Origin of the sequence: Fulvivirga sp., from assembly GCF_040218215.1 — a bacterium.
GTDB lineage: Bacteria > Bacteroidota > Bacteroidia > Cytophagales > Cyclobacteriaceae > Fulvivirga.
Genome location: NZ_JAVJQL010000019.1, coordinates 1 through 56,705 on the forward strand (window position 1 = coordinate 1; position 56,705 = coordinate 56,705).

The 56,705-nt window shown below is 39.0% G+C and carries 15 protein-coding genes and 1 pseudogene; 1 reads left to right on the forward strand and 15 read right to left on the reverse strand.

The window, feature by feature from the left end:
• From RIB54_RS14440 to RIB54_RS14510, 15 genes are all read right to left on the reverse strand, one after another.
• The coding region (locus RIB54_RS14440) for a condensation domain-containing protein (RefSeq protein ID WP_350101546.1) at positions 1-1,627 on the reverse strand (1,627 nt) is incomplete at its 3' end.
• An 86-nt stretch (positions 1,628-1,713) separates the two neighbouring features.
• Positions 1,714-2,616, reverse strand: a complete 903-nt coding sequence (locus RIB54_RS14445; RefSeq protein ID WP_350101547.1) for a glycosyltransferase family 9 protein — start codon at positions 2,614-2,616, stop codon at positions 1,714-1,716.
• Between the two features lie 222 nt (positions 2,617-2,838).
• Positions 2,839-10,605, reverse strand: coding sequence for a non-ribosomal peptide synthetase (locus RIB54_RS14450; RefSeq protein ID WP_350101548.1), 7,767 nt, complete (start codon positions 10,603-10,605; stop codon positions 2,839-2,841).
• Between the two features lie 29 nt (positions 10,606-10,634).
• Positions 10,635-12,260, reverse strand: coding sequence for an MBL fold metallo-hydrolase (locus RIB54_RS14455; protein ID WP_350101549.1), 1,626 nt, complete (start codon positions 12,258-12,260; stop codon positions 10,635-10,637).
• A gap of 49 nt (positions 12,261-12,309) precedes the next feature.
• Complete coding sequence (locus RIB54_RS14460) at positions 12,310-14,850, reverse strand: non-ribosomal peptide synthetase (protein ID WP_350101550.1); 2,541 nt, start codon at positions 14,848-14,850, stop codon at positions 12,310-12,312.
• A gap of 29 nt (positions 14,851-14,879) precedes the next feature.
• Positions 14,880-18,044, reverse strand: a complete 3,165-nt coding sequence (locus RIB54_RS14465; protein ID WP_350101551.1) for a non-ribosomal peptide synthetase — start codon at positions 18,042-18,044, stop codon at positions 14,880-14,882.
• 56 nt (positions 18,045-18,100) lie between these two features.
• On the reverse strand, positions 18,101-19,129 hold the full coding sequence (locus RIB54_RS14470) for a cupin-like domain-containing protein (RefSeq protein ID WP_350101552.1): 1,029 nt from the start codon (positions 19,127-19,129) through the stop codon (positions 18,101-18,103).
• A gap of 42 nt (positions 19,130-19,171) precedes the next feature.
• Entirely contained in the window at positions 19,172-21,094 is a 1,923-nt protein-coding gene (gene asnB, locus RIB54_RS14475; RefSeq protein ID WP_350101553.1) for an asparagine synthase (glutamine-hydrolyzing), read from the reverse strand.
• A 48-nt stretch (positions 21,095-21,142) separates the two neighbouring features.
• Positions 21,143-36,451, reverse strand: a complete 15,309-nt coding sequence (locus RIB54_RS14480) for a non-ribosomal peptide synthetase (RefSeq protein ID WP_350101554.1) — start codon at positions 36,449-36,451, stop codon at positions 21,143-21,145.
• Positions 36,448-44,154, reverse strand: a complete 7,707-nt coding sequence (locus RIB54_RS14485; protein ID WP_350101555.1) for a non-ribosomal peptide synthetase — start codon at positions 44,152-44,154, stop codon at positions 36,448-36,450. The genes RIB54_RS14480 and RIB54_RS14485 overlap by 4 nt, the downstream gene beginning before the upstream one ends.
• A 252-nt stretch (positions 44,155-44,406) precedes the next feature.
• Entirely contained in the window at positions 44,407-46,773 is a 2,367-nt protein-coding gene (locus RIB54_RS14490) for an ABC transporter permease (RefSeq protein ID WP_350101556.1), read from the reverse strand.
• 102 nt (positions 46,774-46,875) lie between these two features.
• Positions 46,876-47,832 carry a 2,3-diaminopropionate biosynthesis protein SbnB gene (locus tag RIB54_RS14495; RefSeq protein WP_350101557.1) on the reverse strand — a complete coding sequence of 319 codons (957 nt, stop codon included), beginning with the start codon at positions 47,830-47,832 and terminating at the stop codon, positions 46,876-46,878.
• A gap of 25 nt (positions 47,833-47,857) precedes the next feature.
• Complete coding sequence (sbnA, locus tag RIB54_RS14500; protein ID WP_350101558.1) at positions 47,858-48,853, reverse strand: 2,3-diaminopropionate biosynthesis protein SbnA; 996 nt, start codon at positions 48,851-48,853, stop codon at positions 47,858-47,860.
• Between the two features lie 61 nt (positions 48,854-48,914).
• Positions 48,915-55,319: a non-ribosomal peptide synthetase gene (locus tag RIB54_RS14505; protein ID WP_350101559.1), complete on the reverse strand. Its 6,405-nt coding sequence runs from the start codon at positions 55,317-55,319 to the stop codon at positions 48,915-48,917.
• 24 nt (positions 55,320-55,343) lie between these two features.
• A complete protein-coding gene (locus tag RIB54_RS14510) occupies positions 55,344-55,892 on the reverse strand; it encodes a transcription termination/antitermination NusG family protein (protein WP_350101560.1) in 549 nt (182 codons plus the stop codon).
• A gap of 333 nt (positions 55,893-56,225) precedes the next feature.
• Here RIB54_RS14510 and RIB54_RS14515 point away from each other — a divergent pair.
• Positions 56,226-56,705, forward strand: a pseudogene (locus RIB54_RS14515) (IS1595 family transposase); the annotation flags it as partial.

Below are 56,705 nucleotides of genomic sequence, written 5' to 3' on the forward strand. Positions count from 1 at the left end.
GCTCCTCCAGTGCTGCATAGCTTAGCGATGAACCCCCGCTTACTACTGCTGCACGGTCGGGCGTCTGCGCTACCTGGGACACAAAATAATCCAATATCGTACGACCTGCCGGATAGTCTACAGAAGTAGAATTGAAGGTGTTTAAAAGGTCTTTTTCTTCTTTTAACAGAATGTCTATATCACCAATCCTGGTACTAGAGTTTTCCAGGACACCATCAAGTGTTGCATTAAAATATTGAATGAATTTTTTAATAGTGGTCTTTTCAAAAAGCTCTGTGGAGTAATTAAAATCACAAAACAGTAAATCCTTCTCTTCTCTTACAATTAAACTTAAATCAAACTGAGCCTCCTGCTTCTGCTTATCGATAACCTCCATTGTCAGGTCAGCCAATTCGTTTTCTGTCTTTTCAAAATTTTGAAATACAAATCGGGCATCATACAATGGATTTTTACTAGCACTCCTTTCAATCTTCAGCTCATCCACCAAATCATCATATTGATAATTTTGGTTTTCAAGACATGTAAAGAACTTCTCCTTGAGTTCCTGTAGGTAATCGGCTATTGTTATTTCAGCCTTAGGGAAAGATCTAATGACTAATGAATTGATAAACATTCCAATCGAGTCTTTCAAATCCTTATGGTTTCTACCTGCTACAGGTGTACCGATTGTAACATCTTCATTGTTGCATATCTTACTAAGAAAAATCTTATAAATGGCCAGCGTAAACATGAACACTGTCAGCCCATTGTCTCTAGCTATTTTTTTAAGCAGCTCAAACTTTTGCCCTGTAATTTGAAAATTCAAATTTGCCCCTTCAAAAGATTTAACCGCTGGTCGAGGAAAATCCAAGGGAAGATTGGACACAGGTATAGTCTGAAACTCCTTAATCCAAAAATCTTTTTGATTTTCTAGTAACTCTTGCTGCACATCACTTTGCTGCCACTCAACCACATCTTTGTATTGTACAATCAGTTCAGGCAATGGTTCATTACTGTAGAAATGCATTAAATCCCGCTTAAATACCTCGAGCGAAGTGGCATCGGCAATAATATGATGCATATCCACAAGCATTACATGCTCCACACTTGAAACCTCCCCAATTTTCACTCGTATCAGCGGACCATTCTTAAGGTCAAATGATTGATAGAAGCTTTCGACCATTTCCTCTACTTGAGCCTCATCAATATTCACAATTTCAATAGGAATCTCGATTGACTCCGAAATGATTTGTTTTGGCAGGCCATTGAACATGTCAAAACGGGTACGAAGAATTTCATGTCGATCAACGAGACTTCTTATTGCTTCCGTCAGTTTATCAAGGTCAAGCTCACCTTTAATCCGGATTGCAATTGGCACATTATAAGCCAATGTTTCACTATTAAACTCATGCAAAAAATATAACCTCTTTTGAGCAGATGACAGGTCATAATATTCCCTATCTGGGGCGATAGGTATTGACTTCGCAGCTCTATTTTTTACGAAAGCAAGTAATTCGTCTTTGTTCGATTGTACTTTTTTCAATAGAGCATCCACATTTTGACCATGTGGTATGTCAAGTTTTAGTTTGTCGCCATCTACAGAAACATCAATATTCTGTCGCTGTAGTTCAACTAGTAAATCATTCATAGTTTGACTTGAGTTATTTGAAGACAAAGCCTCCTGGTTCTTATCTTTTACATCAAGGTGGTCAATGGGTAAAGATCACAGCGCCCTTAGATCGTTAGGACGTGGGGTTTGTCCTTATTATATCCTTTCATTTGTTTACTCAATTGCTTTTCGAGTGCAGCTTGAACGCGATCAACTGAAATCGTAGCCATACACTCCTTTCCATAAGGGCATGTCCTATCTCGTAAAATGTCAATACAAGGGGAACACGTGAGCTTTTCATTATGTAAATTGATGTTATTGCTGTACCCCCAATTAGCGGGTGTCGAAGGCCCAAACAATACCACTCCAGGTGCATTAAAAGCGCTAGAAACATTGTTGAAAAAAGACTCCACTGCTATGAAAGAAGATGAATTATTAAGCAATGCCAAGGACTCTCTTATGGATGTTTTCCCCAAAAAACTGATGGCCCCTTTAATCTTGGGTTCATTTTCAAGTCCTACCTGAATGAAATCGATGTGAGGCATTTTTGCAATTAGCTTCTCCCAATTTTCAAACGGCCAATCCTGATTTGATGAGCATGTGGAAGTAATTTGTAATAGTACCGGTATCTTGTATGGCCTTAATGCATCCACCGCCCATTGATTTTCTTTGTCACTCAAAAATACTTGAGCTACAGGATCCTTAATTTTCAACCCTAACATTTCGCCTACTGTTTGCATAGCGTGAATGCCTCGGTAATAGATACTCGGTTTCCAATGCCCATAATTTACATACACAAACTCCTCAGGTTTTAACCGCTTGAGCACATATCCCGCTGGATTTAGAATTGGAGAAATACTTTGTAAAGAATCTATGTGGGGGTTGTGCTCATAAAGTTGTCGATGAAGTTTATTGGCATATACAATCAGTCTGCTTTTGGTATATTTTTCCTTTATTGCCTTAAAGGAAGGTGAGATGATCGCGGCATCCCCTAACCCTCCCCATGTTATAATTCTAATATTTTTCATGATTACTACTTGATTCGTAAAATAGGGATTTTAGCTCCCCTTTAGAAAACTCATATTTTGTTCTTTCTAATGCTAAAAACTGCAGGTAACGATCACTTCTTAGCTTGTACGGTTTTTTCAGCTCTAAATCTATTCGAAGATTGAGCAATTCAAGTCTATCATTGTAAAATTTGACTCTCTGTTCTACTTCATTAAAGTTCATTGATTCTGATTTATTATAATTTAAATTATTACTTCATATTTATCATTTGAGTTATCATTTGACCCATTTGGTAGAGATTCTTTGACCTTATCGATATATTTAGCTTGAGCTGCCAACGTCTCATTTCCAAAAACTTCTCTCAAAGGAATTTCCACGTTGAGGGTTTCGCTTATGGCATTAGCCAACTCTATGGCCTTTAAAGAGTGGCCTCCGAGTTCGAAGAAATTACTACTCTTGCCAATTATATCTCTCTCTATGTTTAGCACTTGAGACCAAATTGAAGTAAGTTCTATTTCAGTACAACTACTGGCCGGCTCATGGTGCTTGTCTTTTTGGACTTTCACATCAGGAAGCGCTTTTTTATCAAGCTTACCATTTGATGTTAATGGAATATGATCGATGACCATATAGTGATTAGGTACCATATACTTAGGGAGTTTGGATGATAAGTATGTTTTTATTTTCGATACCTCACTGGCCTCATCGCGGATATGATTATCTTCTCTGACTTCGGTAAGCTGTTCCTGCGTAATCTTGCCCCCAAGGAAAGCATGAATTACTTCTACATTTTCAGGCAAATTCGCAACACGTTTTACTTCCTCTTGATCGACAATACCTATGGGACAAAATCCGAGCAAATAATCTGTGGATAAGCTCATGAGCGATTGCCCGAAATATCCAGAGAGAAGAGCCCTGTCTCTTAATTCAATGTCGGCTGTTTCTGTCACAACCATAATTCCAATTTTCGATTGCTCGTAGATGATTTCATTCCCGGGAAATAGTTTATTACCCTCCAGAGAAGTACTCAAGTACTGGATATCATTTGAACCAGGATCATAGACATAGAGGCCGGGATCAAAATCTTCAAGGAAGTTTTCTCCAATTATCAAATAAAGTGTATAGTCATGTTTTGGTAAACTAAGATCAACCTGACCTAAGAACTTCGTTAAATCATGAATACTCAAAAGATCCGAACTCTTGTACTCCCTATAGCTCTTTCTCGAAGCATAATTAATCTCATACTCAATTTGCTCGTTGTTGTTAGACCGGGTCTTAGAAAGGTCTTTTTCTTCATCTGGTGAGGCTGTGTCAAGTTTAAAAGATCGGATAAACATATGCTTTTCCGATAAATTGAAAGCGGATGACATAGCAGTAAAATCAGCGGCTGTTTCTTTTATGAACCCGTTACTGGTGTTTAATAACAAATTGCTCATATACCCAGCTTCTTGGTAACAAAATACCTTAGACCTCTTTCCATACAAGGGTTCAATGGCATTGAGATCTGCCACAAGGTGAATGGAAGCTGGCGCTGATTCGATTGCTTGAGTTTTATGCGCACCTATTGAACGAATGAAGCTGAGTCGATGATGAATTGGGTTATAATAGTAGTATCCACAGGGTACTCCTTCAATTAAATCAGTCATTACTGATACATAAACCTGAACAGGATAGAGACTACCGACAGACGGATAATAATATTTAGGTATTATTTGTTGATCATCTTGATAAGGCCGGAAACAATTAAAAATCTCGCCAAAACTTTCGAGGGTTAATGCATTGTTTACTTCAGAGTGGCCTGTACCATAACTGAGTTGAATTACATCATTATTTGGCTTCACCAGTTCGATATCACCCTCATTTGGCTCAATTTTTCGGATGTTATTTTGCTCTAGTTTAAACAAGGTTCTTTGATGGCTATCTGTGATTTTTACCTCATCTTCCTTCTCATATCCAACATGTTCTGAATTGTTTTGATGACTCATGGGCAACAAATACGCCACCAACTCCATTGAATCACCACCTATGGTATTGGTCACAACTGCTGCAGATTTGATCAGGCTATTTTCTTCCAAGGCTGCTTCGATTTCTCCAAGCTCTATTCTATAACCCTGTATCTTCACCTGTGTATCCTCTCTTCCCAGAAATTCGATATTACCATCTGGCATATACCTTCCAAGGTCTCCGGTTTTATATAGTCTTTCTCCCGTGATCTTATTTGTAACAAAGCTCGACTGCGTTTTATGCTCATCCTTCCAATATCCTTTGGCCAAACCTATTCCACCAATGTAAAGGTCTCCAGCAACGTAATTAGGACAGGGCTGGAAGTTAGGTTTTAGGACATGAAATTGTTGGTTGGCAAGTGGCCTTCCATAAGGGATGCTTTTCCAGTTTGTTTTAACTTCATCAATAGGATAGTAGATCGACCAGATCGAAGCTTCAGTAGCTCCACCCAAACTCATAACTCGAGCGCCAGGCATCTGCTTTTTTATTCGATCGGGTAAGGCTATTGGTATCCAGTCTCCACTCATCATTACCAGCCGGATGCTTTCCAGGGTAATGCCTTTCTTTTCTACATGATCTACTAACATTTGCATCAAAGCAGGCACTGTATTCCAAACGCTGATTTTATATTTCTGAATGTAATCGCTCCATGATTCTGGGTCTCGCAATTCATGGGCTTGAGGGATCACCAAAGTACCTCCCAGGCCTAGTATTCCAAAAATATCATAAACAGAAAGGTCAAAACTTAAAGAAGACAATCCCAAAACACTGTCTTCAGGCAAAACTTCAAATCGCTCGTTGATATCTAAAACGGTATTTACCGCCCCCTTGTGATCAATCATCACTCCCTTGGGCATACCTGTAGAGCCAGAAGTGAAAATTACATAGGCCAGATCATCAGGACTCTGAGTGGCCTCTAGAGGTTCCAGCGTTTGTTTCTTATCCTCATCTACTATTATGACATTAATATCAGGGTCAAATCCGTATTTATACGCAATATGAGGAGTAGTCAGCAATGAATTAACCTCACCTTGTTGCAGCAAAAGTTTGATCCGTTCAAAGGGCAAACTGGCATCAACGGGCAGATAAGCAGCGCCTGATATTAAAATTCCGATGGCACTGGGGATCTGCTCCCACCCTTTTTCCGTAACAATTGCCACAAGCTCGTTCTTTTTTACATTTAATTTTACAAGCTCATAAGCGATGGTATTGCTTATGTTGAATACTTCCTGGTATGTTAACGTTTTTTTTGATGAGCGAATGGCGATGGCCTGTGGGTATTTTTCGGCCATATTTAAGAATTGCTGATGCAACAATTCATCCGTTTGAGGTCGACTTACGGCATTGATTTTTTCCCTCTGGTTGGTTTGCACCTCAGGTAATTCAGCTACATCACTAACTTCCCAGTTCTTTTTGTCTGAAGAAAGTGACATGAAAATATTCTCAAAAGCTGCGAACATATCATCAAGCATATCTTTAGGAAACAGCCCATCTATGGTATCCCAATTAATCCAAAGACCATCACTATCCTCGCCTACCTGAAAATCGATCCATACTTGTGGGGTTTGAGAAATGGAGAAACTTCGTTTTTTCTCATCACTTGGCTCTGCAATGTCACCTTTCTGATCATCGGAAAATAAACCCAATGTACTTGTTACCACCACCGGCATAATCACTGTTCTTCCATGCTTGCGCGAAAGCTCTCTCTGAACTTCTACACCACTAAAATGTTTATGCTCAAGATCTGACCACAGCTGCTGTTGGACCTGGGTTAGCATTTCCATGAACAGAAGGGGGTAACTAAAATCAATTTCCAGTAACGTCAGCGTGGTAAAATCCCCAATCAGCTTATTAACATCTTCGTGAAACGGGAGCCTGTTAAACGTGGTCAGGTTTAATGTAAAGTGCGAAGACTTGCTCCAGAGGTTCAGGACTTCGGCAAAACAGGTAATAATTAGAACCGTAGGAGTAATGTTATACTGGGATGCTTTGTCCTTGATCAATTGCCACCGCTGACTATCCACCCGGGTTGAATGGCGTATAAATTTTGGTTTCTCTTCAGGCTGAACAGGTGATAAGAATAACTCTGGTGCCGGAGGGATAGTTTGAATGCGATCCAGCCAATACTTTTTAGATGCCTCATATTGCCGTGATTCTCTAAATTTGATCTCATTGATAACGTAGTCTCTAAAGGATATTTTGATCGGATCAAGCGCTGCTTCAGGAGTTTTATACAATTTTTCGAATTCTGAAAACAAAATAACAGAGCTGGACGCGTCCATTATTAGGGCATCCATGCTATAGTGAATTTTATAGGAACCATCCCTAAATCGGGTTAATCTAATGTCAAATAGTGGCCATTTATCTCCCGAAAATAATTGGTGGGACAATTGATCTCTTAGCTCATAAAATAACACCTCTCCATTCTCAGGTTGAGTAGTAAGGTCAAGTATTTCTATTTTATAATATGGAACCTCTGATAGGATTTGCTGTTGACCAGACTTTGTAACAATCATGCGAAGCATATCATGTCTTTCAATCATGGTGTTGAGCACTTGTTCAAACCGCTCTACATCCAACTCCAGGGCAAAGGATTCTGCATATACATGAGTACCTACATTCCCTAGTTCGAAGTAGTCGTTACGTCCAATCCAGTAGGCCTGCTGCACATCGGTAAGCGGAAATGGCTTATTAATATTTTCTTTGTCCATTACAATCCTGGGCAGAGCGGCCGTCTTATCCGAGGAGGGGATTTCAGAAATTGCTTCTATTGTAGGGTTTTGAAAAAGTAGAGGCAATGTTAAATCTATCTTGAGTTGCTGCTTTATCAGGGTAGTTAGCTTAATAGCATTGATCGAATTACCACCTAATTCAAAAAAGCTTTGATTTATACTAATTTTATTAGAAGGAATGGAAAGCACCTTCGACCAGATATTTACTAGTTCTTCCTGACAGGAGTTGACAGGGCCTTGGTAGTTGTCCAAATCGCTTAGAAATGCTGGAAGTCTTTTCTTATCTAATTTACCGTTGGGCGTGCGGGGCAGTTTTTCCAACTGAACAAATGAAGCAGGAATCATATAGTCGGGTAGTTTAGATCGAAGCTGATGCTGAAGTGCCTTTTTATCTATCCTATCTTTTGATGAGTAATAAGCGATGAGCACCTTTTTATCCATATCTCCATGCACTATTGCAGCTGCATCTGTGATACTATTATGGCCCAAAATTGCATTCTTAATTTCCCCTAACTCTATTCTACAGCCTCTGATCTTTACCTGATCATCAGTCCGGCCAAAGAGTTCTATATCTCCGTTGGGCAACCAACGTGCTAAATCTCCGGTTTTGTAGATAATGGATTTACTATCGCATGGGTCATGAATAAATTTTAAGTTCGTTAAACTATTATTATTGAGATAACCCTTTGAAACTCCCGCGCCTCCTATACATAGTTCACCGGTAGTTCCGATCGGCAACAGCTCATCATTCTCACCTAATATCCTTATTTGGGTATTAGCTATCGGAGTTCCAATGTTTATTTGATGTTCCTGAGTCAACTCTTTTACAGTAGACCAAATAGTTGTCTCTGTTGGCCCATACATATTAAAGATTCTACCTTTAAATACTTTTTTCAATTCTTCTAAAACGCTCAACGGCAAGGCCTCACCACCAACCAAAATGGTCTTTACATCAGCAAGAATATCACCTACATTGCCTAGGGCCAGGAAGGCCATTACCCTAGAAGGAGTAAACTGCATAAGGTCTACACTATGCTCCTGAATTGTTTTAGCCAGTGTCGCTGGGTTTGCTTGTGCTTCTTTCGTACACAACACCACCTCTTTACCCAATGTTAACGGCACAAGTATCTCCAAAAGAGATATATCAAAAGAGATGGTTGTTACAGCGAGGATTCTGTTATTATTATCCAACGGAAGCTTTTCGACCATTGCCCTGGCAAAATTATAGAGGCTCCCATGTGTGATAATAATTCCTTTAGGATTACCGGTTGAGCCAGAACTAAACATGATATAAGCCGTGGAAGACGAGCTTACTTCAAGGCCGGGAAGATCAGAGCTTTGATGTGTATGGAAGCTTTCATAATTGACCACTATTAAATTCTGGTCATTGCCAAACCCATCAACATCTTTTTCACCATCCACAATTAATATTTTTGCTCCACTGGAGCGAACCATATATTGAATTCTTTCTGCAGGGTACTCCGGATCAATGGGTACAAATACATATCCCGCTTTTAGCACGCCCAGAATAGCTGCCACCATTTCTGGCGAACGATCCATCATGATCCCCACTACAGCCTCAGACGGAAAGTCAAAACTTAGTAGGCTTTGGGCAACTTTATTACTTTCATGATCTAAAATCTCGTAAGTCCATGACTCACCATCAAACAGTATGGCAGGAGAATCTGGCATTTTATCGGAGATTTCAGCCATCGTTTTCACAAGATTAGCTTCCTTATAGTCTCTTGAGGTATTATTAAACCCATGAACAAGTTGGCGCACCTCCTTTTCTGGCAACATCAGTATTTGCGAAATGCGTGCTTCCGCGTCTTGCAGCACTTCTAAAACCAGTGAATTGAAATAGGTGATGAACCTTTCTATTGTAGAACGCTTGAAAAGTGACTTCGCATATTCAAAACGAAAGGCCAAGCCGCTATCGACTTCAGCTGCAATGAGGGTTAAATCAAACTTTGCAGGAGTTATATGATCTGATATTTCTGCAGCCGACCGTGCTTCATTTATGGTCAACTCAGGTTCGTCAAAGTTTTTATAGATAAAAAACTCCTCAAACAGAGCGTTTCGGCCGGCATCTCTGGTTATGTTCAGTTCATCTACCAAGGCCTCATACGGATAATTTTGATTCTCAAAACATGCCAGAATATTTCTTTTATTCTCCTTCAGAAACTCCTTGAACGACTGTGTGCCATTCACTTTGGTCCTTATAGCTACAGTATTCATAAATAGCCCTACCATCTTTTCAAGGTCAGCATGTGTTCTTCCAGACACAGGTGTACCCACAACTATATCCGTTTGATTTCCCAAGCGGGCAATAAGAATATTAAAGAGGGATAATAACACCATAAACATGGTAGACTGGTTTTCCCGGGCAAGCAGTTTTAGTCTGTCATAAGTGTTTCCCGTTATCTCAAAATCGACAAATGCACCCTCATAATCTTTTACTGCAGGTCGGGTATAGTCAGTTGGTAATTCTAGTAGGGGTAACTCTCCAGAGAAATAGTTTTTCCAAAAGCCTTTTTGGCTTTTTTGTTTTGGATTTTTCAACTGATCGTTTAGCCAATACACATAATCTCTATACTGCAATGCTGGTTCTGGTAGAGATAGGCCTGCTGCCAACTGCTGAAACTCCCGGATCAATATACTCTTTGAGATTCCATCTGTTATGATGTGATGCATATCGATCATTAGAATTGTTTCTTCTGAAGATAATTCTAAACACCCTACCCGGAGTAATCCGGGGTTTGAGAGATCGAATGGTTGTACAAATCTTTCAAAAACCTCCGTTATATCTTCACTGGCTGTTTTGAGCTCTTGAATTTCAAAACTTATTTTATCGTTCACTTTTTGATAGATTTCTCCATCAATTTCGTGGAATGAAGTGCGCAGTATTTCATGTCTCTCAATAAGTAACCGGAAGGTACTGGCAATCTCACCTCTATCAACCCTTCCTTTCAAGGTGATACATTCAGGCATATTATATGCTACTGAATTTCTATCAAACTGATTTAGAAAAAAGAACCTCTTTTGGCCTGGAGTTAAAGGTATGTACTCTTCTTTATCGGCTTTTTTAACCGCACTATTTTTCACCTCACGATGCAAGGTCTTTAGGTAAGTGGTCAAATGTTCTTTGTTTGTGGATATCTCTTCCAGCAACTCATCATTTATTTCACTCTTATCTCCGTGCACCTTTAACTTGCCCTCTGAAAGGCTCAGTTTAATGTTAGATTGCCTAAGTTTTGTTATTAGTGAGTTCATGACTATCTGATAAACGTTGGGGGTTTCAATTAAAAAGTAGTGGAAGCATGTTCCTCAATGGGATTATTCTTTCCCATTAATATTTCCTTTTCGCCAAACAAGCGTTCTGCTGTAATACACAAATCTTTACAAACTGAGATGAGTTTATTTGAAGCAATAATAGGATTAGAATCTTCAGTATATTTAACAGCCATAACATGATTTAGCCAGGGCTCCTGTCCCATAGCGTAGATATACACTTCATCACAATTAAAACATTCTACCATATTCATTCCTCGCTCGTAGTTAGACCCGGCAAGTCTGCGTGACTGATCCATATCCCAAGGCAACCGTTGACTAAGCAGTGGACCGTAAAGCCAGCTGAGGGGTGCTCCATCGCATTCCATTCCTAAAAAAAGGACGTCCAGGTCTCCGATTACCTTTTGCACATGCTCATAGAGTTTAGGCTCAAGATTGCATGAGTCTGCTGCCAGCATCAATTTCTTATCGTTGATCTCGATCAACCAGGCGGCTTTGGTCCTTATATTGAGATCGGCATGCTCTCCAAAGAAAGGAATAGAGGTGATTTTTACCTTTTTTTCTGTTACCTCTTCCATTTCGTCTAACTCTATTACATTCTTGAATTTCAATTTCTGAAGTACCAGTTTCAGAGATGGGTCCTGCAACGCCCCGTCACCGTTTCTCGGTACTACTACATTTTTCACTTTATGACGAATTTGCAGTAATGTTTCAATGAGAATATGATCTTGGTGATTATGGGTTATAATTACATAATCAATTGCATCAGGGAGATCTTGATATGTGTATCTAGATATGTCACTTTCATAAGTGTAACTTAACACCGGATCAAACAACAATGTGAGATCTTTAGATTCAACCAAAATACAGGCATGGCCAAAATACCTCCACCGAATACCATCACCGTTGTATTTGTTATATGAGGGTGGTGGCTCACTCGTAAAGAATTGATCAAAAAGACTGTTTTCCTGATCGATACCTAAAAGCTCTTTTATCTCGGATACACTACCGGGTGTGTTTTTCATCTGAAACAGACGATCAATGGCCTCACTTTCAAATGGCATCCTCACTTCAAGACTCTTCTCATCCTGAAGTCTTGGTGTACTCATTACAAAATGGCGATGATCTTTATTGATCAATGACAGCATAAGGCTCTGACTTTCTGTATTATAATATTCGCTTTGGTAGAGAAGTGGTTCTATTAGGCGATAGGAAGGCTGACTATTGAGATCATACACCAACTCAACATAGCCTTTAAGGCGTTCGGGCACCTCTGCATATAGTGTTTCCAGGGAATACCCTTTTGCTTTCTCCAGCAATAGCTGATCAAACCTTTTTAGATCTTCGGCCATTTCGATCATATTAGACCTAGACTTTACTGTATGATCATAAAGCTTTTTTATCTCATCCACCTTACGGACTTTATAATCGATATACGGCCCCCCTAGCATTTTCGGATCTTTAGCAGCTGATTCATGGACCTCCGGTAGCTCCATATAGGATTTCATAATTTCCAGATGCCTGTTAACAATATTCATGGCAGCTGTAGCCGGTGATATAAGGTGTGACCAGGCGTACCAATTATCGATTAGAGGTTCTATTACAACATTGGCTTTTAGGTACATTAGTTTTTCCATTTTTTATGAAGATTTTCGTATTAAAATTTTAGGGTAACCGTCTAGTAGATCAGTCGATAGTTATTCCCTGATCTCTGGTAGACCGGTCGTCCTGTGATTGACTGAGGTAGAGTGAGTTTTCAATAAATTCGGCTAACTTCTGGATTGTACTCATTTCAAAAATTTGGCCCAGTTGAACGTTAACCTCAAATTTTTTCTGAATGTGATTAACAAGAATGGCAGCACTTAGCGAGTGGCCTCCTAGCTCAAAGAAGGTTTGGTTTACACTTATTTTATTGCTTTCCAGGTGAAGGATATCTGCCCAAATCGCTGCCAGTTGCTTCTCTACCGAAGACTCAGGCGGGACAAATGAGTGTTCATCTTCTTTTTGGATGGTCAAAAGAGCCTTTTTATCAATTTTAGAATTAATTGTAAGCGGATAGTCCGGCACCTGTAAAAGCGATGATGGTCGCATATACTCAGGTAACCTGTGCTTAAAAAATTCATTTAAATCATCAGCTGATATTTTTGATTCAGCTCTATAAAAGGCCTTTATTTTATGGTCATCCAATAAAACTACGGCATCTATTATTCCATCATGCGCCTGAAGGTGCGCTTCTATCTCACTTAGCTCAACTCGGTAGCCACGTATTTTTACCTGATTGTCTTTTCTGCCGATGTAATCAATATCTCCACCTGTGGTCCAACGGGCCAGATCACCTGTGCAATACATGGTCTTTCCTTGTTCGAAAGGATTGGGTACAAATTTTTCTGCAGTTAGCGCAGGGTTGTTAAAATATCCTTTTGCAAGCCCTGCCCCTGATACGCAAATTTCACCAGTTATCCCGGCGGGCAAAACTGTATTTGATTCCCCCAGAATATACACTTTAGTATTCCATATGGGCCTGCCTATAATTGAGCTGTTGGCCTCTGACATTTGAGGGTAGTGTGCCACACCAATCGAGGCTTCTGTGGGGCCGTATTCATTAGACAATTCAATAGTATTCCCCAGATACTTTCTGCTTTTTCTCACTAGCTCGCTATTCGATTTTTCGCCCGCCAATACAATCAACCTTAGTGAATTTGGCACATCCTTCATCCCATCTAAAACCAAATCGTAAAGTGTTGGAGTTAGCACCGCATTGGTTACACCCGCTGTGCAAATAGCTTTTATAATTTGATCACCATCTAGCTTATTTTCTTCCGACACTAGAACAAGTCTGCCTCCCGACAATAAGGATGCAAATAAATTAGACCCAAAGCCATCAAACTGAAATGACAACAATTGAAGAGTCACATCATCTTTGGTAAATTGATAATTGGAAATCCGCCACTTGATAAAGTTGACCACACCCTTGTGAGTAATCTCAACCCCTTTCGGTTTCCCTTCGGTACCGGAAGTATAGATTACATAGATGGTGTCATCTGGGCATATCTCAATAGGTGCAAAGTGCTTTTCTCCCCAAGCAGCTTCATCCAGAATACAGGATGTTATATGTTCTCTTAACGGGCCAACGTTGGGGTGATCGGCTATTTCATTTTGGATCAACAAAATGGCTATCTCAGCATCCTTAAGAATAAACCTATTGCGCTCCGCAGGGGATGCCGATGACAACGGCACATAAGCACACCCCAATTTCATTGTAGCAACAATTGCTACTATCATTTCAACCGAGTTATTGGCAATTAAACCAATTCGCTCTGCTTGTTGAGGAGAATACTTGTCACTGATTATAGCCGCCAAGGCATTGGCCTTTCGGCTTAACTCACCATATGTCACTCTCCTTTCCTCAAATACTAATGCCTCCTCTTGTGGATTCCTCCTGGCCTGGTCTTCAAACAAGGAAAGAATTGTATCCTGCCCCAATGGTGATGCTGTAGCATTCCAACTGTGTACAATTCTGTTATGATTAGCTTCAGACAACACAGGAATTTCTTCAATAGTGAGTTCTTTTTGATCGAGCAAGTTGTGTAAAAGCTGCAAATAAGAACCGCCAATAGCCGTTATATACTCTTTTTGATAATTTGAAGAATCATAAATGATCTTTAAGGACAAACCACTCTTTGTATTCAGGTCAAATTCAATAGTTGTTTTGGATGCGTTAGTCCCGTTATTTAGAGATAGTTCTGCTTCGATACAACTGTCTGCAGACAGAAGGGAATAGGTTTTTTCCAAAGGAAAATCGGCATATGACAAATCATTGATATATGCTTCCTTGGCTCGTTTTAGATGCTCTTGAAAGCTCAAATTCGGGTCAACAGCGCTTCTAAAAACAAATCTCCGTTTTTCATTTTCTTCGCTGTTTTCTCCCGGAGCCGAAGTCACTATCCCCAAGTCGGCAATACCGTATAATTTCCAAACTAAGATAGAAAAAGTAGAGAGCAACACTATATGCTGGGCATTTGTACTTTGAGCCAAATCATTAAGCTTATCACTTGTTAATTGACTACCCTGTAGTATCTCAGTACATCTACCAGCCTTCTCGGTGTTATCTATCCTATTTTCGAAGTAAGGGATACATTCCAGACCGTTAAGTCTTTTTTTCCAGTATTTATGACAGATCATTTTCCGATTGGAAGTATTGGATTTCAGGTCTGTTGGTAAAGACATATTAAAATCTATTTTTGTAATGGGGTTGATTAAAAGTTAAAATTGATATCACTGTGCAGGGAGGAGTCTTTGGTGACTTCCGTCAAACCTTCGATCGGCTGGTCCATGTTATCAGCCACTTTTCTGATCAGTTTTCTAAAAAGATTTACAAAGAAGTCAATGTCCTGTTCCTCAAATAAAACGGTGGAGTACTCAAACCTCAACAAAATCCTTTTGTATTCGTCCACCGTATGGAAAATTAAGGGCAACTTTGCTGGAACAACCTCCGCATCAATTCTTATAAACTCAATATTATCTGGTTGGGTAAGCGGATGCTCGGTTTGAAACACAAAACCAACATCAAAAAGACTTTCGCTAGTCATGAGTTTGCGGCTTTGCAAATGCTTTATCACATCAGTCATCACGTAAAACTGATGGCTATTTACCTTTGAAATATAATTGTTCAGTTCCTTGGCAAAATCTCGAAAAGAGTGCTTTGGTACAATTTGGTATTTGACAGGGAGTGACTTAGCAAACATTCCCACAATTTCATTTACCCCTTCGATGAGTCTTCCGCTCGAAACTGTACCTACTACAATTTCTTCTTGCCCGCTGATTTCAGCTAGAAATAAATAATAAAGTGCTAACAAGGTTGAGTTATAGGAAACGCCATCCTCCTCCAGGCTAGACAAAACTGCTCTTATGATGTCGTTGTCTACTTCAAAAAACCGATCTGCAGCATCTCCAAGACCTGCATAAGATTCCTTTTTTTCAATGGGAAAATGAAATTTAGGTATGCCCTTTTCGAAGCTCTTTAACCAAAACTCCCGGCTGTTTAAGTAGTCCTGAGAATTTCTAAATTTAAATTCCCATTCAGCATAATCCTTATACGTTAAGTTTATTGGTGGCTGCGGCTGGCCGCGGTATATGTTTAGAAAATCGATCAGAAGTTTCCTTGATGAGAGCCCATCACAAACCATATGATGAACATCAAAGGCAATTACATTTTTTCCATCTTGTGTTTGGATGATCCCACATCTAAAAATTGGAGCTTTTTGTAGATCAAAAGGCCGCACAAATTGAGTTATTGCTGCTTTTAGTGGCTCTTTAGTTCTTATTAATTCCACCTCAAAATCCACAGAATCTCTGATGATCTGATAGGGCGCATCCGAAAGAACTTTTATTTCTGTTCGCAGGCTTTCATGTCGCTGGATCAGCTGTGCTACGGTGTTTTCAATTTTCTCAATATTCAAATCACCTACAATCTCCCATACCATGGGCATATTATAGGAGGTGCCTTTTTCATCTAGTTGATAATTGTAGAACATGGATTCCTGCGCTGAGGATAAATGATAGCGCGTTTTTTCCTCTGCCTTAGTAATTTGAAAGACATTTTGGTGATCATTCTGCTGGATGAATTCGGACTGTTTCTTTATCGTATTATTAGCAAATAGCTCATAAAGGGATATACGCACACCAAACTCATTAAATATTTTGGTGATAAGTCGCATGGTAGCGATGGAGTTGCCGCCAATTCGGTGAAAGACATCAGCTGTGGAAATGGCCTTGTCGCCAAGAATATCTTTCCAGATCTTTAACAATCTCTTTTCAGTATCATTATCCGGAGGGACAACCGCACCTTTTGTCAGCAGCTTTTTCAACTGAGTGAAGTCAACCTTACCATTACTCAACAGAGGAATACGCTCGATTTCAACCACCTGGGTGGGGATCATGTATTCCGGCACATAAGCAGATAGCTGTGATGTTACATATTCTGGAATATCAATATCCGTTGGAGTATTGGGGGATTTAACAACAAAACCTATTAGGAAATGAGTTTCCAGGCTGTTTGTCTGTAATGGGGCATCACCAGCTTGATCAGGTGACACATCTGTACTTACAATTACAGCCGTTTGATAAACGTGTTCAAGTTTGGATATGTTGGTTTCAACGTCATCGAGTTCAATTCTGATTCCGTTGATTTTCACTTGTCGGTCTTCCCTGCCTAACAGTTCTACATGGCCGTTAGACAGGGTTCGGCCATAATCGCCAGTTCTATACGCATTGTAGGGACTTCCCGGATGGTCTTCAAGTCTCAGAAATTTATCGTTATCAGATTCCTGGCCATTGATATATCCGTTTGAGATATATTCAGAAATAACAAGTATTTCTCCCGGGACCAGTAGGGCGTTAGGTTTCATATGTTCATCAACAACTCTCAGCTCTGTATCATCTATCGAATCTCCGATAGGAATTTTATCGAGATTACTGTCCTCGGGTCTGATTTTATAGCATGTTCTGATCATGGTAGTCTCTGTCGCCCCATAAAGATTGACTAGCTGGATGCGATCATTGAAAATCGAATACCAATTTGACAAAGAAGGGGGCAAAATCTTCTCCCCGGAGAGCAGTATATATTTTAATGATTTAAACATTGCAGAAGACAGTTTGCCACCTGAAATGACATTAAATAAACTCGGAACACAGTGTATAAGATTAATTTGGCATTCATCAATCCATTGTTGAATCTTCTCTGATGTAAAAAAGTCAGAGTCATCGGAAGGGATGCAAACAGTTCCCCCTACTAGCAGAGGCACAAAGATATCACGTAGGAAGGCATCAAAGTAGGGGCTGATGAACTGGCTAACTCTAAGGTTGTTGTCTAAATTAAATGTTCTAATCTCCCACTCCAGAAAATGGAGCAAGCTTTTATTTTTGCCAAGTATACCTTTTGGTTTTCCTGTAGAACCTGAGGTAAAATATACGTAAACAGTATCGTTTTCATCGAAAGAGACATCAGGTGCTGCATCTTCATGATCGTTCTCCTTATCCACTGCATGTTCATAGATTAATTTCGGAACGTCAGGAAGTTCTTGTCCTACCTCACGGATAATGTCATCTGATGTAATTAACAGCTTAGGCTTAACGTCATTAAGCATATCGTTTAATCTCCCCAAGGGGCTCGAGGGATCCAAGAGCACAAATATCCCCCCCGATCTCAGGACACCGATAATTGAAGATACAATAGTTACACGATCTTTCAACATAATCCCGATCATGGGATTTGACGCTGCTATTCTCTTATTTATTTGCTTTGACAGTGTTTTAGACCTCTCATCTAGTTGGGCATATGTAACAGTGCCTGCTCCATAATCGATAGCTATTCTGGTTTTATGATCGCACAGACTTTTTAATAGTTTATCCTGAAATATCATGACATATTGATTTAAAATATATTTTATCTTATCTCTAGAAAAGTGGGTAACGGGTATTAAACATTCGAGGGCACTGGCGCACCAAATTCTTCCAGCAGACTGGCCATTGGCAGATTGCGATTTTTTGTTGCTATTTCCATAAGTGAACTTCCCGGAGAAATCACCTGACTAATGGAATTAGGGTCAGTTCCAAGCAATAAAAATGCTCTTGCTACATTTAAATAACCTTTATGAACGGCCTTTACAATCAAATATTCACCCGTATGATCTTTATGCTGAATGCTCAACCCTTTTTCCAAGAAAACCTGAATATACTGGCACAAATGCTCCGTACTTAAGGCCTCCAGGTTCACTCCTTCAATAAGGTCGAAACGTTCCCACCAGTAGTTTAGACTTATGGACAGATCCAAAGACCTCACCAGATGCCACCAGCCGGGAGCAATGTATAATAAATCTCCAGGCTCGACCAAACAATCATATGGTGTAGCCTTACTTGCTAATGGGTATGATTTTGTGTCCAGGTTATCGTAATCTATTTTACTTATATGGGTATCTTGGAACGTTTCATTTGGATAGAGATACTTTTTATCATCTGGTGAGAAAAAGGTAATTCTCTTTCGCCCCGTCAACTGTGAGAAAAAATTATGGCTATGATCATAATGAAGCTGAAAAACGCAGCCCGCTCCTCCTATCCAAAGCTTTGGCGCATTCAAGTGGTCCTCATCAGTATTTAAATGGCTGACCTGAACATCAGGCATTAACTCCGGGAAATTTTCGGTTAACGAGGTTTGTGTAAGATAAAAGGATCTGCCGAACTTACTGTCCATTACTTTGTCTACCGCATCGGCAAAGCTCATTTGCTTTTTGGTAACATTTCCTTTATCAGAATAGTCGTAAACCCCACTCATATTGCTGCTCACAACAACTGTTTTTGAGCCTAGAATATCGGATAAAAAGTCCAGGGTCCACTTTTTGTAATATGATGTTTCTCTTATCCCTCCCTTTAACAGGAATGGCTTTTTATTGTAATAGTCTGAATTAAATTCCTCCTTGGTAATGTGTTTCAGGTTGTCAATAGTTTTCATCGCGTAATGTATTTAATAATATCTATTCTGCTGGGTCAGGCCTTAATATGAATTGATATACTCGGAACTTGGTCTGCCAGCAACAAAATTTTCCTTACCCCCACCAAAGAAGGTATCAAGCAATATGCCCAGCGTAATTACTATTATGAGCAAATCACTTTCATATGGTGCATTTATTTGAAAACCTGGCTGGCCGTAAGTTTTCTTAAGGGATTCTACAGTGTCAGGGTTAAATATGCCTTGCCTCTTAATGAGGTCATAGGATAGTAAGTCATTAATATACTCTATGTTACTCTGGAGCAAGTAAGGGCTCCCGGGAGCAATAAAATGAAATTTTTCCCTTTGGGCCACTTCTTGGGGCATGAGCTTTTGAGCAATCGATTTGAGTATATATTTTTCTGTTAGCTGATTTAGTTTCAGGTCTTCAGGAATGGTGGTAGAAAATTCTACAAGATCGATATCAAGGAAAGGGTATCTTACTTCTACCGAATTTGCCAGTGCCATTCTATCTCCATGATCACTCACGAGATGATCCACCAATCTGATCTTATAATCTATATAGGCCCGCCTGTTTAATACGGATCTGTTTCTTAACCTATTCTTATTAATTACGAAATGGTTGAGACAGTCAAACTCATCAAATTCAGAACTTAAATCCTTAGCGTAAAGATCATGTTTAAGCTTATTATGCTTTAAATAATTCATCTCGTAAAAAAAATCGGGGTCACACCAAAGGCGGTCTCTGAGATTAGCTTCTGCCTTTTCAGTGGGATTATCCACCATTTTCATTGCACGTAATTTATCAAACCGATACCCCACATAACCAGCAAAAAATTCATCCGCACCTTCACCAGACAATATGACCTTAATTCCTTTTTTTCTTACTGCTTCTGACAAAGAAAGAGAGGCCGTGTTGTATGTTTCTTTGATTGGGCATTCGCTATGATAAATCGACTCTCTTAGGCGTGTGCTAATGTCTTCAAAAAAGAACATCTTCTGGTTGAGATTCATTTGACACACTTCTGCAATACGTTTCTGGTATATTGACTCCGAATGGCGAGAATCAACAAAGTCAATAGAAAAAGCCTCTTTTTGGCCGTCAGGTCTCAGCTGCTTAACCTTTGTTGCTATGATTGAAGAATCCAGACCACCGCTAAGATAAAGCCCTGAGGGTACATCAGCCCTAAGTCTTAAATTGATAGAACGGTCCAATAATTCTTCTAATTTCCCAGTGTACAACTTTTCCTCTTTGCTCGTACCTGTAGAATGAACCTCTCCTTCTGGATAAATTAGATCCCAGTATTCATTTAGTTCCGTCTCGCCTGCGCTATTTACAGTAAGGTAATGCCCATTTGCCAAACTTTTAATCCCCTTAAACATTGTCCTGGGACTAATTAACCCGGCAAAAGTCATTACCTGATCCAGACCAACCAGATCCAATTCTGCACTTACTTTCGGATGCTTTAGTAATGCTTTTATCTCAGAGGCAAATATGAACGTACTCTCTACAAGCGTATAATATAACGGTACTATTCCCATTTGATCCCTCGCACAAAAAAGTTGGCGTTTCTTTTTGTCATAAAGTGCGAAAGCAAACTGACCTGTAACTTTATTTAAAAGGTCCATTCCTATATCCTCGTATAGATGAATGAGCACCTCTACGTCTGATTCTGTTTTGAACTGATGTCCACTTAATTCCAGGTCTCGTTTGAGCTCAATGTAATTGAAAATCTCTCCATTGCAGATTAGAATCACACTATCGTCTTCATTGTAAATAGGCTGCATACCCGTTTCTAACCCAATTATACTCAATCTACTAAACCCCAAAGCCACATTATCAAACACAGAAATAGCCTGCTCATCGGGACCTCGATGCACCAGTGTTTTATTCATTTCGGTGATCACAAGCTTGTCCTGTTGAGACATCCTGTCCCCAAAATTTAAATAACCGCAAATACCACACATTATTTATGTCTATTAAAAGTGATGGAAGAAAAAACTGTAATTTTTATGCTACATGTGCTCGGAAGCTGTCTTTATAAAGTTGATATCCTTTATCAATATATCCTCTCTCTCCAGTACTGAAGAGAGGATAAAGTGGAAATAGTCCATAAACAGCATCATTGTTTCATTATCATACAAATCAACACTATATATAAAATCCAGCTTTAGATGACTCTCAGGAACCTCTGCTACTTCGAGTTTGAATTCATACTGGGTTGATCTGGAAGCATTAATTTCAACTGGCTCGAAACCTAAGTCCTTTATTTCGCTATGCGTATCCATAAAATTAGCATAAGCAAAGTGAAGTTTAACCAGTGGGTCGGTCCCAACATCTGTGTTTTTGGCAACCAGATCCAACATATCTTCATACTGAAAATCTTGGTGATCATAGGCTTCAGTAACACATCTCTTTACGTTTGCCAATAATTCTGAAAATGGCAACTGATGATCTACAGTAACTCTTAGCGGAAGTAGGTTAATGAACGTACCAATAACATCGGTCAGTTGAGGGTTGGTACGACCTACCACATCACTTCCTATGACGATATCTTCTTGCCCTGATAATTTTGAAATCAAAATGTAATAAACTGTGATCAACAGCATAAATTCTGATACCTGGGCCCTTTTTATGGTTTCTTTGAATTTATGGTAAAGCTCCCCCTCAATTAGGAGTTGACCCTGTTCAGCTTCATTTATTATTACATTATTTCTGTTTTGCTTTATTGGGAGATTGAGCTCAGTTTGTACTCCCGACAATTGCTTGGCCCAGTATTCTTGTAGCGCAATTTGACTCGACTTTTGCTGTTTTAGCCATTCTGCATAGTCTATATACCTAATATTTGCTAGCTTAAGTGCTACTCCCTCAGAAAGTTTCTTAAAATCTCGTATCAAAAGATCCAAAGACATCCCATCACAGATGATATGATGGATATCAATTACAAGTACATTCCCCGCTTCACTATCAGTAAACAACCCACAACGCGACATGGAATGCTGACCTAAATCAAAAGGCCTTATGAAATGTTCTATAGCTGCTTTAAGAGATGAATGACCTTCTACTTTTATAACCTCAAAATTTACTTTTACATTTTTATGAATTCGTTGGATCACGCCTGATTCTGAAAGATCAAAACTGGTACGCAAAATTTCATGATGATCAACTAACTGTTGGAACAGACCTTTCAAAACATCAAGTTTAGCATCATGGGCAAGTTTTACAATTGAAACATTGTTAAAAGCCGTTGTAAAAGGATAAAGGAGTTGATAATAGAATAGTCTCACCTGAGCGGGGGAGCAGTCATAAAACTCACGGTCAGGCAGCCTCACAATCTTATCTTCGACAGTTTTAGAATCACTTTGTACCAACAAGGTAACATCTGACAGCCGAGGGTTTTGAAATATCTCCTTTAGCGAAATTTTCTCTAAGAAGACCTCATAAATCTTATTGATCAAATGAAAAGCCTTTATCGAATGACCACCAAGTTCGAAAAAGTTACTCTCACAACCAATATCGTCTTGATCAACTTTAAGCACTGCAGACCATATTTGGGCCATTTTTGTTTCCCATTGATTTAATGGTTTTGAGCTTATTCCAGGTGAAGATATTGTGGAGGAAGGCTTTGGCAAACTTCGTTTGTTTATTTTACCATTTCTTGTCAGCGGAAAGTTATCTACTCTGACAAAGGCTTGCGGCAACATATAGTCTGGCAACAATTTAGCCGCAGATTTACGAATACGACTTTCCTCGAAATATGATGCACTTTTATAATGCGCTACCAGAATTTTTTCATGATCAACCTCCATAAAGGAAGCCGTAAGCTGATCAACAGCTTCAAGCCTCGCTAGTTTACTTTCAATTTCTCCAATTTCAACCCTATAGCCTCTGATTTTTATTTGCTCATCTACCCTTCCCCGCAATTCAATATTTCCATCCTTACGCCATTGACCAACATCTCCTGTTTTGTAAATCATCTGGTGAGGATTGAGGGGGTTGGAAACAAATTTTTCTGAGGTAAGTTCATTATTATTGTGGTACCCTAACCCCACAGCTGGTCCTCCGATGCATATTTCACCAGACACACCCACGGGCAATCGGTTACCCCATGCATTGAGTATATAAACATCAGTATTTGATACAGGTCTCCCAATGGGCAGTGGCCCATTTAATGGAATATCTTCATCATACTCATAAATGGTTGCGTCAATGGTGCACTCTGTAAGTCCATAACTATTTACTACTCTTATATCTGCACCGAATCTACGCTGCAGCAGGTTGAAATCATCGGCCTTGCAGGTATCTGCACCTACAATTAATAATTGGAGAGCCTCCAGTTTTACATTTTTTTGATAGATCCAGTCCATCAAAGGGATCATTAATCCGGGAGTCGCTTCGAAAACGGTGACCTCCTGCTCAACCAAAAGCTCACTCAAGTATTCCGGATCGGTTTTTTTATCATCTGAACAAAGCACAAGCTGTCCTCCATTGGGTAAGGTACGTCCCAAGTCACCGGCAAAAACATCAAAGTAAAAGCTGGCCCATTGAAGGCTATTAACTGTCATCTTTGTAAGATTGTAATCTTTTCGCCAAGAATAAACTGCACTTAGATACTGGTCATGACTTATTAATACCCCCTTTGGTGTACCCGTAGAGCCAGAAGTATATATGAGATATGCAATATTCTCGTTGGAGAAATTCTTTGAAATAAGCTCATGGGAGTGTTGTGAAAGTACTTCTTCAAAATAGCACTCTGATAGGTAGTCAGGGTCAAATGTACTTTGTGATCCGAAAATCAAATGAGGTACTTTTTGTTCTACGCTATTCATTAGAGTATAAAGCCTTTCAAAATTTGAAGTATCAGTTATCACAGCTGCCGGCCTCAGGTCTGAAATAATTTCGACAAGTCGATGGTCTGGCGAATTACTATCTATAGGCACATATGCTGCTCCTGACTTCCATATTCCTAGTATGCTTTGTATTAACGAGATTGATTTCTCCATCATTATCAATACAAAATCATTTACTCCGATTTCAAGTTTTTCAGTCAACAGATTAGAAATCCTGTTAGACCGCCTCCATAGATCCAAATACGTGCAGGTTTGGCCATCATGAGAAACGGCCACTTTATTGGGGCTGTTATCTATTTGCTTTTTCAGTAGGTAGAGGAAATTTTGGTCCGGGCAGTAAGTTAAATTATGACTATTGATACTCTCAAAGAACTCAACTTCATCAGCTGTTAGAAACTCTACCGCACGTATATCCTGGTTAATATCAATTGTAATTTGATCCAAAATAGTGTGGTAGTGATTGGCCATTCCTCTAATCATATGCGCTGCAAATGCCTCGGCATTATATTCAAAAAGAACCTCTATTTCATCACCAGGCAGCGCTGTTACCGACAAATTGTAGTTATTCAGTTCTTTGACTTCCACATTTGATATTTCAAAATCCAGGGTATCTGTCAGCGCCTGGTTTTGATCTGATAACGGAAAGTTTTCATATATAAAAATATGGTCCACTATTTCCTTCCCGCTGTCTATTAGAGACTGGATGTCTGGTAAAGGTGTATGGTGATAGTTCTCACTGAGCAGAGCATCATTTTGTACCTTTTTGATCAGGTCGATTATTGATTCTTCGTTTTCCAATTGAATTCTTACAGGTATGGTGTTGATAAAAAGACCTATAATAGATTCAACACCCTTTATTTGAGAAGGTCTGCCAGACACTACTGCTCCAAAAACCACATCATCCAGCCCATTGTATTTCGCCAGAAGTATCCCCCATGCCGTTTTCAATATATTGTTTAAGGTTACTCCATGCACCGCACTTAACTTCTTCAGTTCAGCCGTTTGCTTCTTCGAAATAACCACTTTTAGAACATCAGGTGTATACTGTTGCTCATCCTTCGCCCGGTCTAGTTGTGGAAGATGAACAGCATGCTCATAATCTTCCAAATAATCGCTCCAAAAATCAAGACTTAATTGTGTATCATATTCTTCTAACCACTTGATATAGGTTGAATAAGGTTCTGCTTGCGGTAACGGACTTAAATAACCCACCCTCTTATGCTGAGCATATCCTAACATAAAATCACGGACAACCATTCCCAAACACCAGCCATCCATCAATATATGATGATAACTCCAAATGAATTCATAAGCTTTAGCTGCGGTCTTCACAATCGTAAGCCTAAATAGTGTCCCATGAGCCAAGTCAAAACGTTTATCGAGGTCTGTCGTTAGGATGTTGTTAACCAAATCGACCATCTCTGAGTCGTCATGGTTGGAAAAGTCATAAAATTTAAAATCCGCTTTCCTATTTTGCAGCACAACTTGGAGCGGCCTGTCCAGGTCTTCCGAGTAAAATGCTGTTCTCAGCACTGCATGATGCTTTACAATATGGTTTATTGCGGCCTCCACAGAAGCTATTTTAACCTCACCTCTTATTGTGTATCGAATTTGCTGATGATAATAGCTGGCCTCGCTATCCATTAATGAATGGAAAAGCATCCCTTCCTGCATGGGTGAAAGAGGATACACATCTTCCAATTGCTGATTTTGTTGAATTTTAGCCAACCACTCAGATTTGACATCTTTGAATGTTACATCAGAGGGGGTCAGTTCCGGCAGGTTTCTGTCCTGGCAATAGTTTGCTATATGTATCAAATTATCTCTGAATTTAGCGACAAGATCCTGCATTGTACTTTTTCCAAATCGTTGCTCACTGTACGATACACTTATAGTTAATTTTTTATTAATTATTATTCCGGATACTGCCCATTCATAATCTCTAGTTGCTTCGGGAGAAATTTCATGCCCTTTAGGTGTAGTGAGCAGACTAAAATGTTCCGCTTCCAGATTGTTATCAATCGTTCCCAGGTAATTGAAAACAGTTTGAGCATTTTCTATTAATTCAACTCCAACCCCATCTTGTAGAAGTTGTTGCCTAAGCAGGAGGTAATCCATTCCTTTGTTGGGCACGGAACGAATTGTTTCCTTAACGTTTTTGATAACAGATGATAATGGTGCTCCAACCACACGCTCCAACACAACTGGATGTATGCTTGTAAACCACCCAATGGTTCTGCTGACATTAACTTTGCCAACATTTTCTCTACCGTGGTTTTCAAGTTCAACACTTATCTTAGGCTGTTTTATACTTAACAAAAACGCTGATAGCAGCAGATCTGTAATTTGGGTATTAAATGCGGAGTTGGCAGAAGTAGTCAATTTTTCAGTAAGATCCGACTCAAGTGTAAACGACTGAACCTGCGTATACTTCACTTTTCTACTTCCTTTGGGGTTGTCAGGCTTTAACTGATGTTGAGGGGCCGCCTTCAAGTAGTTTTCCCAAAATATACGGCTTTGTTTATAGTGGTGAGAATTTTTGTACACCTCTAAGTCTTGGGCCCAAGCCTTATACGAGTCTGTCTTTGCTGGTAAGGATAACGGGCTATTCTCTAAAGATTGCTTTATAAGTGTGTTGAAGTCTTCAAGCAAGATTCTCCACGAAAACCCATCCATTATCAGGTGATGGGCAACAATTAAAAGTTGGTAACTTCTACCCATATCCAACATAACCATCTTTAGAAGAGGCCCTTTAGACAGGTTAAGGCTGGACTGAACTTCATTAAAGATCACAAGTCTTTTTTCCTCAGTGTCAAATTTCTTCTTGTCAGTATAAAGCATCACTTCTGGTTCTGAAAAACCACTATCGGGATCAAGTTGCTCAGAAATGACCGGCCGTTCTGATGTATGAAAGATGCTTCTCAACACATCATGATGCTGTAAGAGATTTTTAAATACAGTTTTGATGAGGTTGGGACTAACTCTTTTGGCAAGGCCTAACAAGATCGATTGGTTATAGTGATGATCATTTATCCTATGTTGAGCAAAAAAATGATCTTGTATTGGAGATAGAATAGACTCACCCAAAACCGGTGACTGATCAGACGCTTCTACATACTTTTTCAGCTTTAAGGCCAGCTCCCGCACGGTAGGGTTTTCAAAGATTTCTTTTACTGTGATATCATACCCAACCGATCTCACTCTAGAACTTATCTGGATGGATTTAATCGAATCCCCACCAATATAAAAAAAGTTATCTGTAGGCTTTACGTTCTTTATGTTTAACACTTTTGACCAAATATTCAGAAGAATTTTTTCCTGTTCGGTCTTTGGGTGATCATCTTCCAGTTGTAATAAATTGGGCGATGATTCGAGCTCCCTGATTTCCACTTCTGTTCCCTCCGTTTCGATGAATAAGTCAGGAATCATGTGGCCTGGTAGAAAGTAAGACAAATAAGACTGCAACTCGAATTTTAAATCTCCCCTATAAGTTGAATGGTATTCTTTAAGTTTTTTCCTATCGAGTTTTCCATTCGTAGAAAGGGGCATCTTCCCCAGTCTTTGAAACAAATGAGGGATCATGTAATCTGGTAACCTAGAAGATAAAAACTTTATGATTTGTTTACCGGAGACATCATTCTTAGAAACGAAAAAGGCTTTTAAAACTTTCTTGTCATGACTCTCTATAACAACGACTGCCGCTTCTTTAATCACATCAGACTCAGCCAGGTGGTGTTCGATTTCGTTTAACTCGATTCTGTTGCCATTAATTTTTACCTGATGGTCTAGCCTTCCTAAACAAAAGAAATTTCCATCGGGAAGTAAATACCCCAGATCTCCTGTTCGATAAAGTGTATTAAAATTTCGATCGCTATCGAAAGGGTTAGGAATAAATGCCCGTTCCGTTTTTTGTTTTTCTTTCCAGTACCCTTTTCCAACACCCAAACCTGCTACACAAATTTCTCCTGTCACACCATAAGGGCATAGCTGCATGTGCTCATTTAAAATATACACTTTAGCATTTTGAATAGGCCTGCCAATAGAAATGGTTACTTGATCTTTTTTGGGTCTGTCCACTACATCATGTGTGATTGCATCAGACGCCTCTGTGGGCCCATAGGAGTTTAGTATCGGGATATCAGGATAAAGGCTATACCATTTCTGCACCTGTGAAACTGTTAAAGGCTCGCCAACTGACACCATCCATCTCAAATGCCCTAAAGAATGAACATTCTGCTCACTCATTTCATTGATAAAAAGCGTCAGCAACGAAGGTACCGACTGCATTATTGTTATCCGTTCCTGCTTCAAAGTATGGGCTAGTGCCAATGGGTTCATGACGGTGTCGCTGTTTATAATAAATGTTTTACCCCCCACCAGCAATGCCGACAGAAATTGCCAAACCGAGATGTCGAAACATGAAGATGCTGTTTGGGCAATCACATCATTTTGGGATACTTTCAGGCTGTTAATTTTTGCATAGAGGTGGTTGATCATTCCGCGTTGGTGGACCATCACACCCTTAGGTTTTCCGGTAGTTCCTGAGGTATATATGATATAAGAAATATCATTGGGCTTTCTGTTGATAGCTGCCTGCTCAACCGGTGCTACATTTTCTAGGTGTTGTAGGTTTTCTATACACAAGCATGACTTCAGACTATTCAACTGCTGCTCATCAATATTCGGGATAAGATCTTCTGTCGACAGTACCAGTTCGACTTCGCTGTCCTCTAAAATCTGGTTTACTCTGACCGATGGATACCCTGTATCTATTGGTACATAGGCCGAGCCTCTTTGAAAAACAGCAAGAATACACACTAGCATGTCTATACCTCTAGGCATATATAGGGCGATTCTGGCTTTCGAAGAAAGGTTATAATCATCCAAATAGTTGGATAAAGCCACAGACCGCTCAAATAATTGTTTATAACTGAGCTCAAGCCCGCCACATGAAACCGCAGTATTGTCAGGTGTTTTTGCTGTTTGATCAATAAGTAATTCGGTAAATGTTTTGTCTTCAGGGACTTTGACTTTTGGTCCGGTACCTATTTTTATCAGGTCTTTCCTATCGGCCTCATCAAGCGAGCTCACCTTATTGACAGGGCTGTTTATAACCACCTCCTCTTTTTCTGTAATTGATGGTTGTTTCTCAATTTTTTTAAAGTAGGCCAGTGATTTGTGAATACCCTGCTTCTCAATTTTTTTAATCACCGAATATTCTACAGCAGGGTGCTTGTTTAATGACTTTTCTACGGTAAGAGGATCATTGTTTCCCTCATTTTCATCGAAAACTATTATCGAATCACTTTCATCCCAAGCTGCCATTATGGTGGTTTTATACAAAAGCTTTTCTGGCTCAAAGGGATTGGGGAAAATATGTTCATCATTCCCTCGAACTTTTGTGCTCTTCACGTCTGCATTAGTACTTATGTATAAATTTCCACGAACACCTATTGGCATCAATTCCTGCTGGTCATTCAAAACATATGCTTTTCGACTTCCCAGAAAACTCTGAGTAAAATGCTCATCAGCCTGTTTATAAGCAACAAAACCAATGAATGCGGCCTGGCCTTTAATAACCAGTGTATTGAAAATGTTATAACAATGTTCTGTAGCTAGTTTTCTTGAAAAGTTCGACAGCAACTCTCCATCTGTTACTATTATATTTTGTTTCTCATTCAAGATAGAATTTTCCGCTTTTAACAGGTGATATATACTTGATGATGCCCCAACAACCCATTCAGGAGATTCTATCTCAAGTTTACTCTCCAATTTGTCCTTTTCTACCGGCTGCTTGGCTAATACGACATAACCATTGAATACTGCAGATAGTAAACAGAGAACTTCAAACTCTGAGCGAACAGTATCAAGGAAGAGAACACTGTTATTTGAATTACCTTTATGACCGAGCACTTCTTTAAAAGTAGAAAGAAGGCCGGTCACAGAACTGGCAGATATGGTATGCTCTCTAAACTCTTTACCACTGTTATCTTCAAAATAGAACAACGGAGCTCTTTCCGAGCCAGGCTTGGGTGCCTCTGAGGATGTGTCTTCATGGAAATCAAACTCCTCCAGGTTTATAGTAAACCCAGCATCGTTTGGCAAGAATCCCATGTTATCTCTTAAATACACTTTGGTTATTTCTGGCCCAAAAACCTTCTGACTGTTTTCATAGGAGCGGTCCGATTGAATAATAAAAAATTCAGCACTTACTTTCCATACGGCCAGCGTAGCAATCAGCATGAGATCTGGTGTGTGTAAATCAAGACACACCAGATCCTGTGCATGAACTTTGTATGTATGCCTCAATTCGAGGGCCAGTAAATCGCTCATTTTATCAATATCGGAATAGGAAAACCTTTTGTCCCCTGAGATTAAGACATTGGAATCAGGCTTCGCTTGTAGATTGTGGAATATTTCAATGGGGCTATCACTATCATTGCCCTTCCTTCTGCTGTCAACAGTTTTTACTCTTTTGTCATAGTCCTCAGATATCCATTTAACATGGTCTAACTCAGTGATGTCTTCATCAAAGAATGATGTTAAAATGAGATGTAAAGAATCCAACACCTGCTTTACCACCCCTTCTGAATAAACCTTTACATTATAATCCAGACGGATTTCGAATTCATCCCGAGGCAGAACTATTATAGTCAGATCATAGTTTGTTTGCTCATTCATCTGAAAGCTCTTCACCTCAAATGGGGCAGTGTTGTTTAGGTCATGATTTGCCAGAAGAGACTGCTCAACTGGATAATTTTCGAAAATGAAAATATGATTAAGTAGTTTTCTTCCTAGTGGATGGGCTCCTTGAACAGTCGCCAGTGGTATATAATGATGATCAGCGCCCGTCACACTTATTTGCTGAACCTTCCTCACAAACTCGGGAATTGTCTCCGAAAAATCTGATCTGATTCTCACGGGAATAGCATTGATGAACAAGCCAATCATGCTGTCGATATCTTCTATATCTGCCGGTCGACCAGAAACAACTGACCCAAAAACTACATCGTTGTTATTATTATATTTCATCAGGAGTAGCCCCCAAGCCGCCTGAAGAACAGTATTTGCAGTAACGCCCATTGTTGCGCACATCTTATCCAACTTCTCCTTCTCTTTCTTCTGCAAGACAAGGGTTTGTGACTGGAGTTCGACAGGTGCATCTGAAGTTTCTATATCTGGCTTTTGTGGAAGAGTAGCCAACTGATTATACTCCTTTAATTGCTGCTCCCAGTACTCTAATGATTTCTGTCTATTAACCGATTGCAGCCAGTTGATATACTTGCTGTAAGGTTTAGACCTTGCTAAAGCGAGCTTCTTTCCATTTATATTTTTTAAATATAGTTGCACAAACTCGTTGATGACTTTGCCTACCGACCATCCATCCATAAGAATATGGTGGAAATCCCAGATAAGCTCGTATTCTTGATCTCTAAGTTGTAATAGAGATAAACGCATAAGGGCACCTGAAGCAAGGTCAAACTTCTCTGACTTATCCTTAATTAAAAACTCTTTGACTTTTTCCTCTACTGCTTTTCTTCCCCGAATTTTTCGATAGTCATGGAACGAATATTCTATTTCCTTTTCCCGTAAAACAACCTGAACAGGGAAATCAAGCCCCTCTGCGACAAAGGCCGTTCTTAATATGGCATTTCTCTTAATAAGTTCATTCATGCTATTCTCAAGCTGCAACAACTCCAGCTCCCCTTCCAACCTAAATGTCATTTGCTCAAAATAATGTGCAGATTGTGGGGAATACATTGAGTGAAACAGCATTCCTTCCTGCATCGGAGACAACTCATACACATCTTCAAGATCATACTTGTTTTGTAGCTTATCCAACTCAGCTAAACTCAGGCTTTTATGGGTAATGTCCGCAAGGCTGAGTTTAACTCCTTTGTAATTATGACAGTAGTCTATGAGTTCTTTGAGTACAGCCTCCAAATCATTAATAAACCCTTCGATTGTAGCTTCATGATATTGTTCTCCACTATATCTGATACCAAGCTCTAGCTGTCCTTTAACCACCCATCCGGCAACGTCCCACTCATATGGTCGATTCGCGTCTGGAGAAATATTGTTTCCAATATCCAAATTGCTAATCGAAAAAGATTTATTCTCAATGTCCGAATCAAATTGCCCCAGATAATTAAAGCTGATCCGTGAAGGTTGAATATGATCTAGTGATTGTGAATGATCGAGATACTTCATGACCATATAATCCAAACCCACGTTGGGTACATTTCTAAGGGTTTCCTTATTAGACCGTATCGTTTCATCCAACGACCCATTGTCATACCTTAACACTACAGGATAAATAGAAGTGAACCATCCGATTGTGCGGTTGATGTCGAGATCGTAGCTTTCCTGATGTCTGCCATGACTTTCCAGGTCTACTTGTACAGCCTTGCAACCATAATATCTGTTAAAAGCCAAAAGAAGACCGGTAATTAATAAATCATTGGCATTAGTCTTAAAGGGGATATTGGCTGACGATAGAAGTTTTTTTGTATATCCCGAATCCAGGGTAAATGTTTTTCTTAAACTTTCTCCTACAGTATTTCTTCCTAGTTTATCCCGGTCAAACGATTTGACATCTGCGTGGCTTAAGCCCTTCCAATAGGTTACCGCATCAATGTAGCTTTTCGCTTTCAATCGGTTTTGCAAGTAATGTGACCACTCCAGGAACGAGTTGCTTTGCTCAGGTAATTGAATCTTAGCTGAAGAGGAGAGTTGATTTATCAGTATTTCAATATCCTGAAATAGTATTCTCCATGACAGCCCATCAACAATTAAATGATGAATGATTATAAGCAGATAGCTACATCCGTCCTGTTTATGAAATAATGCCAATCTGAACAGTGGACCTTGAGAAATACTTATCGTTGACTGTAAACAGTTGGCACGATCCCTAATTATATCTTCAAGTAGATTATCTTCATCTATAGTATATTCTTCAACTTTTAGTGCAAACCTTTCTTTTGGTAAGCATTCCATCATCCTTTCTCCTTTCTCCTCGATAAGCACAGTTCGCAGAGCATCGTGGTGCTCCATCAAATGATCAAATACTTTATAAACAGTTTGGCCTTTTAATCCACCCTTAAATTCGAGAAGCACCGATTGGTTAAAGTGATGGGTGTCGGTAGAAGTGGTTTCAAAAAACCACCTTTGAATAGGCGTAAGTGCCGCTTTTGCAGCTGCTTTTTGTTCTACAGAAAAAGCGGTTCTTGGTTTCATATGCTTAGCCAACTCTCTTACCGATTGGAAATTGTAAATATCTTTTACCGTAACATTATAGCCCGCCTCCTTTATTTTGGAACAAATCTGGATCGATTTTATACTATCACCCCCCAGACTAAAGAAATTATCGTTTACACCAACTTTTTTTATCCCTAAGGTTTCCTGCCAAAGTTTTGCAATTACTTTTTCCTCTGGTGTAGTAGGTTTTTGGTATTTGTCGGTTTTAAAAGAAGGTTCAGGCAACTTACTCCTATCTACTTTGCCATTGGAAGTTATGGGCATTGAAGGCACACGCATCAGGTAGGCCGGCACCATGTATTCCGGGAGTTTCGAAGACAGATATTCTCCAATTTCCCTTTCTGATACTTTTTTATCAGAGACATAGTATCCTACAAGGTGCTTGGTGGAATTATGAATTTTTACTTCTACAACGGCATCGGTTATTTTTGAGTGACTACGTATCTGATGCTCTACTTCCCCTAGTTCAATTCTAAAGCCACGAATTTTAACCTGGCTGTCTATTCTGCCGATGAATTCGATATTACCATCGGGTAACCATCGGGCAAGATCTCCTGTCTTATAAACCTTTTGACCTTGAGCAAAAGGATCAACGATAAACTTCTTGTCCGTCAGCTCCCTGTTATTAACATATCCTAACGACAACCCATCTCCCCCTACCAGCAATTCTCCCGGAATACCAATGGGCTGCAGGTTGTTATACTTATCAACAATATATGCTGATGAATTACTAATAGGCTTGCCAATCGGTAAGACTTCCAGATTATCAGCATTTATCGTACAGCTAGTTGAAAACGTGGTGTTTTCTGTGGGACCATAAATATTACTGAAATGTAAATCAGGGTTTGCTTCACAAACAAGCTGAACTAATTTTGTGTTTAATATTTCACCTCCTACCATCAGATGTTTGAGGCAGCCAAATAGGCTAGGGTCTACACTTGCATGTTGATTAAACAGCTGTGTTGTTAGAAACATCGTATTTACCTGATGAAAAATCAATGTGCTGGTCAACTCTTCCGTGTTCAGTAATTTGTCCTTGTCAATCAGACATACAGTACCTCCATTAAGAAGTGGCCCCCATATTTCAAAAGTAATGGCATCAAAAGATGGTGCCCCCGTTTGCATGACCCGTATCGAATCGTCCAAGGGTGTATAGTTGCTATTGATCACCAGCCTCAAAATATTTCTATGTGTAACGCCTACACCCTTTGGCACTCCCGTGGTACCTGATGTAAACATGATATAGGCCAAATCAACCGCAGCGGTTGGCATTTTATCAAGATCATCTGTATTTCTACTATCCAGGTCATCAGAATTAATGGGAATTACATCATATTTTTGGTTGAGTCTATTTGTAAAGGAAGGATGAGCTAACACTACACTGGCCTGGCAGCTGCTTAGCATCGATTCTAGCCGACTGACAGGATAATCCGGATCAAGAGGAACATAGGCCCCTCCACATTTCAAAATGGCGATCATTGCCACTATGGATTCGAATGTCCTTCCTGCTAAAATACCTACCCTGTCTCCTGCAGCAGGATTTGCTCCTTTTAAGTCTATGGCCAAATTATCAGATAAACGATTAAGATCTCTATATGATACCTTGTCCTCTCCAAATTCTATGGCTATTGCCTCTGGAGACTTATTCGCTTGCTGCTCAAACATTTCTATGACAGAAGCATCACGGGGATACTCAGCTCGTGTCGCATTCACCTCGTTGAGAATAAAATCCTTCTCACGATCAAGGATTATAGCAATATCTGAGATTTTAGTTTGAGAATCTGCCAACACCACATTAGCAATTCGTTTGTACCAGTCTATAAATCTGGCTATCGTCCGGTGCTCGAACAATTCTGTTGAATAATTTAACTCACATACAATTCTGTCCTCCTCAAGCCCTGCGGTCAACATCAAGTCAAACTTAGAAACCTTATGATCAACTTCATAGGGAGATATTGTTAAGTCGGGTAAGTTGAGTGTCTGATTCTCAAAATTCTTATAAGAAAAAGTGACATCAAATAATGGGTTACGCGCAGATTCTCTCTTTATATCCAATGCTTTTACCAAATCGTCATATTGGTATGCCTGGTTATCAAAACATTGTAAAGTTTTCTTTCTTAAAATGTTTAAGAATTTATTAAAACTGATAATGCCCGACAACGTATTTCTTACTGGGAGCGTGTTTACGAAGACCCCTAAAAGGTCGGCCAGGTCATCGTGTTGTCGGCCAGAAGTTGGTGTCCCTATTACTATATCTTCCTGATTACTCACTTTAGACAAAAGCACGAAGTAGATGGCCATAAGAAGCATAAAGACTGTTACGTCTTGATCTTTTGCCAATTGTTGTAATTTTTGTGTTTCGAGTTTATCAAATTCAAATCGGATAAGGTCGCCTGAAAATGCCTTATGCAAAGGTCTTTTGAAGTCGGTAGGTAGCTCTAGAATTGGGACCTTGTTTTCAAACTCTTTTAACCAAAATACTTTCTGCTTTTCTTGCTCCTTTTTGTAATGCTCACTTAATGACCATTCTACATAATCTCGGTACAAGTACTGAGTTGTTAAGGCTTCTGTGTTGTTATATATGGCCATAAAATCCTTAATCAACAACCCTTGAGATATACCATCTGTAATGATGTGATGGATATCAATTAGAAGCAAATGCCTGTTTTCCTCATACTTTATTAACCCAGCTCGCAGTAACGGGCCTTTTTCCAGGTCAAATGGGCGTACAAAATCCTGCAATGGATTTTCAGGTATGTCCAGGATAATATCAATTTCAAAGTTGATGTTTTCATTGATATGTTGAACAATGGCGTCATTGATGGTATAAAAAGTGGCTCTTAAAATCTCATGTTTTTGAATTAACCTTTTAAAGGCATTCTGTAATTTGATAACATCAAGAGCCCCAGATATCCAGACGCCATTTGGCATATTGTAGGCCACATTGTCTGTATCAAGATTATGCTGAATATATATCCTTCTTTGCGCAGAAGACAAGGGGAAAAATTCCCTATGAGGCGCCTTCCCAATTGAAGTGCCCAACCGTTTATTTTCTTCAACGAATGAAATGATCTCAGATTTTTTGCTTTTGATGTGATTTATCAGCTCATCGTTAAGATTGTTTTTGGGAACCTTCACTTTAAGTTCACCTCCAACCACTGATAGTACTATCTCATGCTTGCTTCTAAGATCATTTATAAATTGATCTATACTCATATCGAAATTTCTATAATTTCTTTGTTGGTATCTTGCCCGATTTCTGGCTGCACTATAGCCGCGATAAATTGGCCCAACTGCCTAATGGTTTGCTTGTCAAAGATTTCTTTAAGCCTGATATCAACTCCAAAGTGTCTTTGAATTTTATTTATCAAAATCGTTGCTGATAAAGAATGTCCTCCTAAGTCAAAGAAGCTATATTCAACACCAATCTCATTTTTATCCATCTTCAAGACCAAAGACCAGATATCTACTAGTTGCTTTTCGATATCATTTGCTGGAAGTTCTAGCTCATCCGATTTCTCGGAGTTGATTTTTGGGAGCTGTTTGTAATCTACCTTCCCGTTTGTGGTAAGGGGTATTTTATCTACCTGTACCATATATACCGGTATCATATAAGCAGGCAAATATGTCGACAAGTGTGTTGTTATTTCTTCTTTAGACAGCTCACGACTGGCCACATAAAAAGCGACAAGTTGTTTTTCAGACCCTACCCCACGAGTTGTTACTACTGCCTCCTTAAGGTCTGTCAACTTGTGTAAAACGACCTCTATTTCTGTCAGCTCTATTCTATTACCTCTAATCTTCACCTGATCATCTATTCTACCCAAACAAACGATATTACCATCTGGCTGTAAATAGCCAAGATCTCCTGTTTTGTATAATGTATTATAGCCCGAAGCCAGTTGTAATGGGTTTTTAACGAATGCCTTCTCTGTTTTTTCTTTGGCTTTCCAATAGCCCATGCCTACACCCATACCAGCTACACAAATTTCTCCTGATACCCAAGGTGGACACACCTCCATATCTTTGTTCATAATTATTACCTGGGTATTTTGAATAGGTTTGCCAATAGGGATGACAGTGGCTTCATCGCCTAAATCAGGCACCACATAGTGTGTGACATCATCAGAGGCTTCTGTGGGGCCATAGGCATTTAGTAGTGGAATATCAGGAAAACATGCATACCATTTTTTGACCAGTGTGTCGTTGAGGGGTTCGCCAGTAGGTATCATCCATCTTAGCTCAGGCAGTATTCGGTGAGTTTTATCCGACAAATTTTCTAAAAACACACTCAGTAATGAGGGTACAGATTCAAAGATTGTTACCTTCTTATCTTCAAGGGTGGCTATTAACTCCCTGGTTTCTAAAATAACATCATTGTCAATAATTTCAGTCCTAGCACCTATCAACAAAGCCGCCAAAAACTGCCACACGGAAATATCAAAACATGGTGATGCTGTTTGCGCAATGGTATCCCCCGCATGTAGGCCAAGTGCATCGATCTTGGCCTGGATATGATTTATCATCCCCAATTGATGGATTTGAACTCCCTTGGGCCTGCCGGTAGAACCCGAGGTGTATATCATATACGCCAAGTCTGAGGTGTTTTTTTTACATGGGGGTTCTGTGCTACTCGCAGACTTCGTCTCTATTTCCTCGACTAATAAGTATGCTTGATTTACCGATATTATCTCTTCTGACTTTTTGACCAGATCTTCAGATATGACTATTAGTGCCACTTCACTGTCTGTCAATATTTCCTTGATACGATGAGGAGGGTAATGTATATCTATTGGCACGTATGCAGCACCGCACTCAAACGCAGCCAGGATTCCTGTGAGCATATCAATACCCCTTGGGAGAAAGATGGCTATTCGATCTCCGGACTTTACCCCCTTGTGATACATCCTTTCGGCAAGGCTCAATGTTCTTTTATATAATTCTGAATAAGTAAGCTGTACTCCATTATGACCTACTGCAATGTTTTGAGGAGTTTTAAACACTTGCTTCTTAAAATATGGGATATAAGTTTTGTCTTTAGAAATCTGTCGTTGGGTGCTTCTTAAGCCTTCGACAAATTTTGCTTTCTCCTCAGCCGAAAATAAATCTAGCTCATTAACCTTGATGCCATGATTTTCTATAACCAGATTCAAAACTCTCTTAAAACAAGCTGCTAAGCTTGAGATAAGGTCGCTGTCAAATCGATTTACATTGTATTCGAAGCTAATGTCAATTTCATTATGCGCAGAGATTCTAATCCAGAAATCATAATTATTATTAAGATTTAGCCGTTGATAATCACTTATCCAGAAGCTGTCCTCCTCGCCTTTGTGGTTTTGATAATTGAGCACCGTATGTTTTTCAAAAACCATGAAATGATCAAATAACCGGTCCCCTAATCTGTGAGCAGAAAAGATCTCTGCCAGTGATTGATAATGATGCGGCTCACTCTCAAGTGCCTTTTGCTGTATATGGTCAAAAAGGCCTAAAACGGTTTGGTTTGAATTGAATTGAATACGTACAGGAATAGTATTTATAAATAGACCAATGATCTTATCAACATCATCAACTGCGGCAGGTCGCCCCGAAACAACCATACCAAAGACAGCATCATCTACATTATTATATTTGGCAATAACAATACCCCAAATGGTTGTAAAAATATTATTAAGGGTAATTTTTACGCTGTTTGAGAAACTCTTGAGGCGTTTTGTTTCTTCCGGATCAAAATGTAATCTTTCTGTATTATGCTTATAGGGGCGCTGGGTATACCCCGCTTTGCTCACAGGCACCCCTATTGAATGCTCATAAGAATCAAGGTAATCGGCCCAGTATTTAAGTGACTTCGATTTATTCAGTGTTCTTAGCCAGGCGATGTAGGAGGAATAAGGTGTAGGGTCAGGCAATACAATCTGCTCATTTTTCAGCCTGGCCCTATAAAACTCTCTCACATCTTGCAATATCATTTCCATGCACCACCCATCCATCATAATGTGATGATGGTTCCATAAGATTTTGTACCTGTCATCTTCCAACTGAAGAACAGTTACTTTCATCAGAGGGTCTTTTTCCAGGTCATAATTTATGTTTTGATCTTTGAGGCAATAGCTCTCGACAAGCTGTTCTCCCTCCACATCGGTCATTTTATCTCTTAAGTCAATAAACTCAAAGTTTACTTCCCTTTCCGATAAAACCACCTGCAAGGGTTGTTCAAAATCGCGGTGTAGAAATGCCGTTCTTAGCACAGGATATGAATCCACCAAATCGCCCAGGCTTTTAACAAAAACATCTATATTGAGCTTACCGGTAACAGCAATCATTTTTTGCTCATTATAGTGACCAGCGTTTTCGTTTAACAACGTATGAAACAGCATCCCCTGTTGCATTGGGGATAGTGGGTAAACATCTTGAATATTATACTTCTGTTGAAGTCTGTCGAGTTCCTGAATGGAGAGCTCCGAATAGGTTAAGTCACTTGGGTTTAAAACTCTTTTAGTTTGATGTGCGCAAACCTCCACCACATCCATCAACTGCCTCTGATAAGAGTCTAAAAAACTGCTCACAAAACTCTTATCATACCAATTTTCAACAAAAGAGATACTCAATTTTAAACGATTATTCCTGACCAACCCAACTATTTCCCAATCATAGCCTTTCCAATCCTCAGGGTTGGATTCCAAACCTTTGAAATCTTCAGTGACATGAAAATTTCCTGCCTGTTTGTTAAAATCAAACTCCCCAAGATAGTTAAACTTGATTTGTGATTGTTGCTGTTTTAATGACCTTGCTTTAGCATAGTATCTATGTAGCAAGTAGTCCAATCCTCCGTTGGGGATTTTCCGTAATTTATCTTTTAACTGCCGCAAGATCATCAGTGTATCGGTGCTAGACGTCTCAAAAACAAATGGAAACAAGGTCGTAAACCATCCTATTGTTCTACTCAGGTCCATGTTGAGGATTGCCTCCTCTCTACCATGACTTTCCAAATCGATCGTCATTTTATTCTTTCCCAACGTCTCTTTCATCGAGAGAAACAATGCTGCGAGTAGTATATCGTTTATCTCCAATTTTAAGTACTGCCCTGAACCCTTTAACAACCTTTGGGTTTGTTGTTCGTCAAGCTCCCGACTAATGGTCTGGGTTTTAATTGGGTTGATTTGTGGCTTTCCACTTCTAACCAGAGGTTCGTTTTGTTTTTGTGTTTCAGAAACCCAGTAATCGAGTGACTCCAGGTGCTGTTTTTTGTTTATGTATTCGTTTAGGGAAGTGGACCACAGCAAGTAGGCATCTGTCTTGAGAGGGAGTTTCAATTGCTCATCCTTCAAAACCTGGTTTAACAAATCATTAAAATCTTCCACTAGTATTCTCCAGGAAATAGTATCAATCACAAAGTGATGAACAACTATTAATAGTTTGCAATGACCTTCATCTTGGAATAGGCACAGCTTTATTAGTGGCCCATTTTCTACATCAATTGATTCTTGCAACTCATTGGCCGCCTCCAGCTGATATTTATCTTTATTCTTCTTCCCTGAAAGGTCCACTTCAATAATCTCCGCATACTGATCACTTGCCAAATTCTCTATCTGCCAACGGTCACTCACATTTACTATCCGCATCCTCAATGCATCATGATGAGAAATGAGTTTTGTGAAAATCTTATCGATAGTAATGGCATCAATGATTTTATCAAATTCAAGTATTACTGACTGATTGTAGTGATCCTTGTGTTCTATTGGACTCTCATATAACCATCTTTGAATAGGGGTTAAGTCAGCAATGCCTTGAATTGTGGATTGATCTGCAATAACATTTCTGGGTTTTAACCGATGAGAAATCTTTTGAATGGTTCGATACCTTAAAACTTCTTTTACCTGCAGCTCATACCCTGCTCGTCTCACTCGTGAGCATATTTGAATTGATTTGATAGAATCTCCTCCTAACGTAAAGAAATCATCTGTTATCCCTACTCTTTCCGCACCAAGAATCTCTGCCCAAATCATCACCAACATTTTTTCCAATTCCGTGGTGGGACTGCGATACTCAGGCCCATTGTCGTAATCAATTTTGCTCAGTTCCTTTGCATCAACTTTACCATTGGCCGTCAGCGGAATTTGGTCTACTCTTATAAAATTAGCAGGCACCATGTAATCAGGTAATAACTTAGTAAGAAATTCAGGCAATTCATCATGGCTTAATTCTGCCTTTTGCACGTAATAAGCTACTAGTAGGTGATTGTTTAGGTACAAGACGGCTACTTCACTCACCGAAGGGTGAGAAGCAATCTTTGCCTCTATTTCAGATAATTCTACTCTATATCCCCGAATTTTAACTTGTCTGTCTTCCCGACCCAAAAACTGTATTGTACCATTTGGCAGCCATTTGGCAAGATCTCCTGTCTTATATAGTTGGTACTTGGCATTCCCAAGTTTTATAAACTTTTCATTTGTAAGTTTCGAGTCATCCAAATACCCTGCTCCAACACCTGGCCCTGTTATGCATAATTGTCCCTGCATTCCAAGTGGCATTATATTATTGCAATTATCAAGGATATACACCTTGTTTTGAGCAATGGGCTTTCCAATTATCTGTTCAGACACTCCATGAGGATTATCTATTCTATGAGCTATTGCGCCAATAGTTGCTTCGGTAGGCCCATAGTGGTTGATAAAACTAATAGATGGGTAACACTCACTCATTGACCTGATGTCCTCCGGATGTAGACTTTCACCACCCAGAAGCACCGTCTCTACCGAATCTAAAACATTGTTATATATATTTTCTGCTTCTTTAAAAGTGCTAAAAAGGGAAGGAGTTAGTTTCAATAATGTGATTTGATGATCAGCTATATATGAGGTGAGGGTGTCAGGGTTCTGATAAGTGTCTTTATTTACCATGTGAACACTCCCTCCACTGATCAATACAGGAAATACAGAACTGTAACCCAGATCAAAACTAAAAGAGGAGGTGAGCAGAGAAACACATGTTGGATCTAAGCTGATATACTTCTGAAGCCATTTTGAATAATTGAGCAGATTGCTTTGTTTAATTTTCACTCCTTTTGGCTTACCGGTGGTACCACTTGTATAGATTAAATAGGCAATGCTTTCGGCTCTTCCTTCATTTCCTTTGTACGGTTCATACTTTCTATCTCCCCTTTTCCAAGTGATCACCTCTCCTTGAAACTCCAACTCTCCCTTCTGTTTTAGATTAGTTATCAAACAACCAAACCTGCTTTGTTTTATAATATTTGAGGATCTATCTGATTCCATCTGAGGATCCAACGGAACAAATGCTTTCCCACATTTTAGTATTCCTAAGGCAGCAATGATCATTTCAATTGATATAGGGCAATATAACAGAATGTACTGTTCGTTGGCTGCATGAGTAGCTAAATAAGAAGCCACCATGTCGCTTTCTTGATCTAATTCTGCATAGGTGATCGATTCCCGGCCTGCTACCACAGCTACGTGGTCTGGAGTTCTTTTCGACTGAGATACGAATTCGCTAACATACGTATGATTTGAAACCTCAACACCATCTTCACTTTTGTTGAATTCTTCAATCATTTGAATGTCCTGCTCTGAAACCAGGCTTAAGTCCTTTACCTTCTTACTTGGTTCTTTTATGGCTTTTTCCAGTAGTTTGGTAAAATGCCGAGACAGTATTTCAATTGATCCACTGTCAAATTTGTTTCCCTTATAGTTAAAATCGACCTGAAGGGTATCTTTTATAAATACAATCAGGGCTAAATCCACATTTGTATTCTCATATAAACTATACAGGTCAATTGCAACGCCATCAATGCTATCTATTAGTCCTTTGTCTAAGGGGTAATTTTCAATCCCAACCGTGCTATTAAAAATATTTTCCGAAGGGTCCAATCCCAATATCTTTTTGATTTCGAATAGCGAAGTCCCAAAAAAAGGAGTATGTGTTTTTAAATCTTCCTGTAGTTGATGTGCAATCTCCTCAAAAGATCTATTTGCGATATCACTAACCCTCAAGGGGATAGAGTTGATGAAGTTGCCCATCAACCTATCGATTCCATTAACTCTAGGGTCTCTACTGGATACGGTGATACCAAATACTACATCTTCATCTCCGGAGTATTTATGAAGCAATAAGGCATACAAAGAATATAATACGCTAGCTTTTGTGATCTTATTCTCAGAGGCGAAGACATTTAATTTTTCTGCGTTTAGTGTTATACTATGTTTATGTACCTCACGCTCTTGATCGGCACTACTCTTGGTAACAGGCACTCCAGTACCAATTGAAAATCCCGATAAATATTGCCGCCAATAGTCATCCTGTTGATCGTGATTAACGGCTTGAATTGATTTAAGCACCACCTCAGAATAGCTGGGTTTTTTGACTTTAGTAAGGGCTTCTTCACTATTCAAGTGGTTATAGTTATCGATGAGTTCTTTGAGTAATATTCCAGTGCTCCAACCATCATACAGTATATGATGATGAGTAATTACAAAAATATGTTCGTTCTTATTGCATTTGAGAAGTAAGAACCGTATTGGTGTCTGATTGAGGTTGAATCTTTTCCTTTGGTCATGGTACAAGATCTTTTGAATCAATTTTAACTGATCGCTGGCCTTCTCAGCAGTCAGATCATAGGTTTTTGACTTTAATTGTCCCTGCTTTAGAATTATTTGAAGTGCCTTATCAATTTTTTCCCAATCAAACACCGAGCGCAGAACTTCGTTATTTTCTTGTACCTTTTCTATCGCCTTAAAAAATAGATTCTCATTCAAAGGCCCCACCAACCTCAAAGCAATCTGCACATTATACAGGTTGGATTTATCTTCATTTAAATAATGAAACAACATGCCCTTCTGGATCATCGTTTGGTCCAGCACATCTTGAATGTTGCTTCTTTCAAGTTTCTCGGAATTAGACTCCATCGGTATTTGTGAATATTAAAGGAATAGACCAACTACTGCGATCTGAACACAGTATTGCCCAATTTTATATTGAAAATTGGCGTAATAGAATTTTCACGTAAGTTTTTTTAGCCTTTGTGAAGTGCTCTCAAAAGGCATACTTTTTCAGCCTAAGACTCATTTTGTTCTTAACTGCCAAAATGAAAATCAGATAAGTTTTTACTTAGTTGAAAGTAATCTATCGATTATAACGTTGTACTTCCATCACAGCTTTTATTCATTTGCTTTTAATGATTTAGTGGGTTTCGCTTTTGCTGCTTTGTATGCTTGCAACCCGACAGTGAGTAAAGCTATGAAGATAGCGCAAATAGCTGCCAGAGCAAAGATCCACCATTTCAACTCGATTTTATATGCAAATCCATCCAGCCAGGACCCGGAAAGGTAATATCCAATTGGGATTCCAACCACGATCGCTATCAGTACCATTTTTAAAAAATCATATACCAGCATATATATTATTTGGAAATCGGTAGACCCTAATACCTTTCGAACGCCAATTTCCTTTTTCCTTTTTTCAAGAGTAAACGATGCCAGCCCGAATAACCCCAGACAAGAAATAAGAATGGCCAAGCCAGTAAAATATTTGGAAAGTGATGCTACTGTTTGCTCTCCAGTATATTGTGCCTGGTAACCTTCATCCATGAACTTGAACTTAAATGAATATCCATCATTGAAGTCTTCATAAAAGTCCTTCATTCTGGCCAACGTTTCCTTTTCGTAGCCATCCCTAATTCTTGCTACAATGATCTTACTATCTTTTGGTCTAAATCTAAAAATCAGGGGATTTACCTCGTGATGAAGCGACTCGAAATGAAAGTCTTTCACTATACCTATAATTTCAAAAGGCTTGCCCCATAGCTCAACAGTTTGTCCAATGGGATCTTTCAATCCCATGAGCTCTATAGCAGACTGATTGAGAATCAAACCAGATTGATCTGTACCATAATCTTCAGAAAAAGATCTTCCCTGGTCGATTTCTATCCCTAGCAATTCTATGAAACCATAGTTAATTGTATGATACTCAAAATTACCTTCTGTATCCTCAAGTTTTCCTTTCCATGATACTCCACTGGTAGAACTTTTCCTACCTATTATGATATTTTCAGCACTTGAGGCACCCACAACACCCTGAACAGATTTCAATTCTTCCAGAAATGTGCTTAAGGTCTGACGGTCTACGTTGCCTTCCATATCAAAATAGATTACATTATCTTTATCATATCCAAGGTCTTTGGTTTGAACCATTTTAACCTGCTGATAAACCACCACTACTGTGATTATAAATACTATTGATATCACAAACTGAAAAATCACCAGCCCTTTGCGCATCAACATTTCATTGATTGAGCCAATCAGTTTACCTTTTAGCGCTAAAGTAGTGCGTATTTTGGAGAGGTATAATGCAGGATAGCTTCCCGCCAGCAGCCCAATGACGATTGCTATTGATAATGAAACTAGGATCAAATTTATGTCTAATTCAAGTGTGAGTTGTTTGTTTGTTATCTGATTAAATTGTGGCAGTAATAACCAAACGATAATTAAGCTGACCGCTAGTGAAATAAGACACATGAGAATTGATTCACCAAGGTATTGGAATATTAGAGCTTTCCTCGTGGACCCCAAGGCTTTCTTTATGCCTATTTCCTTCATTCTTCGTGAAGCTTTGGAAGTCGATAGGTTTATAAAATTGATGCTAGCAATTAGCAAAATGCTGATCGCTATAATTGCAAATAACTGAATATACTCAATTCTACCTCCTGACTGCACCCCATTCTCATACTTCCCGTAAAGGTGAGCGCTTGAAAATTTTGTTGCAAATAACTCTTGATCTGTAGCCGAAACATTCTTTTTTACATAGCCGACTATTTTGTCATTGAAGTTATCAATTTGTGCACCTTCTTGCAGTACCACGTAAGTGCTAGGTCCATTATTACCCCAGGATTTAACCCATGATTCAATCTCTTCATAAGCAGCCATGGGAATAATATACTCGAATTGTAAAGAAGAATTGGCGGGAATATCTTCGAACACACCTGTCACCATAAAAGAACCCACATTTTCCACTTCTACCATTTCGCCCATTACATCTTGTTTATCACCAAAAAGCTTGGAAGCCATACTTGAAGATATTGCAATAGCATTTTTATTTTCGAGTGCCTTTTCAGGGTCTCCAGAGATGAGATCAAAACTAAATGTCTTGAAGAAATCAGAAGTTGCATATAACCCGTCAGTTTTGAATTTAAGGTCTTTCACCATCAGTACCGGGTTACCGACCAAATTGGTTTTTAATACTGAGGTTGCATACTCCACTTCAGGAAGTTCGTTTTTCAGCGTATTTGCCAGTGGCCCGGGAGTGTATTCTGTAACCTCAATGGCATCGTTTTCCCGATCAGAGGTCATTACCTGATAAAGACGAGAATCAAATTCATGAAATTTGTCAAAGCTCATTTCATCTTGTATCCAAAGGTAGATCAGAAGGCTACAGGTTAAGCCTGTGGATAGACCAATCAAATTTATTACAAAGGCCGCCTTATACTTCACAAAAGTTCTTAAGATAATGGCGATGTTATGTTTTAGCATGTTGTTTTTGGTTTTTGTAATAAGGTGAAAATCTTTAGTTAATATAGTGACTTATGGACTTACAATATAAATATAAACAAAATGATTTTTTCCACAACTGTATTAATTCACTGGTGCTACTTCTCTGGAGCGTTCTTCGATGTGATAATATGAGGCGATTGCAACATCGAAGATTGCCATTCCCATGGGGTTAAACATTATGGGTTGCTGATCTTCAAAACCCGCAAAGCAACTATTAATGACTACGTCAGTGATCGAGAATACAGCCGATTTTTCCAACCCTTTAACTATATGAAACCGCTCTATATCAGTGTTTTCTCTACACACCTCCTCCCAATCATCAACAATGATCCGGTCTTTAAACCACTCATACGTTTCCGCCTTATAATCTCTTAATGATATATTCAAGTGCAATGAACCTTCGGCTGGTTTAAGGTCGATATAAGGCTGGTCTGCCACAGTACATGTTATGAATATATCTGCAGGACAATATGCATCTTGCCATTTATCAACTACTTCTATTTTATCATGGTTGACGTGTTTATCATCTACACCTCTTATATCATACACATATACTTTACTGATCATATCACCAAAAAGGGCTAACATCATATCTGCATGATGCCTCCCAATGGGGCCAAAACCTGTAATGCCTACCTTAATACCTGACAGTTTCCTAACCTTGGCAAAGTGTTTTACTACTAACCCACTTACTGAGGCCGTTCTTATTATACTTAATAAGGCTGTGTTTATAATACCCAATGGCTTACCCGTCTCTGCTTCATTTAAAATCATTACACTATGTGCTCTTGGGATACCTTTTTTAATGTTTTCAGGGAAACTCGATATCCATTTAATACCTGCCATATTTATTTCTCCCCCTACAAATGCCGGCATTGCAATAATTCTATTCTTCGGATCTCCGTATCTTAAGTAGGGTTTTATGGGTTGTGCAAAGTCCTCATTATGAAGGCAATTTACTGCCTCTTGGATCATGGAAACTGTTTTAATCCAGTCAATTCCTATTTTTCTAATGTTCTGTTCGTCTTGTATTAGCATTTTTGAAGATTGATGATAAACTGTATTAATAGATTATTGTGTTTTCTTTTTCCAGGCTTCTGATATCCTTTATATCCTTTATACGCTCAACCCATTTAGGATCATAAATAGTATCAAAGTATCTTTCTCCTCTATCAGGAAATATGGTGACCACGTTCACGGGACGGTCAGGTTTGTTTTGTTTGAAGTACTGTTTTATTGCTGCAAATGCAGATCCCGAGGAACCGCCCACATAAAAACTGTAATTCCTTAATAATTCCAGGCAGGCGTTTATGGTAGAGACTTCATCTGTAATAATGACTTCATCAATCTTTGCTCTTTTCAGAATTTTTGGCTTCATACTCGATCCTATTCCTGGAATATATCTTTTTTGAGATTGGCCTTTAAAAATAACAGAACCCTCAACATCTACGGCTACCACCTTTGCATTGGGGAAATTTTCTTTGATCTTTCTAGAGACACCAGTTATGGTGCCTCCAGAACTAACTCCAATAAAGATGTAATCTATTTCTTCAATCTGAAAGCACAATTCTTTCCCTAAGGATTGATAATATGCATTTGCATTCAACGGGTTTTCGTATTGATTGACCCAATAGGAGTCATGGATTTGGCTTTGTAGTTCTTTTACTTTTTCAATCCTGTTTAGAAGATACCCTCCATACTCATCCGGGTGGTCTACTTTTACTATTTCGGCTCCGTTGGAAACAATCAACATTTCATTAATTAGGGTAATGTTCGGATCAACTACTGCAATAAAAGGTAGCCCGTAGTATTTACAATATGCAGAAAGTGCAACTCCAAAATTGCCAGATGTGGATTCAATGATGGTAGTGTTTTGGCTAATTTTATCCGTACTCAACAGCTTTCTCAAGATATATGAAGCAGCTCGGTCTTTTACACTCCCTGTTGGGTTGTAGGTTTCCAACTTGGTATACAAATTAATGTTTTCAAACTCTTTCATCTTGATAGAAACCAAAGGCGTATTGCCCACTTTCTCCAAAATGCTGGGGATTATAACCATGTCTTTATTGTTTAAAATTAGTTTTACTATTGAAGAATAAGATCTTAGTATGCAACCAAAGCTAATAGAAGAGTTGATCAAGCTCCTCTTTATCAAGATTCGCTGAGAACCTATCAATTTCTGTGACACTATGCTTCTTAGAGCCAATAGCTTCGATGATTTCTATAAAATATTGGCGTAATATGCTTTCAAAATTAGCCATAGAAGGTTTTGAATAAATATTGCCTGGGTAACTAATCGAAAGAGAAAACTCTCCATTGATCACTATAGCATTTATATCAATCTTTGCAGTCAAGGTATTGGCAGGTGCAATTTCCAAACCTACCTCCTCAGTACTTATAGAAAAGTATTCATTTTCAGGCAGTTGAAACATCCCTAGATAATTTAATCTAATTTCATGGACAGGCTTTTCTTTTAGTGACAGATATTTTGTCCAGTATGGAAGTCCGTTAAACGGCACTTTATTTAGATCTTTGCTCGTAGCGCTCACTTGACTATCCCAATCCCCTTCCTTGAACTTGAGTTTCACAGGGTACATCAAAGTAAACCAGCCTGTGGTTCTTGAAGTGTCATGCTCTTCCAAATGTCTACCATGACTTTCTTGTACTACCACAAAGGACTCCCCACCAACCCATGAATGAAGTGCTCTTATCAATAAAGCATTGATCAAAACCAACATATTAGATGAGTAGATATTATGTGCCCCCCAAAGCAGTAGATCCGACTCTTCTTTGGTTAAGTAAAAACCTGTTTTTTGTATATCTGACATGAGCAATTGATCTGCACTATAGTCTTGTGGAATTTGACGACTATCTGCAGCAATAGTGTCCCAGTATGAAGCCGAATTTTTGAACTCGATCGATCCGATCCTTTGAGACATTTCCTTTTCCCAGGTAATCAGATCGATTGTTTTCAATGGCAACTGAGCTTCTTTTCCTGCCACTAATTGCTGGTAGGACAAAAGAAGGTCGTTCAACAAAATTTGCCAGGAGAGCCCATCAATCGCCAGGTGATGAGCGGTGATAAAGAGATATTTTTGACTATTGTTTTGATACAAAATGGCTGCCTGCAATAATATGCCATTAGAAATATCGAAGTTCGATTTCATCTCATTAAGCTGCTCCTTCAAGTCTTCTTTTATCTCAATTTGCTTGAGCACTGGCGAGATCGACTCTCTAAAAAATAAAATGTCTCCAGAGGCATCATAATTTAGTCTGAAACTGTCATGATAGCTCACAATTACTTCAAGAGCCCTATTCAGGTATTTTAGTTCCAGCTTCGAATGAATTGCTAACAAAAGGGACTGTGTATAATAAGATGGTTGAGCAAATTTTCTGTCAAAAAACCACCTCTCAATAGGTGTGAGCATCTTGGTCCCTTTAAGATTCTTTTGGCTGTACCTTTTAACAGAGGTCATTATCTTACCACTTTCTACCAACTGTTCAATGGTATGGTAGGTAAGTATATCCTGAACCTTCGTTGTTAATCCAACCTCAGCTAACTTTCCTACAAGCTGTACAGCAATTATCGAATCTCCGCCAATTTCAAAGAAGTCATCTTGAATATGAATGCCTTCGAGACTAAATACTTCTTGCCAGATTTTTATCAGCTGTTTATGGAGTGTATTCAATTCCACATGGCCCTTGCTTTGGATTTGAATATCAATTGATTCAAGTCTTTTACAATCTACTTTACCGCTCAAGGTCAAAGGCATGGTTTCCAAGGAAAGGACTTTTGCCGGCACCATGTAATTGGGTAAACGGTCGCTCAGGAAATTCTTCACTTCATTTTCACTGATCAAACTATTGCTATGGGCCTGATAAAATGCCACCAGCACATCGGTTTCTCCTAACTTCCTTTTCAACACAGCGGCATTCGCTATACCCTCATAATCGTTTATGCATTGGACTATTTCATTTGGCTCAATTCTATATCCGTTGAGTTTGATTTGACTATCTATTCTACCCTTATATTCCATTACACCATTAGAGTGTAGGATGGCCATATCACCCGTTCTATACATTCTTTGATCGCCAAGCTTTGATATCATTGGGAATTTTTCGTCCGTAAGTTTTTCTGCATTCATATACCCTAATGCAACTCCATCACCCGAAATATAAATTTCTCCCAGAATACCAGAGGGTACCTGAACACCCTGCTTGTCCATTATATAAACCTTTGTATTGGCTACAGGCACACCAATCGGAACGGTATCGAAATTTTCATTGGGGTTGAATTTATGAATCATGCAACCTACCGTAGCTTCGGTAGGACCATATTCATTGTAGATATCAACATGTCCTGACAGCTTGTCGTACACCTCTTTGGCTAACGCCTGAGTGAGCACCTCACCACCGACAATTATCCTCTTAAGACTAATGCATTCCAGCATTTCATTTCCTATTGTCAAAAGCAGTCGCAAGTGAGAAGGGGTGAGTTTTATTGCATCAATATCAGGATTGGTAATGGCATGCTCTAATTTTTTGTTTTCAAGACCATTTTCATAGATAACAACAGTACCGCCTGAAGCCAACGCGACAAAGATCGATGTAATAGTAAGATCAAAGGCAATAGATGTCATCAAGGGAAAGGAACAGGCGCTACCATTAGTATATTGACCTACTCCCCAAGATACGTAATTATGAAGAGAAAAATGAGCAATTTTTACTCCTTTTGGCCTTCCGGTTGACCCTGAAGTATATAAAACATAGGCCAGTTGTTGAGGATCAATTTGTGGCAAATTTACATTCCCTTTTTTAGGTTTTCTAAAAATCGACTCATACGAAATGACACAGGAAGGCTCAAATCTTTCTTTTGGCATGATGTTATCGAGTGTGTCGCTATTTGAAATGATATGACTTGCAGCAGCAGCATCGATCATAAATTTCACTCGCTTTCGAGGAAGCCCCACATCTATAGGAAGATAAGCAGCCCCAGCCTTCAAAACTCCCAAGATACTTATTACCAGTGCTACGGAATTTTCTAATGCAATAGCCACCACAGTTTCATCTGTTACACCAAGATCTAGCAAATGAAAGGCCACTGTATCGGATAATATCTCCATCTCCCCATAAGTTATTTCTTTCCCATTACACTTAATAGCCGGGCTCTCCGGGTGGCAATGAACGATTGAGCCAATCAAATCCAACACACTCGAACCAACATAGTTTGTCTCCGTATTATTAAAGTTAAATATCAAATCATTGTATTCTTCCGATGATTGAATGGAGAGATCGGCCATTGGAGTAATTGGTCTTTTAATGACTCTGTCCAGCAAAAGGTTGTACCTTTCTACAAGTTTATCAATACTTTCTTCTTTGAAAAGAGCACTGCAATATTCGAAACTTGTTTGAAGCTGCTTTCCTCCAAAATCGTAAATCTCTTGAGAGAGGTCATATTTAGAGGTTCCTGAATCAACCGATAACAAATCGAGCAATACATCTTCATGTTCGCTGCTAGGGTAATCCATATTCTGATAAACAAACATCGTATCAAACAACTGATTTCTTGAAGCATCCTTAGATGAACCTACATCAGTTACCATTTGATCGAATGGGTATTGTTTGTTGTCAATCGCTTTTCGAACAGTTTTATTCAAATCAGTTAAAAAATCATTGAATGGCTGATCAGACTTAATGGTTACAATGATGGGGACATTGTTTACAAACATGCCCAAAGTAGCATTAATATCATGGTGATTTCTAACACTCACAGGTAGCCCTATAACGAATCTGCTTTGGCTCGTATACTTATAAACTAAAAGAGAATATATTGAAAACATTAGAACATGCATAGAGCAGCCATTTATTTTGGCCAATTCTCGCAATTTGTTTGTGCGGTTTTCATTAATTGAAAGCTTTACTTTATGCCCTTCATAAATAAAGTTCTTAGGCCGTGGGTAATCAGCTGGCAATTCAAGTATTGGTCTATTCTTGGAAAGTATATTCTTCCAATATTCAGCCTGTTTCTGAAATTTTTGAGTAAACTCTTGCTCATGTTCCCAAACTAAGTAATCGAGATATTGTGCCTCAGAAGATTCTGTTTCTTGATCATAGTATAGTTTTGTTAAGTTCTTTAAGAATATTGAAGCAGAAAGACCATCACATATAATGTGGTGGAAATCAAAAATCAACGAGGGTAACTCCGAATCGTCGTAAAGTAGTGTTATTCTAAACAAACCAGGATTGCTTAGATCAAAAGGTTTTATAAAATCGATTGGCTTTCCCCCTGGTAGTCGAACTACTTCAAAGTCGATTGCGATATCATTTGCAACATCAATGTATACCTCATCATCTATTAGACAAAATGAAGCTCTAAGTATATCATTCTTATGTACTAGTACCTCAATGCACTTCAGCAATTTCGTTTTATCAATTTCTTTATTCAAGGAAGTCACAAGCGGCACATTGTAAGCAACAGAGGTTGTATTCAATTTCCAGAAATAGTAAAGCCTTTTTTGATAAGGAGAGGCTTTGTGTTTTGTTGAAGAAGTCTTCGGAATGCTATGAGGGTCTTTTTTTTGTGCTCCTCTTATATATTGAGCAATTGCAGGTATAACTTGTTGTTCATAGAGTTGATCCAAAGGGATATCCACTCCAAATTTAAAATATATTTCATTCTGAAACTCAGCCGCTTTTAATGAATTGCCTCCGATTTCAAAAAAATTGGTATTGGCAACAATGTTTTCCTTCTTAAACAACTTCTTCCATGACTTTATTATTACCTCTGTTACCTCATCAATTTTATCAAGTGAGCTCTCTATTGGTGGAATATTTTTGCTAGTTAGTTGCTTAAATGCCTTAATTCTACTGTCAAATTCATGATTTACATACCCTTCAACCAACTTAAACCTTTGTAATTTGCCACTAGTAGTTCGAGGAATATTATTTACTGGGATTATTTCAGACAGTTCTATTCCCGTTTTTCTATTTACATGAGCCAATAGCTTTTCATAGATCGCTTCAAACCGCTCCAACTTTCCTCTGTGCAGAACGAAGCCTAAGATTTCTTCAGTTTGACTTTCAGTGTCAAAGTACCCAGCAATAACTATTTTGTTAAGCTCTATTTCTTCTAATTCCTCCGCGATTCTCTCGATATCGTGCGAATAGTAATTTTGCCCATTAGAAAAAATGATGTCCTTTTGGCGTCCTGTTATATAAAGGCATTCTTTATTGAGAAATCCTAAATCCCCGGTTTTCAACCACCCCTCTCCCGTTAGTATCTCGTTTGTAGGCCCAGGATCATTATAATATCCAGAAGTTACGCTCTCTCCTTTTATACAAATATGCCCTAGTGTAAGATCCTCAAGGCGATACCCTTGATCATCTGTTATTTGGACCTCAATGCCATCGACTACCCTTCCCACATTTACACACCTCACTGCATCTGATGATTCCTCGCTTTCTACCCTATTCCCAATCAGCATTGAGTCTCTTTTCAATGTTGCATCACAAATAGTAGCTTCCAATGAAGATATTGATACCGCAAGACTAGCCTCTGCTAACCCATAGACAGGGCACATCGCCTGTGGTTTAAGGTCAAAACCTGACAATTTCTCCAAAAACTCAGAAGCCAATTGAACGGAAATGGGTTCTGCTCCATTATAAATAATTCTAACTTTTTTGAGGTCTAGAGATACTTTTGAGTTGAAATATCTCAGATAGTATCGATAGCCAAAATTTGGCGAACATAAAATGGAAACACCAAACTCACTTGCATTTACAAGCCAAAGTGAAGGATTCCTCACAAATAAAGTAGTAGGCATCAAAATCTGATCCATTTCAGAAAAAAGTGGATTGATATGAAAGCCAATAAGACCCATATCATGAGTGAGCGGCATCCAACTTAAGGTAGAATCTGATGGAGAATATAAAGCTGCCTTACTAATCGCCTCAATATTACAAATTAGGTTGGCATGAGTGAGCATGATACCCTTAGGCCTTCCGGTAGAGCCTGATGAAAATTGAATAAATGCGAGATCCTGAGGCCTGCTCAGATATATTTTGCCTTCTTGATGCGAGGAGGACTCTTCTTCCCATACGACAAGTTTATTGCACATGGAAAAATAGCTTCTTTCTTTAGATGCTAATAGAGCAAAATCAGCTAATTTCGAAAGGTAATTTCGTTGACATACCAAATATGGATTATTCAACTTTTCCCAAACATTGAAAAGTTTCAGTTTATGCTCATCATTGTTTCCAACAGCCAGTGGAACGGGTATAATTCCTCCTAAAATGCAAGCCCAAAAAAGAATGAGAAATTTTTTGTTATCCTCAACTTGAAAAACCACTTCGTCACCGGGTGTAATACCAGAGGACTGAAGGGTATATAGTTTGAATAATGACGCTTCATACAAATCCTTATATGATAGGTAATCAACATTATTGGAGCCATTTATAAAACGAATCCCTTTCTCTGAAAATTTACCTCTGATCTGAATGAGATCAGCAAGAGTAGATACTACCATTTAGTAAAAGAATTGAAATTAAAGTTAGCGAACAGCTAGGGCCATTTCCCTTTCTTTAACTTTTAGATACTTCTTGGGAACCGAAATTGAAATTGATGTTCTAATTGCATTGACGGTAACCAGTATTCGCCCTCCGTTACATCCGGACACAAATCCGCTGATTCCATACAAAGGCCCATCAATAACTTCGACACCGGTTCCCTTTTTTAAATAATCCTCCTTAGTAATTTGATGGCTGGCATCACGAGCAAGAATCTTGAGATTATCAATTTCTGTTTCACTCACCTGTTCGTATTCGTCTCCCACTCTCAAAAATCGATATACACCATTCAAGAAAGTTACATGATGTCGTTTTCCCGGTACTACTTTCAAAAACAAATAGCCTGGGAACAAGGGCACCAGCACCCTTCTACGTTGGCTTTTATACTCTCGCATTACTTTGGTTTGCGGAAGTATATTTTCAATTCCCATCTTGGTGAGTTTTTCGCTAATTCTTCTTTCATAATGTTGCCTTACAAAAATCACATGCCAGAAAGATTTTCCTATTTGATTATCTAAAGATCGTTGGACCATAAAAAGAGAATTTTAAGGATATTATTTGAGCCTGATTACTAAATAACTAGTAAAAGAACTGAAGAGGAAACCATCCCACACCAGATCAGGCCACTTAAGGATTCAAACAATAGGGTACTACTCTTATTCTAAATTTTTAGAATAAATCCGGTGCAGATACACCATACCTAAGAGAAAGTACTACACTTAATTAGGATTTAATAAATGGATTTTTATGAATAGGGAATGTAATTAAAATCAAAAAAAGAGAAATATCAAAGTATGTTATTAAGTTTTTTTTGAATATCCGTAGTTACCCATAATTGTTTATTTTGTATTAAAAACCAGACACCCATGAATATATTTTCATTTTCAGCACATTTTCAAAGTGAAGAAGCCTGTAGAAACCACGTCAAAGCAGAAAGGGATAAAATAGATATACACGTGCCAATTGCACTTGTGATGAACACTAATGGATAAAGAGCAGATAGAGCTATGAGTGTTACCAAAAAGGGTTTTTCAGCAAAGGAAATGCAACGCCAGTTGAGCTTAAGGCGATATGAACCTGTGTGGAGCATGGTGCATAAGCTCCGAAAGGCCATGGGGAACAGGGATGCCAGATACACCCTTGAAGGAATGATAGAACTGGACGAAGGTTATTTCACAATAGAGGCCTCAGAGGTAGAAAAACAGAAAGGGATTAGGGGAAGGGGAGCTGTTGGCAAGCAGAATGTCTTAGTGCTGGCCGAATCAACCCCTTTGGAAGATCCGGTGACTGGTAAAGCCGGAAAACATGTCAGGTATTTTAAAGCCAGGGTGTTAGAGTCCCAGGAT

Coding starts and splice junctions, on each gene's coding strand:
- RIB54_RS14445 (WP_350101547.1), bottom strand. CDS start 2,616: ATGAAAAATATTAGAATTATAACATGGGGAGGGTTAGGGGATGCCGCG.
- RIB54_RS14450 (WP_350101548.1), bottom strand. CDS start 10,605: ATGAACTCACTAATAACAAAACTTAGGCAATCTAACATTAAACTGAGC.
- RIB54_RS14455 (WP_350101549.1), bottom strand. CDS start 12,260: ATGGAAAAACTAATGTACCTAAAAGCCAATGTTGTAATAGAACCTCTA.
- RIB54_RS14460 (WP_350101550.1), bottom strand. CDS start 14,850: ATGTCTTTACCAACAGACCTGAAATCCAATACTTCCAATCGGAAAATG.
- RIB54_RS14465 (WP_350101551.1), bottom strand. CDS start 18,044: ATGATATTTCAGGATAAACTATTAAAAAGTCTGTGCGATCATAAAACC.
- RIB54_RS14470 (WP_350101552.1), bottom strand. CDS start 19,129: ATGAAAACTATTGACAACCTGAAACACATTACCAAGGAGGAATTTAAT.
- asnB (WP_350101553.1), bottom strand. CDS start 21,094: ATGTGTGGTATTTGCGGTTATTTAAATTTTGGGGACAGGATGTCTCAA.
- RIB54_RS14480 (WP_350101554.1), bottom strand. CDS start 36,451: ATGAGTATAGATCAATTTATAAATGATCTTAGAAGCAAGCATGAGATA.
- RIB54_RS14485 (WP_350101555.1), bottom strand. CDS start 44,154: ATGGAGTCTAATTCCGAGAAACTTGAAAGAAGCAACATTCAAGATGTG.
- RIB54_RS14490 (WP_350101556.1), bottom strand. CDS start 46,773: ATGCTAAAACATAACATCGCCATTATCTTAAGAACTTTTGTGAAGTAT.
- RIB54_RS14495 (WP_350101557.1), bottom strand. CDS start 47,832: ATGCTAATACAAGACGAACAGAACATTAGAAAAATAGGAATTGACTGG.
- sbnA (WP_350101558.1), bottom strand. CDS start 48,853: ATGGTTATAATCCCCAGCATTTTGGAGAAAGTGGGCAATACGCCTTTG.
- RIB54_RS14505 (WP_350101559.1), bottom strand. CDS start 55,319: ATGGTAGTATCTACTCTTGCTGATCTCATTCAGATCAGAGGTAAATTT.
- RIB54_RS14510 (WP_350101560.1), bottom strand. CDS start 55,892: ATGGTCCAACGATCTTTAGATAATCAAATAGGAAAATCTTTCTGGCAT.